Source organism: Streptomyces sp. NBC_01474, from assembly GCF_035918215.1.
GTDB classification, from domain to species: domain Bacteria; phylum Actinomycetota; class Actinomycetes; order Streptomycetales; family Streptomycetaceae; genus Streptomyces; species Streptomyces aureus.
Genome location: NZ_CP109449.1, coordinates 9,918,876 through 9,974,573, shown reverse-complemented (window position 1 = coordinate 9,974,573; position 55,698 = coordinate 9,918,876). Strand labels below are relative to the sequence as shown.

54 protein-coding genes and 5 pseudogenes (2 of these 59 running past the window's edge) are annotated in these 55,698 nt (G+C 67.9%); 23 read left to right on the top strand and 36 right to left on the bottom strand.

Annotated elements, in window-relative coordinates:
- A protein-coding gene (locus OG758_RS45700; protein WP_326715325.1) for a DinB family protein crosses the window boundary here: on the top strand, positions 1–248 show its end. The gene continues 262 nt to the left of window position 1, outside the view; only the last 248 of its 510 coding nucleotides appear in the window; its start codon lies beyond the left edge, outside the window; the stop codon is at positions 246–248.
- A gap of 568 nt (positions 249–816) precedes the next feature.
- Here OG758_RS45700 and OG758_RS45695 read toward each other — a convergent pair.
- The 8 genes and pseudogenes from OG758_RS45695 to OG758_RS45645 form a co-directional block, all read right to left on the bottom strand.
- Positions 817–1,848, bottom strand: a complete 1,032-nt coding sequence (locus OG758_RS45695) for a C40 family peptidase (protein ID WP_326715324.1) — start codon at positions 1,846–1,848, stop codon at positions 817–819.
- Between the two features lie 361 nt (positions 1,849–2,209).
- Positions 2,210–3,033 (bottom strand): annotated as a pseudogene (locus OG758_RS49220) (winged helix-turn-helix domain-containing protein); the annotation flags it as partial.
- A gap of 96 nt (positions 3,034–3,129) precedes the next feature.
- A complete protein-coding gene (locus tag OG758_RS45680; RefSeq protein WP_326715321.1) occupies positions 3,130–4,779 on the bottom strand; it encodes a M4 family metallopeptidase in 1,650 nt (549 codons plus the stop codon).
- Positions 4,780–5,074: 295 nt separating this feature from the next.
- Positions 5,075–5,337: pseudogene (locus OG758_RS45675) on the bottom strand (proprotein convertase P-domain-containing protein); the annotation flags it as partial.
- 678 nt (positions 5,338–6,015) lie between these two features.
- On the bottom strand, positions 6,016–6,393 hold the full coding sequence (locus tag OG758_RS45660) for a toxin Doc (protein WP_326715320.1): 378 nt from the start codon (positions 6,391–6,393) through the stop codon (positions 6,016–6,018).
- Between the two features lie 3 nt (positions 6,394–6,396).
- Positions 6,397–6,648 carry a hypothetical protein gene (locus OG758_RS45655; protein WP_326715319.1) on the bottom strand — a complete coding sequence of 84 codons (252 nt, stop codon included), beginning with the start codon at positions 6,646–6,648 and terminating at the stop codon, positions 6,397–6,399.
- 169 nt (positions 6,649–6,817) lie between these two features.
- A complete protein-coding gene (locus tag OG758_RS45650) occupies positions 6,818–7,378 on the bottom strand; it encodes a hypothetical protein (protein ID WP_326715318.1) in 561 nt (186 codons plus the stop codon).
- Positions 7,379–7,701: 323 nt separating this feature from the next.
- Positions 7,702–8,565, bottom strand: coding sequence for a class I SAM-dependent methyltransferase (locus tag OG758_RS45645; protein WP_326715317.1), 864 nt, complete (start codon positions 8,563–8,565; stop codon positions 7,702–7,704).
- Positions 8,566–8,704: 139 nt separating this feature from the next.
- Between OG758_RS45645 and OG758_RS45640 the strand changes: the two genes are divergently transcribed.
- Positions 8,705–9,073 carry a hypothetical protein gene (locus tag OG758_RS45640; RefSeq protein ID WP_326715316.1) on the top strand — a complete coding sequence of 123 codons (369 nt, stop codon included), beginning with the start codon at positions 8,705–8,707 and terminating at the stop codon, positions 9,071–9,073.
- A gap of 310 nt (positions 9,074–9,383) precedes the next feature.
- On the opposite strand, the gene OG758_RS45635 is transcribed toward OG758_RS45640, so the two are convergent.
- The 4 genes from OG758_RS45635 to OG758_RS45620 are packed head-to-tail and all read right to left on the bottom strand — an operon-like array spanning position 9,384 to position 12,711.
- Positions 9,384–10,613, bottom strand: coding sequence for an MFS transporter (locus OG758_RS45635; RefSeq protein ID WP_326715315.1), 1,230 nt, complete (start codon positions 10,611–10,613; stop codon positions 9,384–9,386).
- The gene (locus OG758_RS45630) at positions 10,610–11,068 is read right to left on the bottom strand and encodes an ArsI/CadI family heavy metal resistance metalloenzyme (protein WP_326715314.1); all 459 of its coding nucleotides are present in this window, start codon (positions 11,066–11,068) and stop codon (positions 10,610–10,612) included. The genes OG758_RS45635 and OG758_RS45630 overlap by 4 nt, the downstream gene beginning before the upstream one ends.
- A gap of 59 nt (positions 11,069–11,127) precedes the next feature.
- Complete coding sequence (locus tag OG758_RS45625) at positions 11,128–12,507, bottom strand: NAD(P)-binding domain-containing protein (RefSeq protein WP_326715313.1); 1,380 nt, start codon at positions 12,505–12,507, stop codon at positions 11,128–11,130.
- 33 nt (positions 12,508–12,540) lie between these two features.
- Positions 12,541–12,711: a hypothetical protein gene (locus OG758_RS45620; protein ID WP_326715312.1), complete on the bottom strand. Its 171-nt coding sequence runs from the start codon at positions 12,709–12,711 to the stop codon at positions 12,541–12,543.
- A 73-nt stretch (positions 12,712–12,784) separates the two neighbouring features.
- Here OG758_RS45620 and OG758_RS45615 point away from each other — a divergent pair, with 73 nt between their 5' ends.
- Positions 12,785–13,150, top strand: coding sequence for an ArsR/SmtB family transcription factor (locus OG758_RS45615; RefSeq protein ID WP_326715311.1), 366 nt, complete (start codon positions 12,785–12,787; stop codon positions 13,148–13,150).
- A 38-nt stretch (positions 13,151–13,188) separates the two neighbouring features.
- Positions 13,189–13,731 (top strand): DinB family protein, encoded by a 543-nt coding sequence (locus OG758_RS45610; protein ID WP_326715310.1) that lies wholly within the window; start codon positions 13,189–13,191, stop codon positions 13,729–13,731.
- 24 nt (positions 13,732–13,755) lie between these two features.
- Here the strand turns inward: OG758_RS45610 and OG758_RS45605 are convergent, their stop codons facing one another.
- The 3 genes from OG758_RS45605 to OG758_RS45595 are packed head-to-tail and all read right to left on the bottom strand — an operon-like array spanning position 13,756 to position 16,243.
- Complete coding sequence (locus OG758_RS45605; RefSeq protein WP_326715309.1) at positions 13,756–14,829, bottom strand: ArsO family NAD(P)H-dependent flavin-containing monooxygenase; 1,074 nt, start codon at positions 14,827–14,829, stop codon at positions 13,756–13,758.
- On the bottom strand, positions 14,826–15,938 hold the full coding sequence (arsB, locus tag OG758_RS45600) for an ACR3 family arsenite efflux transporter (protein WP_326715308.1): 1,113 nt from the start codon (positions 15,936–15,938) through the stop codon (positions 14,826–14,828). Before arsB ends, OG758_RS45605 begins: the two co-directional genes overlap by 4 nt.
- Positions 15,938–16,243 (bottom strand): ArsR/SmtB family transcription factor, encoded by a 306-nt coding sequence (locus OG758_RS45595; protein WP_100595489.1) that lies wholly within the window; start codon positions 16,241–16,243, stop codon positions 15,938–15,940. Before OG758_RS45595 ends, arsB begins: the two co-directional genes overlap by 1 nt.
- Positions 16,244–16,319: 76 nt before the next feature.
- On the opposite strand from OG758_RS45595, the gene OG758_RS45590 reads away from it, so the two are divergent.
- The 4 genes and pseudogenes from OG758_RS45590 to OG758_RS45575 all read left to right on the top strand — a co-directional run bounded on the left by OG758_RS45590 (position 16,320) and on the right by OG758_RS45575 (position 18,794).
- Positions 16,320–16,955 carry an arsenate-mycothiol transferase ArsC gene (locus OG758_RS45590; protein WP_326715307.1) on the top strand — a complete coding sequence of 212 codons (636 nt, stop codon included), beginning with the start codon at positions 16,320–16,322 and terminating at the stop codon, positions 16,953–16,955.
- Positions 16,956–17,013: 58 nt separating this feature from the next.
- On the top strand, positions 17,014–17,433 hold the full coding sequence (locus OG758_RS45585) for an arsenate reductase ArsC (protein WP_326715306.1): 420 nt from the start codon (positions 17,014–17,016) through the stop codon (positions 17,431–17,433).
- Positions 17,430–18,365, top strand: a pseudogene (locus OG758_RS45580) (NAD(P)/FAD-dependent oxidoreductase). Before OG758_RS45585 ends, OG758_RS45580 begins: the two are co-directional and overlap by 4 nt.
- 93 nt (positions 18,366–18,458) lie before the next feature.
- A complete protein-coding gene (locus tag OG758_RS45575) occupies positions 18,459–18,794 on the top strand; it encodes a YnfA family protein (RefSeq protein WP_326715305.1) in 336 nt (111 codons plus the stop codon).
- Positions 18,795–18,829: 35 nt separating this feature from the next.
- Here the strand turns inward: OG758_RS45575 and OG758_RS45570 are convergent, their stop codons facing one another.
- From OG758_RS45570 to OG758_RS45555, 4 genes are all read right to left on the bottom strand, one after another.
- Positions 18,830–19,261, bottom strand: coding sequence for a TSUP family transporter (locus OG758_RS45570; protein ID WP_326715304.1), 432 nt, complete (start codon positions 19,259–19,261; stop codon positions 18,830–18,832).
- Between the two features lie 54 nt (positions 19,262–19,315).
- Complete coding sequence (locus tag OG758_RS45565) at positions 19,316–19,552, bottom strand: hypothetical protein (RefSeq protein ID WP_326715303.1); 237 nt, start codon at positions 19,550–19,552, stop codon at positions 19,316–19,318.
- Positions 19,553–19,695: 143 nt separating this feature from the next.
- On the bottom strand, positions 19,696–20,064 hold the full coding sequence (locus tag OG758_RS45560) for a VOC family protein (RefSeq protein ID WP_326715302.1): 369 nt from the start codon (positions 20,062–20,064) through the stop codon (positions 19,696–19,698).
- Positions 20,065–20,097: 33 nt separating this feature from the next.
- The gene (locus OG758_RS45555; RefSeq protein ID WP_326715301.1) at positions 20,098–20,871 is read right to left on the bottom strand and encodes an SDR family oxidoreductase; all 774 of its coding nucleotides are present in this window, start codon (positions 20,869–20,871) and stop codon (positions 20,098–20,100) included.
- 81 nt (positions 20,872–20,952) lie between these two features.
- On the opposite strand from OG758_RS45555, the gene OG758_RS45550 reads away from it, so the two are divergent.
- Positions 20,953–21,525, top strand: coding sequence for a TetR/AcrR family transcriptional regulator (locus OG758_RS45550; RefSeq protein WP_326715300.1), 573 nt, complete (start codon positions 20,953–20,955; stop codon positions 21,523–21,525).
- A gap of 374 nt (positions 21,526–21,899) precedes the next feature.
- On the opposite strand, the gene OG758_RS45545 is transcribed toward OG758_RS45550, so the two are convergent.
- The 3 genes from OG758_RS45545 to OG758_RS45535 all read right to left on the bottom strand — a co-directional run bounded on the left by OG758_RS45545 (position 21,900) and on the right by OG758_RS45535 (position 25,274).
- A complete protein-coding gene (locus tag OG758_RS45545; RefSeq protein ID WP_326708625.1) occupies positions 21,900–23,126 on the bottom strand; it encodes an IS30 family transposase in 1,227 nt (408 codons plus the stop codon).
- A gap of 148 nt (positions 23,127–23,274) precedes the next feature.
- A complete protein-coding gene (locus tag OG758_RS45540; RefSeq protein ID WP_326715299.1) occupies positions 23,275–24,456 on the bottom strand; it encodes an RNA-guided endonuclease InsQ/TnpB family protein in 1,182 nt (393 codons plus the stop codon).
- Positions 24,457–24,683: 227 nt separating this feature from the next.
- Entirely contained in the window at positions 24,684–25,274 is a 591-nt protein-coding gene (locus OG758_RS45535; RefSeq protein ID WP_326715298.1) for a DUF308 domain-containing protein, read from the bottom strand.
- 209 nt (positions 25,275–25,483) lie between these two features.
- On the opposite strand from OG758_RS45535, the gene OG758_RS45530 reads away from it, so the two are divergent.
- Both OG758_RS45530 and OG758_RS45525 read left to right on the top strand, forming a co-directional pair.
- On the top strand, positions 25,484–26,665 hold the full coding sequence (locus tag OG758_RS45530) for a sensor histidine kinase (RefSeq protein ID WP_326715297.1): 1,182 nt from the start codon (positions 25,484–25,486) through the stop codon (positions 26,663–26,665).
- Positions 26,665–27,324, top strand: coding sequence for a response regulator transcription factor (locus OG758_RS45525; protein WP_326715296.1), 660 nt, complete (start codon positions 26,665–26,667; stop codon positions 27,322–27,324). The genes OG758_RS45530 and OG758_RS45525 overlap by 1 nt, the downstream gene beginning before the upstream one ends.
- Before the next feature lie 372 nt (positions 27,325–27,696).
- On the opposite strand, the gene OG758_RS45520 is transcribed toward OG758_RS45525, so the two are convergent.
- The 4 genes from OG758_RS45520 to OG758_RS45505 all read right to left on the bottom strand — a co-directional run bounded on the left by OG758_RS45520 (position 27,697) and on the right by OG758_RS45505 (position 29,803).
- A complete protein-coding gene (locus OG758_RS45520; RefSeq protein ID WP_326715295.1) occupies positions 27,697–28,053 on the bottom strand; it encodes an arsenate reductase family protein in 357 nt (118 codons plus the stop codon).
- A gap of 55 nt (positions 28,054–28,108) precedes the next feature.
- A complete protein-coding gene (gene folE / locus OG758_RS45515; RefSeq protein WP_326715294.1) occupies positions 28,109–28,759 on the bottom strand; it encodes a GTP cyclohydrolase I FolE in 651 nt (216 codons plus the stop codon).
- Positions 28,760–28,923: 164 nt separating this feature from the next.
- Positions 28,924–29,187: a hypothetical protein gene (locus tag OG758_RS45510; RefSeq protein WP_326715293.1), complete on the bottom strand. Its 264-nt coding sequence runs from the start codon at positions 29,185–29,187 to the stop codon at positions 28,924–28,926.
- 73 nt (positions 29,188–29,260) lie between these two features.
- Positions 29,261–29,803 (bottom strand): DUF2231 domain-containing protein, encoded by a 543-nt coding sequence (locus OG758_RS45505; RefSeq protein WP_326715292.1) that lies wholly within the window; start codon positions 29,801–29,803, stop codon positions 29,261–29,263.
- Positions 29,804–29,934: 131 nt separating this feature from the next.
- Between OG758_RS45505 and OG758_RS45500 the strand changes: the two genes are divergently transcribed.
- Both OG758_RS45500 and OG758_RS45495 read left to right on the top strand, forming a co-directional pair.
- Positions 29,935–30,657: a helix-turn-helix transcriptional regulator gene (locus OG758_RS45500; RefSeq protein ID WP_326715291.1), complete on the top strand. Its 723-nt coding sequence runs from the start codon at positions 29,935–29,937 to the stop codon at positions 30,655–30,657.
- A gap of 172 nt (positions 30,658–30,829) precedes the next feature.
- Entirely contained in the window at positions 30,830–31,387 is a 558-nt protein-coding gene (locus tag OG758_RS45495; protein WP_326715290.1) for a DoxX family protein, read from the top strand.
- 200 nt (positions 31,388–31,587) lie between these two features.
- Here OG758_RS45495 and OG758_RS45490 read toward each other — a convergent pair whose 3' ends face one another.
- Positions 31,588–32,106 (bottom strand): hypothetical protein, encoded by a 519-nt coding sequence (locus OG758_RS45490; protein WP_326715289.1) that lies wholly within the window; start codon positions 32,104–32,106, stop codon positions 31,588–31,590.
- A gap of 339 nt (positions 32,107–32,445) precedes the next feature.
- Between OG758_RS45490 and OG758_RS45485 the strand changes: the two genes are divergently transcribed.
- The gene (locus OG758_RS45485) at positions 32,446–33,630 is read left to right on the top strand and encodes a PstS family phosphate ABC transporter substrate-binding protein (RefSeq protein WP_326715288.1); all 1,185 of its coding nucleotides are present in this window, start codon (positions 32,446–32,448) and stop codon (positions 33,628–33,630) included.
- A 294-nt stretch (positions 33,631–33,924) separates the two neighbouring features.
- Positions 33,925–34,256 (top strand): annotated as a pseudogene (locus OG758_RS45480) (protein kinase domain-containing protein); the annotation flags it as partial.
- Positions 34,257–34,398: 142 nt separating this feature from the next.
- On the opposite strand, the gene OG758_RS45475 reads toward OG758_RS45480, so the two are convergent.
- From OG758_RS45475 to OG758_RS45460, 4 genes and pseudogenes are all read right to left on the bottom strand, one after another.
- Complete coding sequence (locus OG758_RS45475; protein WP_326716249.1) at positions 34,399–35,232, bottom strand: PIG-L family deacetylase; 834 nt, start codon at positions 35,230–35,232, stop codon at positions 34,399–34,401.
- Between the two features lie 551 nt (positions 35,233–35,783).
- A pseudogene (locus tag OG758_RS45470) lies at positions 35,784–36,168 on the bottom strand (VOC family protein).
- A 97-nt stretch (positions 36,169–36,265) separates the two neighbouring features.
- Entirely contained in the window at positions 36,266–36,490 is a 225-nt protein-coding gene (locus OG758_RS45465; protein WP_326715287.1) for a hypothetical protein, read from the bottom strand.
- Positions 36,491–36,827: 337 nt separating this feature from the next.
- A complete protein-coding gene (locus tag OG758_RS45460) occupies positions 36,828–37,832 on the bottom strand; it encodes a LacI family DNA-binding transcriptional regulator (protein WP_326715286.1) in 1,005 nt (334 codons plus the stop codon).
- Positions 37,833–38,086: 254 nt separating this feature from the next.
- On the opposite strand from OG758_RS45460, the gene OG758_RS45455 reads away from it, so the two are divergent.
- From OG758_RS45455 to OG758_RS45435, 5 genes are all read left to right on the top strand, one after another.
- Positions 38,087–39,013: a carbohydrate ABC transporter permease gene (locus OG758_RS45455; RefSeq protein WP_326715285.1), complete on the top strand. Its 927-nt coding sequence runs from the start codon at positions 38,087–38,089 to the stop codon at positions 39,011–39,013.
- Between the two features lie 5 nt (positions 39,014–39,018).
- Positions 39,019–39,951, top strand: a complete 933-nt coding sequence (locus OG758_RS45450) for a carbohydrate ABC transporter permease (RefSeq protein WP_326715284.1) — start codon at positions 39,019–39,021, stop codon at positions 39,949–39,951.
- A gap of 65 nt (positions 39,952–40,016) precedes the next feature.
- Positions 40,017–41,357, top strand: coding sequence for an ABC transporter substrate-binding protein (locus OG758_RS45445; protein ID WP_326716248.1), 1,341 nt, complete (start codon positions 40,017–40,019; stop codon positions 41,355–41,357).
- Positions 41,358–41,411: 54 nt separating this feature from the next.
- The gene (locus tag OG758_RS45440; RefSeq protein WP_326715283.1) at positions 41,412–43,460 is read left to right on the top strand and encodes a beta-galactosidase; all 2,049 of its coding nucleotides are present in this window, start codon (positions 41,412–41,414) and stop codon (positions 43,458–43,460) included.
- 58 nt (positions 43,461–43,518) lie between these two features.
- The gene (locus OG758_RS45435; RefSeq protein WP_326715282.1) at positions 43,519–45,552 is read left to right on the top strand and encodes an RICIN domain-containing protein; all 2,034 of its coding nucleotides are present in this window, start codon (positions 43,519–43,521) and stop codon (positions 45,550–45,552) included.
- A 573-nt stretch (positions 45,553–46,125) separates the two neighbouring features.
- Here OG758_RS45435 and OG758_RS45425 read toward each other — a convergent pair.
- Positions 46,126–46,572, bottom strand: coding sequence for a DUF1772 domain-containing protein (locus OG758_RS45425; RefSeq protein WP_326715281.1), 447 nt, complete (start codon positions 46,570–46,572; stop codon positions 46,126–46,128).
- Between the two features lie 91 nt (positions 46,573–46,663).
- Between OG758_RS45425 and OG758_RS45420 the strand changes: the two genes are divergently transcribed.
- Positions 46,664–47,242: a TetR/AcrR family transcriptional regulator gene (locus OG758_RS45420; RefSeq protein ID WP_326715280.1), complete on the top strand. Its 579-nt coding sequence runs from the start codon at positions 46,664–46,666 to the stop codon at positions 47,240–47,242.
- Positions 47,243–47,367: 125 nt separating this feature from the next.
- On the opposite strand, the gene tnpB is transcribed toward OG758_RS45420, so the two are convergent.
- The 4 genes from tnpB to OG758_RS45400 form a co-directional block, all read right to left on the bottom strand.
- Positions 47,368–48,825 (bottom strand): IS607 family element RNA-guided endonuclease TnpB, encoded by a 1,458-nt coding sequence (gene tnpB, locus OG758_RS45415; protein ID WP_326715279.1) that lies wholly within the window; start codon positions 48,823–48,825, stop codon positions 47,368–47,370.
- On the bottom strand, positions 48,822–49,397 hold the full coding sequence (locus tag OG758_RS45410; RefSeq protein WP_326715278.1) for an IS607 family transposase: 576 nt from the start codon (positions 49,395–49,397) through the stop codon (positions 48,822–48,824). The genes tnpB and OG758_RS45410 overlap by 4 nt, the downstream gene beginning before the upstream one ends.
- Positions 49,398–49,881: 484 nt before the next feature.
- Positions 49,882–51,303: a hypothetical protein gene (locus OG758_RS45405; protein WP_326716247.1), complete on the bottom strand. Its 1,422-nt coding sequence runs from the start codon at positions 51,301–51,303 to the stop codon at positions 49,882–49,884.
- A 696-nt stretch (positions 51,304–51,999) separates the two neighbouring features.
- The gene (locus OG758_RS45400) at positions 52,000–52,584 is read right to left on the bottom strand and encodes a hypothetical protein (protein ID WP_326715277.1); all 585 of its coding nucleotides are present in this window, start codon (positions 52,582–52,584) and stop codon (positions 52,000–52,002) included.
- A 737-nt stretch (positions 52,585–53,321) separates the two neighbouring features.
- Between OG758_RS45400 and OG758_RS45395 the strand changes: the two genes are divergently transcribed.
- Together OG758_RS45395 and OG758_RS45390 are read left to right on the top strand one after the other, a co-directional pair.
- The gene (locus OG758_RS45395) at positions 53,322–53,717 is read left to right on the top strand and encodes a YybH family protein (RefSeq protein ID WP_326715276.1); all 396 of its coding nucleotides are present in this window, start codon (positions 53,322–53,324) and stop codon (positions 53,715–53,717) included.
- Positions 53,718–53,834: 117 nt separating this feature from the next.
- Positions 53,835–55,698, top strand: the 5' portion of a protein-coding gene (locus OG758_RS45390; RefSeq protein WP_326715275.1) for a hydantoinase/oxoprolinase family protein. The gene runs 182 nt beyond the window's last position; 1,864 of the gene's 2,046 nt are visible here — the first part of the coding sequence; the start codon lies at positions 53,835–53,837; its stop codon lies off the right edge, out of view.

The window sequence follows — 55,698 nt, the reverse complement described above, 5'->3', positions numbered from 1 at the left end:
CCGAGGAAGTCTTCGCCGAGTACCGAGCGGCCATCGCGCGCGCGGACGCTGTGCTCGCCGCCGCCACGCCCGAACAGGAGCCTGCCGCATGGCCCGTGGAGATCTGGCCGACCTGGCGGCTGCCTGACGTGCGGCACATCCTGATCCACGTGCTCGCGGAAGTCGCCTGCCACTGCGGCCACTTGGACGCGGTCCGCGAACTGATCGACAACACCACCTGGCTCGGCGGCAACCCCTATGCCGGCTAACGCTGCGGCCGGATCAGGTCCGCCGGGTTCTTCAGACCGCGGAGGTGAGGGGGCGTCCGCCCCAGCGGATGCCTTTTTCCCTGCAGATGCGGGCGCCTTCGCGGCGACGGATGGCGACGACGTCGCGGTGGCGGGCGGCGACGACGTCGCAGTGGCAGCGCATTGGCGATGCCAGATTCCCGCAGGGCGGGGCGCGGCGGTCGGCGTCGCCCCCGCGGTGGCGGTAAGTGGCCTGGTGTGACGGGTCGTTGAAGGGTGTGACGTGCCGATCCGCCATCGGAGTCGTATCGCTCGCCGACCGGCGACACGGCCCCGATGGCGTGAGCCAGTAGTACAACTGGCCCGCCGGAGACCCGGCAGGGCTCACCTTCGCAGAATGTTCGCGCGAACAAGGGTGTGCGGCCGGACGGCTTTCCGCCATGGCCAAACACCGCCACCGGGGCCAGCTTCCAAGCCTCAGAGAGACGTGCCAGATGCCCCGGGCCGAAGCGTGTCTACCTGGACACGGAAGAAGGGGCACCGCCCCACCACGGTGGACCCACCGTGCGAGGATCAGATACGGGCGCGATCAGCCTGCGACGCGGACGCCGAACTGGAAGCTGCCGATCGTGCTCATCGACTCGTAGCGCACCGAGGCCCCCGGGTGCGGCGCGTGCAGCACCTGGCCGTTGCCCGCGTAGAGGCCGACATGTTCGGTGTTGTTGAAGAAGACCAGGTCACCGGGCTTGAGCGCGCTCATGCCCACCCGGATTCCGTCGTTGACCTGCGTGTACGTCACCCGGGAGATCTGGATACCGGCCTGTGCGTACGCCCACTGCGTGAGGCCCGAGCAGTCGTAGGAGTTGGGCCCCGTGGTGCCACGGACGTACGGCTTGCCTATCTGGGAGGCGGCCGCGTTCAGGGCGGCGGCACCAAACTTGGAGGCGGCCACCTCGTTGCCGAGGTTGACGCGGCCCGTGGAGGATCGGCTGGCCCGCGCCTCGTCGGCGGCCATCTTGGTGCGCTCGGCGGCGGTCAGGGAGTTCAGCAGCTTCTGCGCCTTGCTGAGCTTGCCCTGGATTTCCTTCTTCTTCTTGCCGAGCTCGGTGCGGGTGCCGGCGAGGTCCTGGAGCTTCTCTGCGGCCTCTGCGCGCTCCTGGGCCAGCTCGCGCTGCTTCGCCTGAACCTTCTTGAGCGACTCCAGCTGCCGCGCGGAGAGCGAGTCGAGCGTGGACGCCTTGTCGAGGTAGTCGCCCGGGTCGGCGGAGAGGAAGAGCTGGACCGAGGGGTCGATGCCACCGGAGCGGTACTGCTCGCTGGCCATCGCACCGAGACCCGTACGCAATTCATTGAGCTCGCCCTGCTCGCGGGCGACCTTGTCCTGGAGCTGGCCGATCTCCTTCTCCAGCTTCTTCTGCTTCTCCTTGGCCCCGTCGTACTGGTTGGTGGCCCGCTCCGCCTCTTCGTAGAGCTTGTCGACCTTCGCCTTGACCTCGCTCTTCGTGGGCTTGGGGGCCGCGTTGGCGGCCTGTGAAGTAAGGGCCACGGCAGCGGCGGCGGTCGCCGTGAGCACGGTCACACGGGTACGGCTCGACTGCTTGGATCGACGGTGGGACGCCACGAAGGCGATCTCCTTCTTCTTCCAGCCGCCCACAAGAGCCCAGCGGGCGGTGCCCCTCCACCGTCACTCACCTCATGTGAGTGATCACCCGAGCGGAGGCTCGAGACCCGACCTTAGTGACCTTCCTGTGACCATTTCAAAGCCTGACGTGAAAAATCTCGCTCATACCCTGCATTCTTTGCGCACAACTCACCTACAGCAATGTCAATTTGACGCTGCGTTGCATGATGGTTTTGCCAACTAGACGAAACTGAACAGACGTTGCAGTTCCGACAGAACCCAGACAACAGGCACGGGATGCCTGTTTCGTGAGCATCACGGATATGGTCAACGTCAGACCGGGTAAGACCACGGTCCCGAACGAGATGCCCCCATTCTCACAGTCCCAGACCAGGACGATCGGGCCGCCGAGTTGCTGGTGTGCGGCATCCAGCAGGCGTGGTGTGTAGTCGGTCTCGGTGAAGCCCTTCCGCCGGCCCTTGGCGGGGCCGTGGTCGAGGTGGATGCGATAGATGAGCCGGGGCCGGTGGCCGGGCTTGGTGCAGATCAGTGCCGCCATGGAAACGCGTTTGGTGCCCGCGGCGCTGACCCGCACGACGGACGTGCGCCCGCATCGTCTGCAGGTGCGGTCTTTGGGCGGCCTCAGCCCCTGGCCGGCTTCGTCCTCGAGGCACAGTCAGGCGCCCAGGTCCGCCGCCGTCTTCTTATGATGGGCCACTGCTCGTCCTTCCAGGCGGCGATCTTCGCCTCGTCGCGCTCGGTGGCCTTGCGGGAGGGGACCTGCCCGCTCCAGCCGATGCGGTGCAGCAGCAGGTCCATCCCGGCCAGGGTGTAATCGACGCCGAAGCGGTGTCGGACGGCCTCGGCAATCCTTGCCAGGGTCCAGCACTGGTCGCTCCAGCCGGCGGCGGCCGGACCGGCATCCAACACCGCTTCCAGTGAACGTAGTTGACTCGCATCGAGCTTGCAGCGGGCACCGCCGGGGCCCTTGGAGACCAGGGCCTGCCGACCACCCACAGTCAACGCCCGCCGCCAGCGGTTCGCCGACATACGGGTCACCCTGAACTGCCGGGCCACCTCCCGGTCACCGGCCCTCGCCTCGATCAGATCAGCAGCCGCCAACCGGACCCGCTCACGCCGAACCCGCTCCCAAGCCGTCAGCCCTCCGCCATCGGGATACCTCATCCCTCAAGACCGCACGACAAGACCGCCACCTCCTACGAGGCAGCGGTCAGTCTGGCGTCGCTCCTGCTCTGGGCAGGATCCGTTTGAAGGCGGACCCTAGTTGACGTTGACCGCCGTCCAGGCAGCCGCGACCGTCTTGTACTCGGTGCTCGTGGAGCCGTACAGGGCCGATGCCGCGGAGAGCGTGGCCGTACGGGCGCCCGCGTACTTGGTCGTCGACGTCATGTATGTCGTCAGCGCCTTGTACCAGATCTGCAGGGCCTTGGCCCGACCGATGCCGGTGACCGCGGTGCCGCTGTAGGTCGGGGAGTTGTAGCTGACTCCGTTGATCGTCTTCGCGCCACTGCCCTCCGAGAGGAGGTAGAAGAAGTGGTTCGCGACACCGGACGAGTAGTGGACGTCCAGGTTGCCGACGCTGGAGGACCAGTAGTTGGCGGAGCCGCCGTCCTTGCTGGGCTGGTCCATGTAGCGCAGCGGGGTGCCGTCACCGTTGATGTTGATCTTCTCGCCGATGAGGTAGTCGCCCACGTCGGCAGAGTTCGCCGCATAGAACTCGACGCCGGTGCCGAAGATGTCGGAGGTCGCCTCGTTCAGGCCGCCGGATTCACCTGAGTAGTTGAGGCCCGCAGTGCTGGAGGTGACACCGTGGCTCATCTCGTGGCCTGCGACGTCCAGCGAGGTCAGCGGGTGTGTGTTGCCCGAACCGTCGCCGTAGGTCATGCAGAAGCAGCTGTCGTCCCAGAACGCGTTCACATACGAATTGCCGTAGTGCACGCGGGAGTAGGCGCCGACACCGTTGTTCTTGATTCCGCTGCGGCCGAACGTGCTCTTGTAGAAGTCCCAGGTCTTCTGGGCTCCGTAGGCGGCGTCCGCGGCGGCCGTCTGGTCCGTGGTGGAGCTGGAGGCGGTGCCGGTGCCCCACACGTCGTCGGCGTCGGTGAACAGCGTGCCGGTGCCCGACGTCCCGTGCTTGAGGTTGTACGTCTTGTGGCCGCCGCGCGTGCCGTCGGTGAGCTGGTACGTCGAGCCCGACAGGGTCGTGGAGAGGCTGACCGTACCCGAGTAGAGGGTCTTGCCGGTGCCGGTCTCTATGCCCTGGTACTCGTAGAGCTTCTTGCCGGTGGCGGCGTCGGTGATGACGTGCAGCTCGTTGGGGGTGCCGTCGTCCTGGAGGCCGCCGACGACGGTCTCGTAGGCGAGGGTCGGCTTGCCGGTGGCGGCCCAGATCACCTTGCGGGGAGCCTGGTCGGCCGAGGTCTTCGCCGAGCCGGCTGTCTTGGCGGCGGTGAGCGCCTGCTTCTCGGCCTTCGCGGTGGTGACCACGGGCTTGAGTGAGGCGACCTTGATGGCGGTCTTGATCGCCTTGGTCACGGTCTCGGTCGTGCCGGTCTTGTTCTCGTGTACGACGAGGTCGCCGCCGAGGACCGGAAGTCCGTTGTACGTGCGCTCGTAGCGGGTGTGCACGGTGCCGTCGACGTCCTTGATGACGTCTCTGACTATCAGCTTCTCCCTGGAGCCGAGGCCTATGCGCTGGGCGGTCTCCACCGTGGCGGCGTCGGCCTTCTGGATGAGCGCGGTGCGCGCCGAGGTGGACAGTTGGAGGGGGGAACCAGCGAGGGGGGCGGGCTTACCGGCGGGGAGCGCGGCGGCACCGGTGGTCAGACCGGTGGCGAGCAGGGCTCCGGCGGCAACGGTGGTGGCGATGGCCAGAGTGGTTCGGTTGCGACGCGCGTAGATGGGGGTCACGCAAGCTCCTTCTTGGGGGGCGTCCGAACGGCATGGGTGACCGGACGGGCGATTGCGAAGTTGCGGTGCGGGTGAGCCGTGCGGTGGAAGAGTGCCACCCAGGACGCGTACATGTCAGGAGCCCATAAGGATCTTGGCCGAAAATTGACGATCAGGTGAACAGCGGGGTGGTCTCGCGCCGTGCCCACCCCCGCCAAGGGCGGGTCAACGCAAACTCACACCCGGGCAAAAGAGGCCTCTGCCCCGGGAGTTGAGCCTCCGGGACGGAGCCCCTCGCGCCGCACTCGGCAGCGGTCTACGGGAAGGGCAGTTTCCAGCTGCTGAGCAGCCGGCGTCCTGGGCCGCCTGGTCCTGGACCTTCAGTTTTCACGTCCCATTGGCGACTTCGGAGCATGCATTGACCGTGCAGGTCGCATTCGCGTTGTCCGCCGATCCAACGAACTGAAGCTCTCCAGGCGGTACATGGAGCCGTCCGGGGCCACCAGGGGCGTCGCCGGTACGGCCGCTGACCGTGATCGATGAGGTGACGGCAGTACCGTTGTCCGAAATCGATACGTCGCAGGGATGGCGCGCGGCGGCAAGAACGAGGCGGAACATCGGGCACAGCTGCGTCATCACAGTCGCGACCTGCGCAGCCGAAGCGTCTTCGAGTGCGGGGTGAACCTCACCGTCGGCAAGGAAGAAGGACTTGGTGCGCCTAAGCGGCCGCAGCGGGGTCGTGCGTGACCACCACCACCGTCTGGCCCAGCTCGTCCACGGCTTGCCACAGCAGCTTCAGCCATGATCTGGCGCGAAACCCCGGGCGTTCACGACTCCGTTGGGAAATCCACATAACGGCTCTCGGGGGCGCGTCATGCCGCAAGGGTGAGTCGTGCGAGGTGGGAGACGTGAGTGGTGCCGAGTGGGGTCTCGTTCAGCCAGGCGTCGACGCGGGTGATGTTGAGGGCGGTGGCGGAAAGGACGTTCGCGAGGTGGGTTTTGCTCTGGCCTCGGTAGGGAGAAGAACCGTGTGGACCAGGGGCTTTTCATCTGCCGGGGGTGCGGGGTCGTTGCCCACGCCGACCGGAATGCTTCTCACAACACCGCCACCCATGGCGAGAGCGTGTGGAATGCGGAGCGTGAGTCACGCGCCCCTGCCACCCCTTGGGGTGTCTGGACGGAGGAGTCCACCCCAGCAGCCAGCTGAGCACTACCTCAAATCCCGGTCCTTTGGGGCCAGGTCAAGTTGACGCCCTGTCACAGGCGCCAGGCGCGGATGCGGTCGGCCGCCGTAAAGACGTCGGCCTTCCCGGAGAGCAGTTCGCCTGCGAGGTCGACGAGTTCGCCGTAGGGGACGTCGATGCCTTCGCCGCTGGCGTGCATGTAGGCGATCGTCACGGCGCAGGCGAAGCGGATGTTGTACGCGGGCAACGGCTTGAGGAGCAGGAAGGTGTGCAGCAGGGCTGCCGTGCGCCAGGAAGCGTCGGAGTCGGTGCCGGCCCGGGGCGGGTCGACGCGGTGGCGGGCTACGCCGGCCATCAGCGCCGAGAAGTCGCTGACAGTCGGGTGTTCGGGCATGGCGGTCTCCTGTTGCTGCAGGAGCCATCTCATGTCGACATGGATGACAGGCGGCATCTGTCAGGCGGCCCGCTCTGTTGCCCCGGCCGCCGGGCCGTCATCCAGGCCCGCGGCCGCGATGGCCTCGGCGAGGGCCGGATCGTGGAAGACGCGGGCGAAGACCTCGGCGCCTTCCTTCAGCGCACGGTGGCGGGCGATCTGGTCGGCGGTCGAGGCGCGTACCAGGGCCTTGAGGGTGACCCCCTGCTCTCGCGCCAGTTCGCGGAGCTCGTCGAGCTCCTCTTCGCTGAACTCCACATTCAAGGCAGGCATGCCTGGAGGGTACCGTCCAGGTACCATTCCATCAATCATCGCAGGTCAAAGCCCATGATGAGAGGTACCCGGCTGCCCCCGGCGATTGCTGCGGCGTGATGCGTTTGTCGCGCATCCAGACCGTGCGGATGTCCGATGTCCAACGCTGGGCAGTGGGCGGTCTGCGTAATCACGAGCGATGCCAGCCGCTCTCGGCACGGCGAGACTGCCCGGGCCAAAAACCGCGGCAGCCGGTCCGAGTGGCCGACCGCGAGCACATCGACACCACCTCGCCCGTCGAGGCAACGATGTACACGCTGCTGTCGAGAGCCATCATGCCGAAGCCCGGATGGCCCGCGTGCACGCCGAGGAACGCTGATGCCGCGCCCCGGCCCATGATGTCCCAGCGCCGCAGGAGTCGGACCCGGGTCCAGACCGGCGGCGCGTCGCTGCCGCTGTGCATATGTTGCAGCACGTTCCGGTGTGTTCGGGTGCCCTGTGGAAGCTTGACAAGGAACTCGCGCCGGTGGTCGAAGAGGCCAGAGGAGACGGCAAGGTCGTACCAGTCCGCGTTGAGCCGCTCGACGAGCCGCGGAGTGTCATACGGGTGAGGGAAGCCTCCGACGACGTCCTCGACGGCGTATCCGCCGACGAATGGCATCGTGCCGTGCGGCACGGTGTTCGGAATCAACTCGAGGCCGGCCCGCCACAGCGACCGGTACACCTTGCGTTCGCGCTCCTGAGTACCCATCGGTCACCGTTCCAGCAGGACCGACATGCCAAGAAGCCCCCGCCTGGCCAGCAAAGCCCGCGAAGCTCAGCCGGAGAACCGGCGGCTCGCAGACCGTGTCCGAGCCTTGAAAGACGACCTCGCCGCCGCACGGACCAGCCTCCGGCGCATGATCCGCAACGAGAACCGGCTTGAACCCAGTCCGTGAGACGTCTGCTTCCAGTGATCATGGAAATGTGCCTCCAGCGAGGCGGTGCCGACCTCCTCGAACCGACCACACGAAGGGTTGCTCACATGGGGGACATAGCGACCGAGCGGCGCCGCATTCTGCAGTCGCCACCGCACTAGCAATTCGGTCGGCGTACGGCCGAGATCAGGCCGCCGGGCCGTTCCTCCCGCTGGGGCGGGGTGCTGATCGGGCGGCCGTAGGCGGCGCCGCGCTCGCGCAGGGTGTGGCTCTCGGCCTCCCACCCGTGCCCGGCCAGCCAGCCGACCGGGTCCTCGGGCATTTCCGAGACCCACATGGACGCGGCCGATCCGGGTCCGGCGTCCGCGCCGAAGCGGTCGATCACCCCGCGCGAGCCCAGGGTCAGCCCCATCCGGCTGCCGGGTGCGGAGCCGGCGCCGATCCGGGTCAGCAGTAGCTCCACCGCGTCCTCGGGCAGGTAGATCAGCAGCCCTTCGGCGATCCACACCGTCGGCAGCGTGGGGTCGTGCCCGGCGGCGGCCAACGCAGCGGGCCAGTCCTCGCGCAGATCCACCGGGACGGTGATCCGGGTGCAGCGCGGGACGGCCCGCTCCTGGCGCAGCACCGAGGCCTTGAAGTCCAGCGGCTCGACGGTGTCGACCTCGAACAATCGGGTGCCCTCGGGCCAGTCCATCCGGAAGGCCCGGCTGTCCATGCCCGCGCCGAGCAGCACGACCTGCCGGACGCCGGCCGCGGAGGCCTGCTCCAGTAGGTCGTCGAGGAACTTCGTCCTGATGATGATGGAGAACGCCACGCCCAGCTTGCGCCGCTGGGAGGCCTCGTCCCCGCGCGGCGGCAGGGCCGAGTCCGGCCCGAGCCCGCCGGCGGTGGCGAAGGCCAGCGCCAGCGGGTCATGGAACAAGGCGTTCTCCCGCGCGGTCTCCAGGGCCCGTACCCGGGCCACCCCGACCGCCGTGGCCCACACTCCCGACGGCTGTACCCGCCCCGGTTCCTCAGTCATCGCAGCAGCGTAGCGCGGTGGCTGCGAACCTGGGCGGGTCGGTGGCGGTGATCGACCCCGACCTCATCTGCTACGTCCCGGGCGAGGCTGTCGGGGGCGTCTGGCGGGTCGGCTAGGACGGGAAGCTGACCGGGAGTTCGTGGAGTATGCCAACTACGGCCCGCCCATGGACGACTTCGCCAAGTTCACGGAGTCCAAGCACTGGCTGGACCGGCTCGGCCAACAACCCGCTGTCGCAGTGCGCGACTCCATCGCGGAAATCCTGGACCAGCAGGTTCCTGGCGCAACCCTGGAATGGATCAAGGTAGCCGACGTTCCGCGCTACCTCACCCGAGGCCGTCCGCAGCCGGACGACGAGGGTCACGTGATCATCACGCGGGCCGGCATCGCTCTGCCGTTCACGCTCTCCGTGATCAGCCCCGGACGCAAGCTGAAGATCCTCCAGGGCGCATTCTCCTGGGTCGCCGTCAGACTCGACCAGCCCGGCAACCGCAAGGACCAGGTCTGACTCGGCCTACGGGCCGATCTGGACTGGGCCGAGACGGAACTCCGTAACCGGATCTGCCGCGTCGGCCAGGCCCCAGCCTCCGGCCCCACCGCCTGACGTCCGCCCCGTCCTAAATCCCGGGTCGGCACAACGTGCTTTTCGTCCCTCATGCCGCCGCATGATCCTGAGCCGCACAAACGTCGCGACGACCCGAGATGATGGACATGCGCAGTGCGGTGACCCAGTACAGGAGGCGTACGCGTTCGATGTCGGCGGTGTACTGGCGCAGTTGGGACTGGAGTTATCCCGGGCAGCCTGCAGCGGGTACCGGTCAGTGGTCGGCAATATGCGTGTTCGTCGGTGCTGCCCTGACGGCGACCAAGGCTGCGATTCCGGAGAAGAGGGCCAGCACCGCGAACAGGGCTGGGTAGCCGCCCAGAGGTGAGGAGAGTGCCGCGCCAGCGAAGGGTGCAAGGGCGGAGGCAGCCGTGGCGGGGGCGGCGAGGAGGCCGGAGAGGCGTCCGTAATGGGTGGTGCCCCAGCGGTCGGCGATGGCGGTGGCTTGCAGCAGGGTGAGGTTGCCGCGGACCATCCCGGCGGCAACGGACAGCATGAACAAGAGGGTGTACGGACCGGGGACGATCGCGAGTGCGGCGGTGGTGGCACCGCCCAGTGCGATGAGTGCCACGGTGCGGGCGGTTACTGCGGTGCGGCGGGCGAGGCCGGCGTAGAGGGTGCGGCCGAGGGTCTGTCCGACGCCGCCCAGGCCAAGGGCCCAGGCGGCTTGAGCGGTGGTGAGACCGCGCTCCAGGAGGAGCGGGACGAGGGCGACGACGACGGCGAACACGGCGAACGCCGACAGAGTGAGAGCTGCGGCCAGCATCCAGAACGGCCGGCTCCTGGCCACTTCACCTGCCCCGCCTCTGGCATGGAGTGGCGCTGAGGCAGCTTTCGGCCACGGCGCCTTGAGGGCGAGGGCGTGAGCGGGGATCGTGACGGCGGCAAGGATCAGGGCCAGAACCAGGTAGGTATTTCGCCAGGAGAGGTGGTCGGCGAGTACGGCGGTCAGGGGTGCGAAGACGGTCGAGGCGAGGCCGCCGGCCAGGGTGACGATGGTGAGGGCGCGGACGTGGTCGGGGGCCCACCACCTGGTGAGGGCGGCGAATGCGGGCTGATAGAAGGTCCCCGCCATTGCGATCCCGGCCACGATCCAACCGGCAACGAAGACAGGCAGGTTGGGGGCGACGGCGATGATGAGCAGGGCGAGGACACCGAGGGCGGATCCGGCGGTCATGACGGTGCGGGGGCCACGGTGGTCGATGATCCGGCCGACGCGTATCCCGGCGATGGCGGAGATCAGCAGGGCGGCGGAGAACGCGGCTGTGGTCGCCCCGACGGGCCAGCCGGTCGTCGTCGTGATCTGCGGATTGAGGACCGGGAAGGCGTAGTAGACGATGCCCCAGCTGGTGATCTGGGTGGCGCACAGCGCGGGCAGCACGGCGCGCGGCCGCGACCGGTCCCCAGTTCCGGTCGCTGCCGAGCGGGCGTCCAGGTTGGTCACGGGCAGCAGCCTGGGGCCTGGGCCGGGGCTGTCTCGCTCTCGGCCGGGTCCGTGCAGCACGCGTCAGCGTTCTGCTCGGTCATTGCTTCGGCGTCTGCCTTGACGACGTAGACCTCCCAGGGCTCGTGACCGGGGCCGTGGACCCACACCTTGTCCTGCAGGGCGTAGCAGCAGGTGGTGTCGTTCTCGACGTGGGTGGCCAGACCCGCGTCGGCGAGGCTGGTGGTGGCGGCGTGAACGGCTTCGGTGGTTTCGACTTCGACGCCGAGGTGGTCCATGCGGGTCTCTTCGCTCGGGGCGCCCTGGATGAGGACTAGTTTGAGCGGGGGCTCGGTGATGGCGAAGTTGGCGTATCCGTCGCGGAGTTTGGCCGGCTCGGTGCCGAACAGCTTGCTGTAGAAGGCGATCGAGGCGTTCAGGTCAGGGACGCGCAGGGCTAGCTGTACCCGGGACATGAGAATCCTCCTGACGCTGGGATGGCGCACCGGCCGGATGGCCGGGGCGGCAGAGCGAATCAGCAGCAGCCGCCTGGGGACGACTCCTCAACGGTGAGGGCAGCGGCGGCTCCGACGCCGATCTGCACAACGGCAGGCGCCGGAGCGCAGCAGCCGCCGCCCTCCCCCTGTTCACTGGCGGGATCGTCGAACAGGCCTGCGCCGCCGCACACACCGGTCTCGGGCAGGGTGAGTTCGACGCGGTCGGCGGACTCGATGTCCCCGGCGATGGCGGCGACGACGGAGCGGACCTGCTCGTAGCCGGTCATGGCCAGGAACGTGGGCGCGCGGCCGTAGGACTTCATGCCGACCAGGTAGATGCCCTGCTCGGGGTGGGAGAGCTCGCGGTGCCCGTGGGGGTAGACGGTGCCGCAGGAGTGCTGGTTGGGGTCGATCAGCGGGGCCAGCCCGAATGGGGCCTGCAGGCGCTCGTCCAGGCCCAGGCGCAGCTCGGACAGGAACGAGAGGTCCGGGCGCAGGCCGGTCAGGACGATGACCTCGTCGACCGGCTCGAGGCGCCGGCTGTCCTGCCCGATGAGGATCAGTCGTCCGTCCGCATCGCGCTCCACCGAGTCCGTCCGGAAGCCGGTGACCGCGTCCGCATAGCCGTTGTCCACGGCTGCCTTCGCCGCCAGGCCGAGTGCGCCGCGGGCGGGGAGCTGGTCGGCGCTACCGCCCCCGAACGTGGAGCCGCTGATGCCGCGCCGCAGAATCCACACCGCATGCGTGCCGGCCTCGTCCTTGGCAAGCTCGGCGAGGGAGGCCAGGGCGGTGAACGCGGACGCGCCGGAGCCGATCACGGCGGTGCGCTTGCCCGCATAGCGGGCGTGCACGGCCGGGTCCTTGAGATCGGGAATGCGGTAACTGATGCGCTCGGCGGCGGTCTTCTCGCCGAGGGCGGGCAGGCCGCTCGCGCCGGCAGGGCTCGGTGTGGTCCAGGTTCCGGAGGCGTCGATGACGGCGCGGGCGAAGACGCGCTCCTCGCCTGCGGGGGTGGTGAAGTGGACGACGAACGGCTGGCTCTCACGGTCGGCGTCGACGATACGGTCACGGCCTGCACGGGAGATTCCAGTGACCGTGGCCTGGTAGCGGACCTGCTCGCCCAAGCCGTCGGCCAGCGGCTGGAGGTATTTGTCGGCCCAGTCGCCTCCCGTGGGATAGGTGGCGCCGTGGGGCGTGGTCCAGCCGGTCGGCGCGAGGAGCTTCTCGGCCGCTGGGTCGACGAGTTCGCCCCAGGTGGAGAACAGCCGCACGTGCGACCACTCGCGCACAGCGGACGCGGCGGCAGGGCCGGATTCCAGCACCAGGTGCCCGATACCGCGCTCGTTGAGGTGGGCCGCGGCGGCAAGCCCGGCGGGTCCGGCTCCGATGACGACGACGGGGAGCTGCTGCTCGCTCATGACGGTCGGTCTCCTCAAGGTTGGTGGGGCGAATCAGCGGGCGAGGGAAAGCGCGGGCATCTGGTTGCGCCGCTGATGGGCCGTGGTCCGGCAGGAGCTGTCGCAGACCTGAGCACGTCTGTCGCGGAAGCTGACGCCGGCCAGGTGACGAGCCGTGCGGCGGGCCCGGGCGGCGGTGAGAGCGGTGCGGATCAGTGCGGTCACGACAAGCCCTTGCTTCGATGCCTGTCTATGTCTGGAGCTTGCCACTGGTATCGACGAGTGTCAACATAGACGTATGTCGAATTCAGAAGTTGTCGAGCTGGCGGTACTGGACGCCGAGACTGTGGTGCCGTGCTGCCCGCCGCTGGCCGAGCGCCCCCTCACTGCCGAGGAGGCGGTTCGGACGGCCACGATGTTCAAGGCGCTCGGCGACCCGGTCCGGCTGCGGCTGTTCTCGCTGGTCGCCTCGCACGAAGGCGGCGAGGCCTGCGTGTGCGACATCTCCGATGTCGGCGTCTCCCAGCCGACGGTCTCCCACCACCTGAAGAAGCTCAAGGACGCCGGGCTGCTCACGTCCGAGCGGCGCGGCACCTGGGTCTACTACCGGGTGGAGCCGTCGGTGGTCGCCGCGATGGGGCAGATGCTCGGCACCCGGGGCTGAGCCGACCGGACATCCTGCACGGAGGGCGGGTGAGGGTGATGGACACGTCGTCGTCGCTGGATCGTCAGGCGGTCCACGAGGAGCTGGAGCGGGTCCGTGCGACGTTCCACCGGCTCCTCGACGGCGCGAGCGAGGCCGACTTGCGCCGGCCCACAAAGGGCACCCGGTGGACCAACGAGCAGCTACTGTTCCACATGCTGTTCGGCTACATCCTGATGCGGCCGCTGCTGCTCCTGATCCGGATCTTCGGACGGTTTCCGCGCGGGGTTGGGCGGGTTTTTGCCCGGCTCCTCGACGCAGGGACCAAGCCCTTCGATGTCGTGAATTATCTGGGCCCGGTGGGCGGGGCGAGGATCTTGGGGCGCCGCCGCATGGGGACCGTGTTCGACCGCGTGATCGCCTTCCTGCATCAGCGGCTCGACGCCGAGCGGGAGGCCGACTTCGCGCTCGCCATGCCCTATCCGACGCGCTGGGATCCGTTCTTCCATGACGTCATGACCGTCGCGGATCTCTACTGCTATCCGACCCGGCACTTCGATTTCCATCGCGCACAGCTCACCCTGACCGCAAAGGACCGTTGACCGAAGAATGCTTCAATCCCGCGGTTACGGTGTCCCGTTGGCCAGGAGCGCGCAGATCTCGCGGGCCGCGTCGCGGGCGGGGCGCCCGGCGCCGATGAGGGTGGCGGATGCGGGTCCGGTCCAGTCGCCGTAGCCGAGCAGATGCAGGCGGGGCTCGTCCACGGCGCGTGTCCCGACCGTTGGGATGTGGCCGAGTGCAGCTCGGAGCCCGAGTGGGGCCAGGTGGGAGAGCGCGGGGCGAAAGCCGGTGCACCAGATGACCGCGTCCGCCTCCACGCGCGAGCCGTCGGCCCATTCCACACCGTCGGCCGTGAGGCGGGAAAACATCGGTGACGCCTTGAGCGATCCCGCGTCCCGGGCCTCGCGCACGGGCGTAACGGCGACGATGTCGCCGAGGGACGCGACCCCGCCGGTGTCGCTCGTGCCCGCATCCAGCGCGCGGCGCCGGGCGGTGGCGGCGTCGAACAGGGCACGGCCGTCGATGTCGTCAGCCAGGAAGCGCGGCGGGCGCTGGGTGACCCAGGTCAGGTCGATGCCGGGGTGGGTGGCGAGGTCGGCGGCGATCTGCGCGCCGGAATTTCCCCCGCCGACCACGACGACCCGCTGGCCGGTGAAGTCGGCGGGCTGCCGGTATTTCACGGTGTGAAGCTGCCGGCCCGAGAACAGCTCCTGCCCCGGCACGGCCGGAAGGAACGGGCGCCACCAGGTGCCAGTAGCCGAGACAACTGCCCGCGCCGACCAGGTGCCCGAGCCCGTCTCCACTCGCAGCCGCCCGCCGTCCCTGCGCACCGCCTGCACGCGGACCGGTCGTTGCACGGGCAGCTGGTAGCGCTGTTCGTACTGGCTGAGGTACTCCACGACGTGGCCGGCGTCCGGGTACTCCTCGCCGCCCTGGGCGGGCATGAGCCATCCGGGCAGCGAGGAGAACGCGGCCGGGGAGAACAGGTGGAGCGAGTCCCACATGTGCTGCCAGGCACCGCCGGGCGTGGACTGGGCGTCGAGGATGACGAAGTCCACTCCCTGGCGGCGTAGGTGGTAACCGGTGGCGAGCCCGGACTGGCCGCCGCCGATCACCACCACGTCCACGGTGCGCGTCACGAGGACGTCGTCACCGCGCGGGCGTCGAACTTCTTGCGCCAGGCCAGCGCGACGTAGACCAGGCCGATCAGCACCGGCACCTCGATCAGCGGGCCGACGACGCCCGACAGGGCCTGCCCGGAGGTGACGCCGAACGTGGCGATGGCGACCGCGATGGCCAGCTCGAAGTTGTTGCCGGCCGCGGTGAACGCGAGGGTCGCGGTGCGGTCGTAGGCGAGGCCGAGGCCCTTGCCCAGGAGGAACGTGCCGAAGAACATCACGGCGAAGTAGACCAGCAGCGGCAGCGCGATCCGCACCACGTCCACCGGCTGCGAAGTGATCGTCTTCCCCTGCAGGGCGAAGAGGATGACGATCGTGAAGAGCAGGCCGTACAGCGCCCAAGGGCCGATCTTCGGAAGGAAGTCGGACTCGTACTTCTGGCGGCCGAGCTTCTTCTCGCCGACGCGGCGGGTCAGGAACCCGGCGACCAGCGGGATGCCGAGGAAGATGACCACGTTCAGCGCGATCTTCCACATGGAGATGTCCAGGCTCTGACCGTCGCCCAGGCCCAGCCACTTCGGCAGCAGGTCGAGGTAGAACCAGCCCAGCAGGCCGAACGCGATGACCTGGAAAACGGAGTTGAGGGCGACCAGGACGGCCGCCGCCTCGCGGTCCCCGCAGGCGAGGTCGTTCCAGATGATGACCATGGCGATGCAGCGGGCGAGGCCGACGATGATCAGGCCGGTGCGGTACTCGGGCAGGTCCGGCAGGAAGATCCACGCCAGGGCGAACATCACCGCGGGGCCGACGATCCAGTTGATGACGAGCGACGACACCATCAGCTTCTTGTCGCCGGTGACCGTGTCGAGCTTGTCGTAGCGGACCTTCGCCAGGACGGGGTACATCATCACGAGCAGGCCGAGCGCGATCGGCAGCGAGACGCCGCCGATCTCGACCTTCGCCAGGGCGTCGTTCAGCCCCGGGATCAGACGCCCCAGACCCAGCCCGACACCCATCGCGATGAGGATCCACACCGCGAGATAGCGGTCGAGAGTGGAGAGCTTGGCGACGATGCCGGCGCCGGCCGCCGCACCCTGGTCGGTCTGCGGGGTCGTGTCGGTGCGGCTCATCAGCAGGCCCTCTTGTTCTCGGCGGCGGTACGGGCCGATGCGGCGAGCTCGGCGAACTGTTCGGACAGGCCGGCCAGGACCTCGGGGCACAGCTTGTAGTAGGTGAAGCGGCCGCACGGCTCCGTCTCCACCAGGCCCGCTTCGCGCAACACCTTCAGATGGTTGGAGAGATTGGTCTGCTTGGCTCCCGTCTCCTCCACCAGGTGCGTCGTACAGAGGGTCTCCTGGGCGAGGAGAGTGACGATTTTCAGGCGGAGCGGGTCGCCCAGAACCCGGATCACATCAGTGTCGACTGAAGTCAGCATGGGCTGATACTCTCACATCACTCGGCACTGATACCAGTCGGCGCTGATCTCCTGGAACCCGCCGAAGGGGGTTCTCGTGTCCCCGTCCCCCGTCCTGCCCGACGAACGTCTCGCCGCAGGCGCCGCCCGCCTGGCCACCGCGCACCGCGGCCGCTTCTGCGCGGAGACCGTGCAGCGGGTCATCACCGACTCCTACGAGCGCCTGGCCGCGACCGCCCGCGTCACCACGCACCTGGTCGTCCTGACCGAGCGCCTGGCGGCCGAACGCCTCGACGCCCTGGCACACATCGAGGGGGCACCGGACAGCGGACTGCCCCGGGTGCTGTTCGTCTGCAGCCACAACGCAGGGCGCTCGCAGCTCGCCGCGGCCCTGCTCGCCCACCGGGCCCCGGGACATGTGACGGTGTCGTCCGCCGGCACCCATCCCGCCGCGGCCGTCGAGCCGGTGGTGGCCCAGGTCCTCACCGAGGCAGGCGTCCCGTCCGCGGAGAGTGCCTTCCCCAAGCCGCTGACCGACGAGGTGGTCCAGGCCGCCGACATCGTGATCACGATGGGCTGCGGCGACGCCTGCCCCGTCGTGGCCGGCCGCCGCTACCTGGACTGGCCCGTCGCCGACCCCGAAGGCGCCCCGATCGCCGTCGTGCGCGGCATTCGCGACGCGATCGACGCACACGTCACCGAACTGCTCGACTCGCTGCCGAGCGCCGCCTGAAATCCCCTTTCATCACCGCCTGTTGAACTACTCGCTTCACGTTACGAAGGAAGAACCGATGTCCTCCTCCCCGATCGCCTCCGTGCTCTTTGTCTGCGTCCACAACGCCGGGCGCTCGCAGATGGCCGCCGGATTCCTCACCCACCTCGCGGGCGACCGGATCGAAGTCCGCTCCGCCGGCTCGATCCCGGGCGACCAGGTCAACCCCGCCGCGGTCGAGGCCATGAAGGAGGTCGGCGTCGACATCTCCGACCAGAAGCCGAAGATCCTCACCACCGAGGCCGTCCAGGCATCCGACTACGTCATCACCATGGGCTGCGGCGACGCCTGCCCGATCTTCCCCGGCAAGAAGTACCTCGACTGGGCCCTCGAGGACCCGGCGGGCAAGGGCGTCGACTCCGTGCGCCCGATCCGCGACGAGATCAAGACCCGCATCGAGGCTCTGATCGCCGAGATCGACGCGAAGCAGGAGGCATGAGCGGCGTGACCGGCTCCGGCATACGCGAGGTCGTCATCATCGGCTCCGGCCCGCCGGATACACCGCCGCCCTCTACACCGCCCGCGCCCAGCTCAAGCCCCTGCTGTTCGGCAGCTCCATATTCGTGGGCGGCTCACTGACCACGACCACCGAGGTGGAGAACTTCCCCGGCTTCCCCGACGGCCCGGCCCACATGGAGAACATGCGGGCCCAGGCCGAGAAGTTCAGCGCCGAGATGGTCGACGCTGCTCACCGACTCGTCCGGCACCGTGCACCGGGCGAAGACCGTGATCGTCGCGACCGGATCCGGCTACCGCAAGCTCGGCCTGGACACGGCGGACGCGCTCTCCGGGCGCGGCGTCTCCTGGTGCCCGACCTGCGACGGGTTCTTCTTCCGCGACCGCGACATCGTGGTCGTCGGCGGCGGCGACACGGCAATGGAAGAGGCCACCTTCCTCACCCGCTTCGCCAGGTCCGTGACCATCGTGCACCGGCCCAGCACACTGCGCGCCTCCCAGGTCATGCAGAACCGCGCTTTCGCCGACGACAAGATCTCCTTCGACAGCGAGATCGCCGAACTCCGCGAGGAGAACGGCATGCTCGCCGGCCTGACCTTGCGCGACACCTTCACCGGCAAGACCCGCGAGCTGGACGCGACGGGCCTGTTCATCGCGATCGGCCACAACCCGCGTACCGCGCTGTTCACCAGCCAGCTCGACCTCGACGACGAGGGTTACATTCAGGTCGCGGCACCCTCAACCCGCACCAGCCTCGCCGGTGTCTTCGCCGCGGGGGACGTCGTCGACCACACCTACCGCCAGGCCATCACCGCCGCCGGCACCGGCGCAGCCGCCGCCCTCGACGCGGAACGCCACCTTTCCGCGCGCACAGCCGATCGGGCCCGGGACGGTCAGCCCAGCATCGCGGTCTGACCACACCACCAGGCGCAGCCCCCGCTTCGTGAATCCGAGTGGGGGTCCCTGTAGTTGTGTCCCGTCGGCCACCGAACCATAAGGTCGGGCGGTATGACCGTCGCTCACTCCATCGCTCTGTTCGTCGTCGCCGCCCTCTTCGAGATCGGCGGCGCCTGGCTGGTCTGGCAGGGCATCCGCGAGCACAAGGGCTGGGCATGGATCGGAGCCGGCGTCATCGCCCTCGGCATCTACGGGGTGGTGGCCACCTTGCAGTCCGACGACAACTTCGGGCGCGTCCTCGCTGCCTACGGCGGGATTTTTGTGGCTGGTTCGATCGCCTGGGGCATGATCGCCGACGGCTACCGCCCCGACCGCTACGACGTCATCGGCGCCCTGGTCTGCCTCGCCGGGATGGCCGTGATCATGTACGCGCCCCGCAGCTGCTGACCTCCCCATAAGCCTGGCCAAGTCGGCCCCGCCGCTCAGTCGTGCCGGGCGAGCTTGACCGCGGAAACGAGCAGGATCACGGCCAGCGCAGGGATGAGTACCAGTTCCGAGAGCACGCCCAGCAGCAGTCCGCCCAGCACGGCACCGGCGATCGAGCCCGCGGCCATGATCATGGTGAAGCGGAGGTTTGCGCCGAGGACCGCGAAACTGCCGTCGCGGCTGTAGCGGGCGAAGGCCACCAGCATGGTCGGCAGTGACACCAGCAGGGACAGGCTTTCCGCGGTCTTGATGTCGACCGCGAACAGCAGCACGATCGTCGGGATCAGCAGCTCGCTCCCGGCCGCCACACCCATGATCGCCGCGACCACCCCGATGCCGAACCCGGCGCCGATGGCCGCTCCCGGGCCGCACACCACGGGCGTCGAGTGCGTCGAATGTACGGGCACAAAGTCGTTGTCGGTGGCCATGACGGGCATCCTCGCCGGCCGCCGGCCCCTGGCCTCTACAGCCCATCCCCACGTTCAAGGGGAAACGCACCGGGCATCCAACTCGGTTGCTTTCGATAGCAATCCGGCACGGATCTTGTCCTGGGTGAGCGGCTTCCCGGGCAGACCGTGCGCCAGGGTGAGGGCCGCGTCATCCAAGGTGGGCGGGTAGTCGTACGGATCCCAGATGCCGGTGTGCACGAGCGCGGCTGTCACAAGGTGCTTCCACAAGGCCGAGCCGTCGGGGCTCTCTACACAGCCGGTGATCCACACGGGGTGTTGCTGGACCGCTTGTTGCGAGCAGGCCCTCGTTGAGGAAAGGGTGGGCATCCTCGGCCTCAACAGGATCACTGCCAGGAGCCGTGGTGCGTCCGTCGAACCAACGCTGGCGCGGTTGTTCGTGCTGGGTTGCCGGGTCAGGCCGATCGGAGACAGAAGGGATGTCCGGCCGGGCTGGCGTACACCCGGGAGCCCTGCTGGGTGGAGGCGACGACATCGTCAGTCGGTCGCAGCCGTCGACCGCCGGCGTCGAGCACCCGCGTGTCGGCGGTCGCCGCGTCGTCCGTGGCTAGGTCGAAGTGCATCTGTTGGGTGGCGCCGTCGGGCCACTGCGGCGGTACATGCCCCGGAGCGTGCTGGATCACGATCACGGGGAAGCCGTCGAGCTGCAGAAAGTGGTGCGTGATCGTCCTTGTGATCGAGCCGCCGAGCAGCCGGTGCCAGAACGAGCTCTCGCTCTCCAGGTCTGCTGCGTCCACGATCAGTGAGGTCAGGCTGAAGGTCATGGTGTCTCCTCGAATTGCGTGTCGGGGCGTGGTTCAGATGGTGGGGATGATGCCGCCGTCGACCCGGAACTGGGCGCCGGTGAGCCATCTGGCGCGGGCGGAGGCGAGGAACGCGATCATCTCGGCGACGTCCTCGGGTTCGCCGGGGCGGCCCATCGGCAACTTCAGGTGGTCCACGATCTGCTGTTTGACGTCGTCGATTCCGATGCCCTGGCTGTCGGCCATCTGCTGGAGGTGTTTGGCCGCTCCCTCGGTGACGACGAAGCCCGGCAGAACGCACACCACGCGTACGCCGTGCTCGCCCACCGACATTGCCAACTCGCGGCTGTAGGCGTTCAGTGCCGCCTTCGATGCGGCGTACGACGCCTCGGCCGGCTGGGGGAGGTGACTGGCGATGGAGGAGACGTGCACCACGACGCCGGAACCGCGCTCGAGCATCCCGGGAACCAGGGCCCGGTCGAGGCGGACCGCGCTGAGCAGGTTCATCTCCAGGTCGGCGAGCCAGGACGCGTCCGACCGCTTCAGGGTCGGCATCGGTCCGGTCGCGGCTCCGGCGTTGTTGACCAGGACGTCGATGCCTCCGACGCTGTCCACTACCCGTCGGCCGAGTTCCGCGGCCCCCTCCTCGGAGCGCAGGTCGGCGGGAATGAAGGTGGCGGGCAGGTCTTCCGGGGGCGCGGTTCGTGAGGCCGTCAGCACGGTGGCACCGGCTGCGGCGAAACGACGGGCCGTGGCCTCCCCGAGCCCCCGGGAACCGCCTGTCACCAGTACGCGCAGACCGGCGAACTCTCCGTGCTCGATCGTCATGGGCGTGCCCCTTCAGTAAGGTGAACCGGACTCCGGAAACTCTACACACAAACGGAGTCCGACTCACCTTATGGAGGACCCTTGCCGCCATCACGTCCGTTGCGTGCCGACGCCCGCCGCAACCGCGAAGCCCTCCTGGCCGCAGCACGAGAAGCGTTCCTCGCCGGCGACGACGCCGGCGTGGAGGAGATCGCACGCCGAGCCGGCGTGTCTGTCGGCACCCTCTACCGGCATTTCGAAACACGCGAAGTGCTCGTCGCGGAGGTGTACCGCCAGGAAGCCGCCGAGCTCTGCGCCACCCCCGCCCGGCTGCTCGCACAACACGCCCCGGACGAAGCGCTGCGCGTCTTCCTGCTGCTGCTCGTGGAGCACGCGGCGGTCGGCAAAGGGATGGGTGAGGTGCTGGAGAACATCATGACGACCGATTCACCGGTCTTCGACGAAGCACGTGACGAGATGGCCCGCGCGCTCGACGAACTGCTCGCCGCAGGCGTCGCAGCCGGCCGCATCCGCAGTGACGTCAAGGGACGCATCGTCCTGCGCGCCCTCGGCGGCATCTGCGGGATGCGCGCCAAAGGCTGGAAGGACGATGCGCTGCACATCGCCACGCTCCTGTATGACGGCTTGCGCTACGGCGCAGCGAACCACGGCTAGACCGACCGCAACACACCCGAGCGAAGCCATCCGTTGGCCAGAGGGCCTGCGAGGTCTTCAAAATACCTGCGGGTAGCCACCGAATGTTCGCCGAACTCCGCGAGCGCGGCGTCGGCTTCACCTCGCTGCACGAGAGCCGCTGCGGTTCAGGGGCGCCAGGGCCGCGAAGACGGTGACCGCAGGTCGGAGGATCTCTCCTCAGGGGGTCGTACTTCTGTTGAATCCTCCCCTCCCTGAAGGCGCATTCCATAGATCGTTGCAACACGTGATGCTTTCCGTGCCGCTCTTCTATTCGAACGGCGGTGGACTTAGACGTTCAGTCTTGGCTTCTCATCGAGACATGACGGTGGAGCATGCTACCGCGCCACCGCGTGTCAGCTCGCGGCTAGAAGAGCGGCCATCCGGTCAGCCGGCGTCGCCCAATCCAGCACTTCGCGGGGTCGTTCGTTGAGTTCAGCAGAAACGGAATCGAGGTCGATGCGAGTGAAGACGGATAGGTCGGTGCTCTTCGGAAAGTACTGCCTCAGAAGGCCGTTGGTGTTCTCATTGGTGCCTCGCTGCCAAGGGCTGGCAGGGTCGCAGAAGAAGACCGGAACTCCAGTGGCCTTGGTGAACTGCTGATGATGCGCCATCTCCCCACCTTGGTCCCATGTGACCGATCGCCGCAATTGCGCGGGAAATTCCATCATGGCGGACGTCAGAGCCTCCCTCACGGCGACCGCACCCTTGCCGGGCAGATGCAGGAGTTTTGTGTAGCGAGTCGTTCGTTCCACCAGCGTGCCGATGGCAGAGCCCCCAAGGTTCGGCCCGGTGATCAGGTCGCCTTCCCAATGTCCCGCAACAAGGCGGTCATCAGCTTCCGTCGGACGCTGCTTGATCATGACCATCCCGGTGATGGAGACGGAGGCCCGATGGTGGCGTGCCATCGAGCGAGGCCGGCGGCGGTGTCGACGCGTCCGCAGCACCCTCTTCGCTTCGCGCTCGAGCAGGTTCCCGCGGGCATAGAGGGACCGATAGATGGTCTCCACGCCGATGCACATATCTTCTCTGTCTGGATACTTGAGGCGCAGCCACTGCACGATCTGTCGAGGGCTCCACTTCTTGTCCAGGAGGGACTGGATGACAGTCCTCAGTTCCCCATAGCTCTCAATCTTCCGAGCTTTGGGGCGTGGTCGACGCGCAGCCGCACGCCTTTGTGCCGAGTGGGGCCGGTAGGTGCCATTCGCATTCCTGTTACGTCGGATCTCCCGGCTGACGGTCGATGGGCTCCGACCGAGCGCAGCAGCGATGGCACGGACGGAACGGCCCTCTCGCAGCAAATCACTGATGTGGCCACGTTCCTCCTCGTTCAGATAGCGAGAATTCCCGGACGCAAGGTCACATGTGACGGGTTCCCTGAACTCGGGCAGCGGGAGCCGGGCCCCATTACTGCTGCTGGCTGCCCTGCCATTGACCCAGACCTTCCCCGTTCTGTAGCTGACCCCGACAGTGTGACTAGCTTCTTTGATTCCCATGCCCTCTCGAACGAGCTCGACGAACTTTCGTCGCGCTTGTACACGGGCTGTCCCCCCTGGCTTGCTGCCACGGTGGTACTCGAACATGCAACACACCTATCTACCTGTGGTGTTGCTACGACGGTGGGAATGCGCCGAAGGGAGGGGGATTCCTCACCCTCCAGGGCTGATGTGGGGATTTCTAGCTCACGCTGCCAGACCAGGCAGCGCCTGGTCTGGTCTTCCACGATCACCACTAGCCGGGTGGAAGACCAGCCCGGACCAGCATCACGCGTGCGGAGTTCTTATCCCTGGAGGATACGGCTCCGCATGCGGTGCAGGCATACGTTCGCATCGAAAGAGGTAGTGCGTGCTTGGTTCTCGCTCCGCACTGCGCACAGTCCATCGTGGTGTACGCGGGGTGTACCAGGTGCACGGCACGTCCGTGCTTGCGGCCCATCTCGACCAGAGCCTGCTTCGTCGCGCTGATAGCCGCGTCGGCGGCCTTCTTGGCCATGGTGGACTTCGCGAGGAACTTCGGTCGGAAGTCCTCCACGGCCAGGGCGTCATGGTCGCGGACGACCTTCTTGGCCCACTTGCGGGCGGTGTCCTGACGCTGGCGTGCGACCTTCTTGTGCACCTTCGCCGTCTGCCACTTCGCCTCGCGGTAGCCCTTCGATCCGGCGTGTCCACGCTGCGGCTTACGCCGGGACATCATCCGCTGGTACCGGGCCAGCTTCGCCGCCGACTTCTTGCCGTGCTCGGCGTGGGGAAGGTCGTGGGTGTCGGATGTGGTGGTCGCGGTCTCCTTCACGCCCCAGTCGACGCCGATCACGGCCCCGGTTTCGGGCAGCGGCTGGACTTCTGCGGGGACGACGAACGAGCAGTACCAATGTCCGACGCTGTCTTGATAGACACGCACGCTGGACGGGCCGGCGGGCAGGTCCCGCGACCACACGACGGTCAGCACAATGCCGCCTGCCAGGTGCAGACGCTTGCCCTTGAGACGGAAACCGCGCTTGGTGTAGTTCAGGCTCGGCAGCGCCTCGCGCTTCTTCTTGTACTTCGGCATCCCTGCGCGCTGCCGCATCGGCAGGCGTTCTTTGATGCCCTTCTGTGCCTTGGCGCGGGACCTGCCGAAGTCGCGTATCAACTGTTGCTGCGGGACCGAACTGCCCTCACCAAGCCATCCGTTCGACCTGCGGGCCTCGGTCAGCATCTTGTCGAGCTGCGCCGGACCGCACGTCCGCTTGTCCGTGCTCTCGGGCCGGTTCTTGTTCCACAAGTGCGTTTGCTTCGACTTCGCGCAGCACTCGTTCCACACCCAGCGGCACCGGTCCCACTCCGCCCCAAGGGCGGCGCGGGCTGTGGACGACACGCGCAGGCGGAACGTCCACCGGGCGTGCCCGGCGTCCTGCACCGCTGCTGCTGTCGTCATGCACATCAACCTATCTGGGAGGACTGACAGTTGAGAGCTCTTGACCGTTGTGGACTGCCTCACCACCGTTCGGGGAACACGCCGGATCGCCCCGGCGGCGATCCGGCATTCCCTGCCCTGCTCCGCAGGAGTCCGATTCCTCCCCGCCCTAAAGGACGGGGCATCCTCGGAGGAACCCGGTGAAGGCGCCGCGCCTCCGGGAAAGGCGGTGGCCCCGACGGCAGCGGTCAGCGCTTTGCGCGTCGGCTGCGGATGCTCAGGACGATGACGGAGACAAGGAACCAGAAGGCGCCGAAGGCCGAGTATCCGGCGACGGTGGACAGGCCGCTCGTCGCCGAGGCGGACATGGCAGCAAAGTTGAGGCCGGCGAGGACGGACAGTCCGCCACTGATGATCATGGGCCACTGGGCGCCGATGGTGCGCCGGCGTCGGATCGCTACGACAAGCTGGATCGCCCCGGAGAGCAGGGCCCAGATGCCGAACACGAGGAGGGCCGTGCCGATGGTGGAGAAGACGGCGATGATCATCCCGATGGTGGTGACGAGGCCGAGAGCCACGTTGATGGTGCTGACGTGGTTCGTGGAACCGGTGCCGGCCATGCGTCGCTCGAGGAGCGTGGCGACGACGTCCCACAGGGGGTAGACGATGAGGAGCACGGCCGCGATCGCTGTGGGCCTGTCCGTCGACACGAGCGTGGCGGAGGTCGTGAAGACCAATGCCACCCAGATCAGGGAGAAGATGACTCGGATCAGGTAGAGCGATCGGAGCCCGGAGGCCGTCGTCGTTGCCGTGGTGGAAGGTTCGATGGTCTGAGTCACGGGGTGTCCCTTTGTGATCTCGATGGTGTGAGGCGGTTGCCTCGCCGATGAGTCTCGGGGGCCTCGAGCAGGGCCGTGTACTTCGAACGTAGTAGTTCTGCCATCCACATCGATCGAACGAGTTCTGCCGTCTCCATCGATGAGGAGATTCGCGCCGTATACATCGTTCGAAGTACACGGCCGCAGCGCGCGTGAACGAGAATCAGGTCATGGTCAAGGCGCAGAACACTCAGGACGGGCCCGCGGCACCCTTGTGGATCCGCCGCCCCGAGGTGCTGCACCTCGTCGCCTATTCAGTGGCCGCGCTGGTGTTCACGGGTCAGATCGTGGCAGTCGTACTGAGGGGATCGGATTGGCCGACAGCCCTCTCCGTACTGCTCGCCGGTGGCGGTGTCGCCCTCTCATGGTGGAAGCCTTGGGCAGGACTGGTCGTGACGAGCGCAGCATCCTTCGCCGTCACAGCGGTCGGCCACGACCCACTGTCGGTGTGGATGATGGCAGTGCTCGTGCTGTTCTCGGTCACCTTCAGGGGAAAGCAGCCGCTGGCCGGAACCGCCATCGTGGCGGCGTTCTTCCTGGGGGCCTTCATGACGCTGGGAGGATTCCGTGGCGGCGCGATCGTGGGAGCCGCCGCCCTCTTCTCGGCCATAGCGGGAGGTGCGACAGGGGGCGCGCTCCGCATCCATCGAGACCATTGGTGGATCCTGGAGGAACGGGCCGAAAGTGCCATCGCCACCCGCGAGATCGAAGCCACCCGACGAGTGACCGAAGAACGACTCCGCATCGCCCGAGACCTCCACGACGTCATCGGCCACCAAGTCGCGATGCTGAGCTTGCATCTCGGTGCTGCGGAAATCGGGCTGCCTGAAGACGCCGAATCGTCCCGGCAGGCCCTCGTCTCAGCCAGGTCCAGCGCCCGCACCGTCGTCGTCGAGACGCAACGGATCCTTGCGCTCCTCCGCCTCGGAGACGACATCTCCGACGACGAGGCGCTCCGGCCGACCCCGGCGCTCAGCGGCCTGGAGGGCCTTATCGCTTCATTCGAGAGCATCGGCCTCGACATCCAGCCCTCCATCGACATTCCCACCGGTTTCGTCGAGCCCAGTGTCGGCGTGACGGTCTACCGGGTCGTTCAAGAAGCACTCACGAATGCCTACCGGCATGGAGAAGGGACGGCAACGGTGGATGTGCGCGAGCGCGACGGCAGGATCTGCGTCACTGTGGAGAACCGCGTCGGTCATTCACTCCGCGGCGCCGACTCGGGCAGTGGACTCGGACTCGTAGGGATGCGCGAACGCGTCGAGTCCTCCAGTGGGCGACTGACGATCGACAATGACAGTGGGCGATTCCGGGTCCGTGCGGAGTTCAGCCCCTTGGGAGCTGTCGTCTGATGACACAGATTCTGATCGTCGACGACCAGGACGACATCAGGGCCGGCATCCGAACCATGCTTCTGCTCGACCCGAGTCTGGTTGTTGCGGGTGATCTCTCCGATGGGCTCCAGGTCGTTCCCTTCCTCCGAGACCACCCCGTCGACCTGGTCCTGATGGACATCCGGATGCCCGGCATCGACGGTGTCGAAGCCACCCGACGGATCCGCAAAGAACACCCACCCGAGAAGATGCGCGTGATCGTGCTGACCACTTTCGATCAGGACGACATCGTTCTCGCCGCTCTTCGCGCGGGCGCCAACGGTTTCCTGAGCAAGACCGTGAGCCCTGCTGAACTCGTCGCCGGGATCACCGAGGTCGTTGGCGGTGGTGGTGCGCTGTCCGCCGCCGCCACGGCCGCGCTCATCGGTCACATGACCGACAGTCCGCCCCCGGTGATCGACCAGGAACTGCTGCGACGATTCGGCGCTCTGACACCCAGGGAGCGGGACGTGGTCGTTCTCGTTGCGAGCGGTCTGAGCAACGACGAGATCGCGGCCCAGATGTCGGTGTCGCCGTTCACCGTGAAGACGCATGCGGTGCGGGCCATGACGAAGGTCGGCGCACGTGATCGAGCGCAACTCGTCTCGTTCACCTTCCGGGCTGGCCTCTACCCTTGAGCCTGCCGAGTGGAACCCTGAAACAGCTGTCACAAGCCGGCCAGACTCATTTCGATACCTTCTTCACCAGCGCATCGGCGCGGAAGGTGCCCGCACTAGTGGTCATTTCGGCTCAGCAGGCCACCGCGAGGACACCTCTTCACGGCCCACACCCTTTTGCCCGCGCCTGCCCGGAGCCGTCACCCCTCCCCGACCCGACAAGGGACGACCCATCCCCCTGCGGTGGCCTGCGCGAGCCGCCCCCACCTCATGGGGTGAGAACTCTGGTTCGCCTCCTGGCCGGTCTTGAAGGAGTTGAGGGTCAATGCCACCGTGGGCGCCGACGCCTGTCGGCACCCACGTTCCGTTCGGCGAGTGCCGGAAGCCGACCCGTCAGGCGAGGAGCGAACGAACGGCGTCGGTCGAGCGGCCCACGACCGTCGTTCCGTCGTCTGCCGTGATGATCGGTCGTTGGATGAGGATCGGGTGGGTGGCGAGTGCCGCGATCCAGCGGCTGCGGTCGCCGGCCTCCCGGCCCCACGAGGCGATGCCCAATTCGGCGGCAATGGGTTCTCCCGTACGGGTGATGTCCCACGGCTCCAGGCCGAGCCGTCGCAGCACCTGCTCCAGCTCGTCCGCGGTCGGCGGCTCCTCCAGGTAACGCCGGACCGTGTACGCGGCGCCCTCCGCGTCCAGCAGGGAATGGGCGGAGCTGCACTTGGAACAGGCGGGATTGATCCAGATTTCCATGGCGTCGGTGTCTTTCGGTTCTGCCGGGCGAGGCACTCCGCCCTGCGAGGTGGTGTCAGGTGAGGCCGGCCAGGGCCAGGAATTCGCTGCGTGAGCGGGCATCGTTGCGCAGGGTGCCAAGGAGGGTGGAGGTGAGGGTGCTGGAACCGGTGGCCTGGACGCCGCGCAGGGTCATGCAGCTGTGTTCGGCTTCGATGACGACGCCCACGCCCTTGGGTTCCAGTTGGGTCTGGAGCCAGTCGGCGACCTGTTTGGTGAGGCGTTCCTGGACCTGCGGTCGGCAGGCGAAGTGTTCGACGACGCGGGCCAGTTTCGACAGGCCGAGGATCCGCCGGCCGGGCAGGTAGCCGACGTGCGCGGTGCCGACGAACGGCAGCAGATGGTGTTCGCACACCGAGCGCACGGGGATGCTGCGGGCCAGGACGAGTTCGTCGTAGCCCTCGTCGTTCGGGAAGGTGGTCAGGTCGAACGGGCGGGGGCTGAACAGTTCGGCGTAGGCGCGGGCCATGCGCCCTGGGGTCCCGCGCAGGCTCTCGGTTTCCGTGTGGATGCCGAGGGCCTGCAGGAACTGTCCAGCGGCGCGTTCAGCGGCAGCCAGATCGAGGCCGTCGGTTTCATGGACGACGCGCAGCGCAGCCTGTCCGGGTATCGCTGTCTCAGGATCACCGGGCGCCAGGTGCAGGGGGGTGCGGGGATGCTGGTTCATTTTCAGCTGCCACCGATACCAAGAGCGGTGAGCAGGACCAGGACCACGGTGACGACGGCGAACAGGCCGTGCCCTGCAACCACCGGTACGGGGAAATACCGCTCAGCGGGCTCGGACTCCGCACCCGGGGCGGCTGCGGCGGAACGGGACCGGTGGACCGGGAGTCACCGCGCCAGCATCGCGAAGCCGAGGAGGGCGACGGGTACCAGGAGGCCGAAGGCGGTCCAGGCCAGGGCGTCCTTGTCCGTGATCACATAGATGATCCAGACGACCAGGCCGACCGCGGCGAGTGCGAAGTGCCCGAAGATGACGGGGCCGGGCAGTCGGCTGTTGCCGGCCTTGGCTCCTCCGCGGGAGAGCCAGGTGCCGAGCATGTAGAAGCCGCCGAGAGCGGTGATCAACCAAGTGATCAGCGCGGCGATGTCCATGAGGACTCCTCGTGTCGAAGTGGGTACCCACCCGCGGCCACATCTGCGCGTGGCCACGCTGGTGGGGGAATGATCAGCCGGTGGGGCCCGGCGGACGGTGCGTGGGGACGAAGCCCTCGGCCTGGGTGGTCTCATCGGCTACCCGCACGCCGTAGCGGTAGGCGAGCTTTCCGCCCAGATAGCCGGAGATCCCCAGGACCACGAGGCTCACGGCGTTCAGGGTGAGCATCCCGCCTCCGACGCCGGCAGCGAGCCGGTGGTCGGTATGCCGCCACAGGAAATTGCCGGCGTAGGCGGCGGTCACGAGCAGGTTCAGCGTCATGTGGACGAGGCCGACGCGGAAGGCCCGGGTACCCGGTGGGATGGCGAACAGGTCCAGGAAGCCGACCAGGGCCGCGGCCAGGGCGCCGATCACCCCGAGCGCGATCAGCCACATCGCCCCCCGGACCAGGAAATCCGGATCACGCACTAGGTGCGAGGCGATGTCGAAGACCAAGCTGCCCACCCACGCACCGATCGGGACGGTGACCAGGATCGGGTGGAAGGGGTGCCCGTACGGTCCGGCCAGCGCAGCGCTCACCGGCCGCTTGGCCTGCTCATGCGACGGATCCACCATTCCGACCACCTCCAGTTTCACCAACAAATCTTGGTCTTATTCACCGGAGGCGTCAAGATACCCAGCCCTGCGACGAGCCGTGCGAGGATTCGACTAGTTGCACCTATCGGTATACGCGTTACTGTGGAGGTGTGACCTCTGACGTAACGCCGCAGATTCCCGCAGGTGACGCGGCGATCGAGTCCGTCAGCGTCCTCGGCGAGGACTCCCGGCGGCAGATGTTCGCGTTCATCCGGCGTCAGCGCCGACCCGTCACCCGGGACGAGGCCGCCGCAAGCGTGGGAATCTCGCGCAAGCTCGCCGCCTTTCACCTCGACAAGCTCGTGGACGCCGGCCTGCTGCACGCTCGGTTCGAATCACCCGGCGGGATCCGGAAGGTCGGCCGCCAGCCCAAGGTCTACGAACCCACAGACAGCCACATCCACGTCAGCATCCCCGACCGCCGTCACGAACTGCTGGCCGACCTCCTGCTGGAGGCCGTCGTGACCGAAGGCGACGGCGAATCCGCGACCCACGCCGCCGTGCGCACAGCCGGCCGGCGCGGCAAGGAACTGGGCGAGAGGGAGCGGGAGCAGACGCGTCCCGGCCGACTCGGCGCAGAACGTGGACTGAGCGTCTGCGAGCGTATGCTGGACCAGCACGGCTTCGAGCCGGTCCGCGAAACCCCCACCCAACTCCGACTGCAGAACTGCCCGTTCCACCCTCTGGCAGCCAAGGCTCCCGAGCTGGTGTGCGGCATGAACCACGCCTTCATCGCCGGTTACCTGCAGGGCCTGGAGGTAACCGGCGTAGAGGCGATCCTCGCGCCGCGTCCCGGGGAATGTTGCGTCCAACTAGGCCCCACAAGGGGGTGATGCGCGGCTCTGTTCACCACAGCGACGTCGTCGGGCTGCCGACCGAGGACGTCACCGACGCCACCTGGCGCTACCACTGAGCGCGGCCGGCAGAACCAGGGCCGCGGCGCCGAGATGACGGTGGGCGACGATCACGGGGACCGGCCCGGCGTTCCTAGACCGGAGCACTCCCATGGATACCAAACTCAACATATTCCGCCCTTCGGCGACGACGGAATCGGCAGCGCAAGGCACCGTCACAGCGAAATCGTCCGCCTCAGACTGGGGACTTCTGCTGATCAGGCTGACATTCGGGCTACTGATGGCTGGGCACGGCGCTCAGAAGCTGTTGGGCATCTTCGGAGGCAAGGGCCTGACGGAGACCGGGAAGGGGTTCGCTGCACTCGGCTTCCATCCCGGAAAGCTCTTCGCCTTGATCTGCGGTCTGTCCGAATTCCTCGGCGGCCTCGGCCTGGCTCTCGGACTGCTCACACCGCTCGCGGCCGCCGCCATCATCGGCGTAATGATCAACGCCATGGCAACCGTCACCGGGGCCCACGGCCTGTGGGAGACGGACGGCGGAGTCGAGTACAACGTCTGCATCGCCGTCGTTGCCCTGGCCGTCGCCGCGATCGGCCCCGGACGCCTGGCCGTAGACCGGTTCTTCCGTTGGGGTACGGGCGGCTGGCCCGAGGCTGCCTTCGCCCTCGGCCTGGGCGGAATCGCCGCCGCGATCGCCCTGATTATCTGAAGCGTTGTTGACGCGGGTGATCGCCAGATTCTCCACCACCATCACGCCGGACGTTCGGGCGATCTCGGTAGTGGTCCAGTGCCGCCAGTCAACGGCACACCACAGGGCCTACGTTTTCCACGGCACGGTCACTCTTGCCGCGATTCGATGGTGGCTCCGCGACTGATCTCAGCCACCGCAATGGATGCCCGATGGTCGCCTCAGTCGTCGGCAGCGACGATGAGCGTGATCCGCCCAGCCGAGCGGTCGATGAGCACGAACTCGTGGAAGTAGTCGTGCACGCGTCCCCAGTCGTGGATCGCCTCACCACCCAGCTCGCTGAGGTAGTAGATGGCATCGGCTGCGGTCAGGCGGTCGAACACCTCCCGCTGCAGATCTACCTCCAGCTCGGTGGGCACGCCCCAGAGCGGATCCACCCACTCCCGCAGGATCTGCACGGCCTTCTCTTGGTTGATGAGCTCGTACAGGTCAGGAGTGATCAACCGCAGCCAAAACGGACCGTGCCGGAGCCCGTCCGGCAGCACTCCACCACCTGCATAGTCGTCTCGGAACTGCTCATGCCCAATCAGTGAGGTGAGCAGCCAACCAACTTCCACGGACTCCGCAGAGAAGCGGAGCTGCTTGATGTCGACCCACCGATACCCGTGCTCCTTCGGATCCGGGACGTAGCGTCGGAAGTTGATGAAGGCGCTTTCCTCGTGAACGAGCCCGTTGTCCATGGTGCCAGCCTAGAAGGCAAGGAAGGGGGCACTACCGACTCACTGGACAGGCCCTAGCAAGTCCCGAGGCCGGTGAAGGCTCCTGGGCAGAGACCCTACGGGCGCGCAGAACGAGCAAAAAGACGATCTAGGGGATTTTCCCGCACAGGCGTGGACCGGTGCGAAGGCCCGACCCTAGCGTCCCGTTCGGCACCACAGCATCCCTGTCCCCCGGCACACCAATCCCCAGCATCCGGTCGCGAGCGTGCTGCGGGCCGTCACCGGCCCATTCCCCGCATCGCTCGGCCGCCCGGATGGATCCGCTTCGGGAGAGCATTGATGAGACGCACAGTTCGTACAGTGACCGCAGTGGCCATCGCCGCCACGCTGGCGACGGCGGGCACCCTCACCAGCGTGGCCAGCTCCGACAACTCAGCCGAGCATCTGACCGGTTGGGCCATCGCTCCGCAAAAACCGGTGACCCCGCAAACCGACCAACAGGACGAGTACAACCAGGCGCACGGCCGCCCGCTGCCCACCCCCGAGCTCCTGCAGCCCACCCTCGACGCCTCGCTCGCCAACTACCGCGCCAAGCCGAAGAACTCCCTGCACGGGGACTACCAATGCGGCGCCTCCGACGTGCTCGCCGACCTCTCCAAAAAGTGGATCAAGGAGTTCGAGGAGCACTACCCGAAGGTCCACATCGCAGTGAACCCGCCCTACGCAGGCAGCCTCGGCGCCCTCGAACTGATCAAGGGCAACCTCGACTGCGTCTTCGTCTCCCGCGAGCTGAAGCCCACTGACATCCAGGGGTTCCACGACGCCTTCGGCTACGACCCGCTGAGCATCCCCATCTCCGGCGGCAGCTACCGGCACTACGGCTTCCTGGACTCGATCGGGTTCATCGTCAACAAGGACAACCCGATCGACAAGCTCTCCTTCGCACAGCTCGACGCCGCCCTGTCCACCACCCGCAACCGTGGCGGCGCTGCCGCCAAGACCTGGGGAGACCTCGGCGCCACGGGCGAGTGGGCCGACAAGCCGATCCACATCGTCGGCATCCAGCCATGGAACGGGTTCGAGGAGTTCGTACGACAGCGGGTCCTCAACAGTGACGGCAAGCGAGGCGAGTGGCGCCCCGGCGTCGCGAGCGGCTCCACCGCGGCCGACCCGAACGTGCACTGGGAGAAAACGGTCTTCAACATCGCCAAGGACGTCAAGGAAGACCCGTACGCCATCGGCTACACCGGCATGGCCTACATCGACCAGCCGGTCAAGGTGCTCTCCCTCAGCCGTGACGCCAACGGCCCGGCCTACGCCCCCACTTACGAAAACGTCGCCTCGGCCGCCTACCCGCTGAGCCGCCTCACGTACCTGAACGTCAACAAGCGACCCGGCAAGCAACTGGACCCGGTCATAGAGGAACTCACCCGCTTCATCCTCAGCAAGCAGGGCCAGCAGACGGTCGGCAGGCAGCAGGCGTTCCTGCCCCTCCGCTCCGAACAGGCCACCACGAGCCTCAAGGCACTTGACAACGCCCCCTGAGCAGCGCCCGGATCAGGGTGGGGCCCTGCTGCACACAGCGGCCGGGCCCCACTCAGCGGCACCTCTCAGCAGCGATTCGGACGCAGACGCCTCGGTCATCGCGTCGAGCAGCTGCTGCAGGCGGGATCGGCTGCTCGCAGCGTCGAGAGGTGCTGGCATCCGCCTCCCCAGCAGGAGCCGCGAACCCTCGCGATTCCTCTTTGGCGAATTCAGCGGAGAGGTCCGCTTGCAGATCCTGTGGGCTAGCTCGGATCCACGAATAGCCCTGATGAGCACCGAGCCCCTTCCGTGCCCATCCGGCAGGCGTCGGTCACCTCCCCGCAGCTGGCCGAGGAGTTCGCCAAGCACATCCGTCGCGAGGCCCGCATCACCGCGCACATCCAGCACCCAGGTGTGCCGCAGGTGTACGACGCGGTGCTCGACGCGTCATACGAGCGGCTGTTCCTGCTGATGGAGCTCGTCGTCGGCGTACCGCTGTCCGCCTACCTTGACCCCGGCCGGCCGCTGCCGGTCAGCTGGGCGACCGCCGTCGCCGCGCAGGACGCGACCGCACGTCGTACGCGCACGACGTGCGGGTGATCCACGGGGACCTCAAGCCGGGCAACATCCTCGTCGCACGCGACGGACGGTGAAGGTCCTCGCCAGGCTTGTGACCATGGGCTGTCACACACCTTCCGAGTCAGCAGTGGACAAGCCTCCGGGTGTGTGACGCGGACGATCGCGCCATGCGGCCGACGAGCTTTCCCGGGCCCCGGTCGGACGGGCGGATCAGCGCAATCCGGCGAAGAGATCGTTCTCGGGGACGACCGCGCCGGTGGCGTCCTTGACACGTACGAAGGTCTCCATGCCCATCAACTCGCCGAACCTCTCCTTGCCCATCTTGAGGAAGAAGATGTTCTCGCCCTGACTGGCGTGCGCGGCCAGCGCATCGAACTTCTGACCGCTGAAAGCGGTGGTGTCCACCCACGTGGTGATCTCCTCGTCGGGCAGCCCAATCTCAGCCATCGCGGCGGCCTCGGCCGGATCCGGCTCCGGCATGTCCTCATGAAGCTCGCGCATGGTCTCCCCGAACCGCTGCATCATCGAGCGGGGCATCGTCGTCCAGTACACCTTCGGTGTCAGCGCGGTCATCTCCACCGCCGCCATCGTGATGCGGTGAGCCTGGATGTGGTCGGGGTGGCCGTAGAAACCGTTCTCGTCGTAAGTGACGACCACATCGGGCCGGTAGTGCCGGATGAGTTCCGCAAGCCGGGCGGCGCCTTCCTCCACAGGGGTCTGCCAGAAAGATCCGGGGGCGTCGTTGCTCGGCCAGCCCATCATCCCGGAGTCGGCATAGTCCAGCATCTCCAGATCGCTGACCTTCAGCACCTCACAGCTCGCCTCCAGTTCCTGACGGCGCATCAAGGCGACAGCCGCCGGATCGTGCCCGGGACCGCCCGGCTTAACACCCCCCGGCCCGTCACCGCAACCGCCGTCGGTACACGTCACGAGAACCGTGCGAATGCCCTCCGCCGCGTACCGCGCGAGGACTCCTCCGGTTCCGGTGGCCTCATCGTCGGGGTGAGCGTGCACTGCCATCAGCGTCAAAGGCCGGTCAGTCATGGAACAGTCCTCCTGCAGAAATACGTCTCGGTCCAAGTGCGCGGCGTACCGCGATCCCAGGGCCCGGATCCTGGTGGGGCGGACGACCTTGTGGTCTCCGTGTTCCCCGCCCGTGCGGCGCCGGTCCCTCGTTCGATGCAACCGTGCCGGTAGGACCGGCTGTTCCCGGCGCGGCGCTCGGTTTTCCAGACGTCGGCGTTTCAACACGAATGAGGTACAGGCGCGACGGCCTCGGCTTCTCAGCGCCACGCCGGAACCGACTTCCATCCGGCACCAGCCGTGAGATTCCGACGCGGAAGCCCGCGCTCGCACTCGCCGGGCTCATCCCGAATTCCGGGCCAGACGGCAAGGATTCGCTGTCATCGAACGTCACGGGGCCGGAATCCGTGTCAAGAGGCTCAATTGGATGGCAGGGGACGGTTTCGGAGGCAGTTGGTGATCTACCGGATCTGGAATCTGGGACGTGAAATGACGGCATTGCATGGATGCGAACGTGGGGACGGCCAGCCGCCCGAAGGGTGGCTGGCCGTCGAGGCAGGTAGCGACAGAGGTCAGAAGCTGTGGCAGAACCTTCGACCCGAAGGCGACTGGTTGCCGCCCATGGGTGCACGGCTTAGATCGACTACACAGAAGAGGTTGCCGTCCGGATCGGCGAGAACAACGAAGCCAGGATCCGGCGGGTAGAGATTCCGTTCGACGGCCTGTGCATCAAGTGAGACAAGCCCCTGGACCTCTGCCACCTGCTCCTCCGTGGTACCGGTGAAGAGGTCCAGGTGAGGACGGGGACGTGGCTCCGCATGCGACGTGCTGCACATCAGGCCGAGGGCCCTGCCGGTGTCATCGGCGTGATTGAGCGCCTGTCACGTCTCGCTGTTCCTCGGTGGCGGCCACGTCCAACGCCTCCGTCCAGGACGCGCCTGCGCGGAATCCAGGCAACTACCTGGGTCTCGGGACTCGCATCCGCCTCTGCTGCTAGAAACGGCTCCTCAACCTCACCGTGCAGGACACGGTCTTGCTGCCGTTCGACGGCCCATCAGACGGGTCGGTCCGACTCCTGTCGAAGGACGCGGCGAGCCGCCTCAGCCTCGGCTGCCGGCGGGGACACCTCGTCGAGGACATCGAGCTCGTCATCCCCCTCCAGCTCCCGTTCCCAGGCTGCGGCGAGCCGCTCCTGTTCCTCCCCGGGCCTGGCCACGACGGTCTCTCTGTCCTCAGGTGCCAGGGCCGCCAGGAAGCGTGCGACTGAGTCGTTCGGCATGCTAAACACCCTTCGCTGGGCATGGTGCTGGTCCGGGCTCAGCATGATAAATCGGTCCGGCGATCGCGGCCCGACACAGCCGCAGCACACCCGGATGGCGCCATCTCGTTGTAGACGCTCCGCCAGTTGCCGTATTTCTCGGGCAGCTGAATTCACTGCGTTCCGGTCTGGAAATTGAAAGTGATCGCATCGATCACCTCACGGTGATCCCGCCACCGGCCACCCGGCTTCGGCGTCCGGACCGGACCGAACCGGGAGCAACGGCTCGGTCCGTGCCCACTGCATGTCAGTCGACGGCGCAGCCGGACCAACGACCAGCTGTTCCAAACGGAACTGCCTAGCCCCGCCCGCCCTCTCGCGACGGCGGTCGCCCCGTGCTCTCCCGCACCACCAGCCGTGTCGGCACCAGCGTGGTTCCCGGTTCCGCTTCGCCCTGCCGGACCTGACGCAGTGCGCTCTCCACGCAGCGGCGGCCGACCTCGGCGAAATCCTGGTGGACCGTGGTGAGCGGCGGCTGGAACGAGCCGGAGTCGGGGATGTCGTCGAAGCCGATGACCGAGACGTCGTCGGGGACCTTGCGGCCCCGCTCTTCCAGGGCTCGCAGCAGGCCGAGCGCCATCTGGTCGTTCGCCGCGAACACCGCGGTGCAGTCGTCCTGTTCGGCCAGGCGCAGGCCCGCGCGGTAGCCCGAATCGGCCGACCAGTCGCCGCGTACCAACGGTGGGACTGCGCGGCCTGCGGCCTCAAGTGCCTTGCGCCACGCGTCTGTTCGGCGCTGTGCGGCGAACGACTCGGAGGGGCCCGCCAGATGCCAGACCGTGCGGTGGCCGTGGTCGAGGAGGTGGCGTACGGCGTCGCGGGTGCCGCCTGCCTGGTCCGTGTCCACCACCGCGTAACGGTCGTCGGCGTCCGAGTCCGCGACCACGACCTTCACGTGGGGCGGCAGCGTGAGACTCGCCGAGTCGAGCAGGTGGACCTCCATGATGACGATGACCGCGTCCACCGCCAGTTCGCCGAGGCGCGAGAACGCGCCGCGCACCTCGTCCTGGGTGGGCACCGCGACGGGGAGGAGTGTGACCGCGTAGCCCTCCTGTGCGGCCGAGGTCGCGATGGCCTCGAGCGTGCGCATGTTGCCTGTGGTGGAGAGCGTGAACGTGATCACGCCGATGGTGCGGAAGTCGCCTCGTTTCAGCGCCCGCGCCGCGCTGTTGGGGCGGTAGCCGAGGTCTTTCATGGCGGCGAGGACCCGCTCGCGTGTTTCCTCGTTGACGCCGGGAAAGCCGTTCGAGACACGGGAGACCGTCTGGGACGAGACACCGGCGACCTGGGCGACGTCGGCCATGGACGCGTTGTGTGTGCGGCGCCGGGCATGGGTCCTGGCGCGCTCCGGGGCGCTGTCCGTTGCTCCCACCGTTGGCCTCACCAGTCGAGTTGATCGTTCACGGGCGACTCTTGACCGTCCTCTGCGAGGCAGTGTAGACATGCCGCCACCGAATGTTTACGCAAACATAACACCTGGCGGTCGCTTGCGCGCCGGAATGTTTACGCAAACATCCGAGCACCATCCGCGAGACACGTACGAGCGAGGGACGCGAGATGACGACGCTTCAGCCGCCGGCCGCCGCAAGGCCGCGACCGGCCGGGCCACCGGTACGCAGGGCGCGCCGCTCCTGGACGGGGTGGGGGTTCATCGGCCCCTTCGTGCTCGTCTTCGCCCTCGTCTTCCTGGCGCCGCTCGCGTACTCGGTCTATCTGAGCCTGTTCCGCACACAACTCATCGGCGGCACCACCTTCGTGGGCCTGGACAACTACCAACAGGCCTTGCAGGACGGCCAGTTCTGGGACGGAGTCTTCCGCGTCGGACTGTTTCTGCTGATCCAGGTGCCGATCATGCTCGGCATCGCCTTGCTCGTCGCCCTCGCGATCGACAGCGGCCGCCTCTACGGCAAGGACTTCTTCCGGATCACCGTCTTCCTGCCCTACGCGGTACCCGCCGTCGTCGCGACCCTCATGTGGGGCTTCATGTACGGCACCCGCTACGGCTTGGTCGGCGACGTCAACGACGCGTTCGGCGTGAAGCTGCCCGACCCACTGTCCGCCGACCTGGTCCTCGCGTCCATCGGCAACATCGTGACCTGGGAGTTCGTCGGCTACAACATGCTGATCTTCTTCGCCGCGCTGCGCGTCGTACCGCACTCGCTGTACGAAGCGGCCGAGATCGACGGCGCCGGACAGTGGCGCGTCATCACGGCCATCAAGCTTCCCGCGATCCGCGGCGCCCTCGTCATCGCCACGATCTTCTCGATCATCGGCAGCTTCCAGCTCTTCAACGAGCCCGCCATCCTCCAGAAGCTCGCGCCGAACGCGATCACCACCGACTACACCCCGAACTTCTACACGTACTCGCTGTCCTTCTCGGGCCAGCAGCAGAACTACTCCGCGACGGTCGCCATCGTCATGGGCGTGATCACGATGATCGTCGCCTACGTGGTCCAGCTGCGCGGCATGCGCAAGGGAGCGTGAGCGCGATGACCACCACCACCGGCTCCGTGCGGCCGACGGCGCCGCTCAAGTCCGACGCCCCGCGCCTGCGTTCACCGCGCCGCCGGATACCCGGCCGCCCCCGGCGCAGCGTCCTGCTGACCGTGCTCACCGGCGTCGTCCTCGTCTACAGTCTGCTGCCGCTGGTGTGGCTCCTGATCAGTGCCACCAAGTCCCAGCAGGGCCTGGCCCGTTCGTTCGGCCTGTGGTTCGACGGGAACTTCGACCTCTGGCACAACATCGGCGAGACGTTCACTTATCAGGACGGTGTCTTCGGCCGCTGGCTCCTCAACACCCTCCTGTACGTGGTGGTGGGCGCGGGTGGCGCCACCTTCCTCGCGGTCCTCGGCGGATACGCGCTCGCCAAGTTCGCCTTCCCCGGCAAGCGCGCCGTGTTCGCCGTCGTCATCGGGGCGGTCGCGGTGCCGGGCACGGCCCTTGCCGTCCCCACGTTCCTGATGTTCAGCAAGATGGGGCTCACCGACACCCCGTGGGCCGTCATCATCCCGTCGCTGATCTCGCCGTTCGGCCTGTATCTGATGTGGGTGTTCGCCACCGAGGCGATCCCCACCGAGCTGATGGAGGCCGCCCGCATCGACGGCGCGAGCGAGCTGCGCACCTTCTTCCAGGTCGCCCTGCCGCTGCTCGCGCCCGGCACGGTCACCGTCCTGCTCTTCACCACGGTCGCGACCTGGAACAACTACTTCCTGCCGTTGATCATGCTGAAGGACCCCGACTGGTATCCGCTCACGCTCGGCCTGGACTCCTGGAACAAGCAGGCGCAGACGGCCGGCGGCGAGGCCATACCCCACCTGGTGCTCACCGGCTCACTGCTCACCATCGTGCCGCTGATCGCCGCCTTCCTGCTGCTCCAGAAGTACTGGCAGTCCGGGCTCTCCGCCGGAAGCGTCAAGGAGTAGGCACAGCACCGCAGTTCACGCCCCGTAACCCTCTGTTGGACCACGAAGAAGTGGAAGCCATGCCCATGCCCAAGAACTCCCGCCGCCTGCTGCGCGGCATAGGTCTCCTCTGCGCCGTCGCCCTCGGGGCCACCGCCTGCGGCGGCTCCGACAACGACAGCTCGAGTGACAAGCAGGTCAGTTCGGCCGACATCCAGTCGGCGCTGAAGAAGGGCGGCACCGTCACGGTGTGGGCGTGGGAGCCCACACTGAAGCAGGTCGCCGCCGACTTCGAGAAGAAGTATCCGAAGGTCGACATCAAGCTGGTCAACGCGGGCACCAACAACGACCAGTACAAGGCTCTGTCGAACGCGATCTCGGCGAAGAAGGGCGTCCCGGACGTCGCGCAGATCGAGTACTACGCGCTCGGCCAGTACGCCCTGACGAAGCAGATCACCGACCTCAAGACGTACGGTGCCGAGAAGCTGGCGGACTCGTACTCGCCCGGGCCGTGGAACTCGGTGAAGTCCGGCGCCGGCGTCTACGGCCTGCCCATGGACTCCGGCCCGATGGCGCTCTTCTACAACAAGAAGGTCTTCGACAAGTACAAGATCGCCGTCCCGACGACCTGGGACGAGTACGTCGAGGCCGCCCGCAAGCTGCACAAGGCCGACCCGAAGGCGTACATCACCAGTGACGCCGGCGACGCGGGCCTGACCACCAGCCTGCTGTGGCAGGCCGGTTCGCACCCGTACAAGGTCGACGGCACCAAGGTCGGCATCGACTTCACCGACGCGGGCGCGAAGAAGTACACCGACACCTGGCAGAAGCTGATCGACGAGAAGCTCGTCGCGCCCGTCACCGGCTGGACCGATGACTGGTACAAGGGCCTCGGCGACGGAACCATCGCCACGCTGCCCACCGGCGCCTGGATGCCCGCCAACTTCGCCTCCGGCGTGAAGGGCGCCTCCGGCGACTGGCGCGTCGCCCCCATGCCGCAGTGGGAGAAGGGCGCGCACAGCAGCTCCGAGAACGGCGGCAGCTCGCTCGCGCTGCCCGAGCTCGGCAAGAACAAGGAGCTCGCCTACGCGTTCGTCGAGTACGCCAACTCCGGTGCGGGCGTGCAGACCCGCATCAAGAACGGCGCGTTCCCCGCGACGACGAAGGACCTGAACTCCTCGTCGTTCCAGAACACCGAGTTCCCGTACTTCGGCGGCCAGAAGGCCAACAAGGTCTTCGCCGAGTCCGCGAAGAGTGTGCCCACCGACTGGAAGTACCTGCCGTACCAGGTGTACTCCAACTCGATCTTCAACGACACCGTCGGCAAGGCGTACGTCTCCTCGACCAAGCTCACCGCCGGGCTGAAGTCCTGGCAGGACGCGTCCGTCAAGTACGGCACCGAGCAGGGCTTCACCGTCGAGAAGTAGCCCGCCGCCTCCCGCGACCGCACCTGTGGAAGACCGCTCCCCGAAAGGACGCGCATGACCGCCCCCCTCACCTCCCGTTTCCCGTACGCGAAGGGCTCGGACGGCACCCGGCGCCTCGGCTACGGAGCCGACTACAACCCCGAGCAGTGGTCACGGGAGGTGTGGGCGGACGACATCCGGCTCATGCGTGAGGCCGGGGTGAACGTCGTCTCCCTCGCCATCTTCTCCTGGGCGCGGCTCCAACCCACGGCCGACACCTGGGACTTCGGCTGGCTCGACGAAATCATGGACCTGCTGCACGCGGGCGGCATCGGCGTCGACCTGGCCACCGCCACCGCGTCGCCGCCGCCGTGGCTCACCACCGCGCACCCGGAGATCCTGCCGGTGACCGCGCAGGGCGAGACACTGTGGCCGGGCGCCCGGCAGCACTGGCGGCCCACCTCACCCGTCTTCCGCGAGCACGCCCTGAACCTCGTCCGCCGCCTCGCGTCCCGCTACGCCGACCACCCGGCCCTGGTCGCCTGGCACGTCAACAACGAGCTGGGCTGCCACAACGTCTACGACTACTCCGACGACGCCGCCCGCACCTTCCGGGCCTGGCTGCGCCGCCGCTACACCACGCTCGAGGCCCTCAACAACGCCTGGGGGACGGCCTTCTGGTCCCAGCGCTACAGCGACTGGGAGCAGCTACTGCCGCCGCGGCTCGCCGCCTCGCACCCGAACCCGACCCAGCAGCTCGACTTCAAGCGCTTCTCGTCGGACGCTCTCAAGGACCACCTGCTCGCCGAGCGGGAGATCCTGCGCGAGCTCAGCCCGGACACGCCGGTCACCACCAACTTCATGGTGATGCCGGGCACCAAGGGCATGGACTACGCGGACTGGGCGGACGAGGTCGACTTCGTAGCCAACGACCACTACGTCACCCCCGGACCGCAGGACCGCGACGAACTCTCCTTCTCCGCCAACCTCAGCAGCGGCATCGCGGGACACCGCCCCTGGTTCCTGATGGAGCACTCCACCAGCGCCGTGAACTGGCAGCCCGTCAACCCACCGAAGGCCCCGGGAGAGCTGGCCCGCGACTCGCTGCTGCACGTCGCGCACGGCGCCGACGCCGTCTGCTTCTTCCAGTGGCGCCAGTCGGCGGCCGGAGCCGAGAAATACCACTCGGCGATGGTCCCGCACGCCGGAGCCGACAGCGAACTCTTCCGCTCCGTCGTCGAGCTGGGCCGCACCCTCGACGCGCTCGCCCCCATCGCGGGCAGCGAGCGCGAACCCGCCCGTGTGGCGATCCTCTTCGACTGGGACTCCTGGTGGGCCGGCGAGCAGGACTCCCACCCCACCTCCCGCCTCGACTACCACCGTGAGGCCCTCGACTGGTACTCGGCGCTGCTTCGTCTCGGCCACCGCGCCGACGTGGTGCCCGCGCACCGCACCGACCTGTCCGCGTACGACGTCGTCATCGCGCCCGTCCTGCACGTGGTGCCACAGCCGCTCGCCAAGGAACTCACCCGGTACGTCGAGGGCGGCGGCCACCTCGTCACCACGTACTTCTCCGCGATCGTCGACGAGAACGACCACGTCTGGCTCGGGGGCTACCCTGGCGCGCTGCGCGACGTCCTCGGCATCCGCATCGAGGAGTTCGGGCCGCTGCTCGACGGCGACACCGTCGACCTGGACAACGGCACCTCCGGCAGCCTGTGGACCGACCGGATCTCGGTCACCGGCACGGACGTCGAGGTCCTGGCGGGCTACCGCACCGGCCCGTACGCGTCGCGCCCTGCCGTCACCCGGCGTGGCACGGGCCGCGGCTCGGCCACGTACGTGTCCACCCGGCTCGGCGCCGACGGGCTGACCGTGCTGCTGCCCGAGCTGCTCGCGCCCGCCGGGGTGACCAGCGAACTCCCCGAACACGCACGGGGGTTGGTGGAGCACGCCGTGCGGCGCGACGCCGAGCACCGCTACCTGTTCCTGGTCAACCGGAGCGACGAGCAGGTGGCGCTGCCGGGTCTGACCGGTGATGTGCTCGTCGCGCCGCGCACCGAGGGCGACGGCCTCGTCCTGGCGCCCCGCCAGGTCGCCGTCCTGCGGCAGTCCGCCTCCTGAATCCACCCGCTCTCGCACCACCGACACTCCACCCACACCACGACATTAGGAGCACACGTTGGCGCGCTTGACCCGCAGACGGTTCATCGGCATCGCCGCGGCCACGGCCGCGGCCGCAGGAACCCAGCTCTCAGCCGCACCACTCGCCGCCGCCGCGGCCGTCGGCGCGGCGGTCACGGTCACCCCCGACCCCTCGTACCGGCAGGAGCGGTTCGAGGGGTGGGGCACCAGCCTGGTCTGGTTCGCGAACGCGACCGGACACTACCCGGACGAGATCCGCGAGCGGATAGCCGACCTCGTCTTCGGCCGTGACGGCCTCGCTCTGAACATCGCCCGCTACAACATAGGCGGCGGCAACGCCCCAGACGTTCCCGCCTACTTGAGGCCGGGCGGCGCCGTCGAGGGCTGGTGGAAAGCGCCCGAGGGCACCACCCGCACCGACACCGACTGGTGGGACCCCGACAACGGGGACCACTGGAACGGGGACGCCGACGCCACCCAACGCTGGTGGGTGGACCGGATCAAGAAGGACATCACCCACTGGGAGACGTTCTCCAACTCGCCGCCGTACTTCATGACGGTCAGCGGCTACGTCTCCGGCGGCTTCGACGCGTCGAAAGACCAGTTGAAGGAGGCGTCCGTCGACGACTTCGCCACCTATCTGGCCGGGGCGACGCGGCGCCTGGAGAAGGCGCACGGCATCAAGGTGAAGACCGTCGACCCGTGCAACGAGCCCAACACCAGCTACTGGGGCACGAAGTTGGGCGCCGACGGGAATCCGACCGGTGGCCGTCAGGAGGGCTGTCACATCGGCCCCGCCCTCCAGCAGAAGATCGTGCCCGCGCTGCACGCCGCGCTCAAGAAGGCGCGGACGACGGCAGTCGTCTCAGCAATGGACGAGACCAACCCGACGACGTTCACCACGAACTGGACCAGCTACCCGGCCGACGTGAAGAGCCACGTCGCCCAGATGAACGTCCACACGTACGGCACCGGCGGCCGGACCTCCGTCCGCGACCTCGCCAAGGCCGACGGCAAGCCGCTGTGGATGAGCGAGGTCGAGGGCGACTGGGGCGACGGCCAGTCCTTCACCGACATGCGGCCCGGACTCGGGCTCGCCCAGCACATCGTCGACGACCTGCGCGAACTGGAGCCCAGCGCCTGGGTGTTCTGGCAGCCCGTCGAGGACTGGGACAACATGAAGCCCGGCGGGGAATCCGCCAAGGGGGGCAACTGGGGCGAGATCCAGGTCTCCTTCAGCGCCGGCCCCGACGACACCTTGGAGACCTGCCCGGTCCACACGAACACGAAGTTCGACACCGCCCGCAACTTCACCCACTACATCCGCCCCGGCGACCACCTCATCAAGACCGACGACACGAGCAGCACCGCGGCCGTCACCCGTGGCGGCAACGGTGCCACCGTCGTCCACGTCAACAGCACCACGTCCTCCCGCACGGTGACGCTCGACCTGTCGAAGTTCGGGACCGTACGCCAGGGCGCGACCGTCACCCCGGTCGTGACCAGCACGGACGGCAAGCTGGCCGAGCAGACGCCGGTCGCGGTGACGGGCCGTACGGCCACGTTCACGGTGCCCGCGCAGTCGGTGACCACGTTCGTGATCAAGGGCGTGTCCGGGGTCACGAAGGACGCCGCGACGCTGCGCAAGGGACGAACGTACGAGCTGACCGGCGTGCAGAGCGGCAAGGACCTCACCGTCGCCGACGGCGGCAGCACACTCGTCATCAAGTCGGGGACGGGTGCGGCCGGTCAGCGGTGGCGGCTCGCGCAGATCAGCGGGGAAGGACCGGCGAACCGCAGGCGGCACGTCTTCACCAGCGTCGCCGACGGCAGGCGGCTGGCCGTCCGCGACGGTGCGCCCGTCGTCGAACCCGATAGGGACGAGCGGGACGCGGCCGCGCAGTGGATCCTGTCGACGACGGGCGACGGCACGTACACGCTCGTCAACGCCGGTACGGGCCGCCTCCTCGAGGTCGGCGGACAGGCCACCTACGAGGGCGCGCCCGTCGGGACCTGGCAGCCCAACTCCGGTTCCAATCAACGGTGGAAGGTCACCGACGTCACGTCCTGAGGAACGCGTCGGCGCGCCCCACGGCCTCGTGCCGTGGAGCGCGTCCCTCGCGGGGTTGCCCCGCTGGTGCCACCCGCTCCCGAGCGGCGCCGACTCCATCCGGGACGGTTGCGCGTTCCCGACCGGGCAGCGCCGGTCGACGTGATGTATGTGCTGCGAACCGGTGTGGCCCTGGCCGGGCGTTCCCGCGGAGAGAGTGAGCTGTTCCGGAGGGACGGCCTGGCGCCGGCTGCGGGACTTGACCGAGGAGGCAGGCGTCCGGCCCCGCCTGCACGCCACTCCGTTGAGTGAGCTGCGCCGCGCCGACCAGCTGGATCTGGACGACTGCGCCGTGGACGGCCCACAGGTCCGGATCCTCAAAGGGGGAGCAATCGGCCCCTCGCCGGTCGACCGCGCCCGCCCCGGCTCCAAGCACCATCGTCGACCGCCATGGAACCACGCTCGCCGTCACGCCACCGACTGCGGGTTCGTCACGGCCCGGCGCGCCCCAGGCAGGGAGCGGGATTTCGGTGACCCGCTCCCTCCCGCCGAGTTGGGCAGTGCGCGCCGCCGACATGGTCTGGGCCCACGGACTCAGACGAGGGCTGCGGCCAGCAGGGCGAAGGCGGCGATGATCACGGCGACGCGGACGTAGTGGAAGCGGTCCCAGCGGTTCATCTGCTCCTTCCAGTCGGCGGGCCGGTTCTCGGGGGTCCATGTCTTGCCCCGGTTGTTGATCGGGACGAGCAGCAGGATCGACATGATCACGCTGAGCATCAGCAGCGCGCCGGCGGTGACGACGAGGCCGGCGCCGTCGTGGTGCCATCCGGCGACGGCCCAGACCGCGACGAGGACGAGCGAGCCGATGTACCAGAACGGCATCACGGCGCCGAGCATCCGGCCCCCGTGGGCGCGGCCGAGTTGGCCGCTGTCCTCGGGGAGTGCGTTGAAGATCCGGTTCATGACGAAGGCGACGGAGAACTCCACCCCCACCATCACGCCGACGATCACGGTGGTGACGACCTCGAGTGCGTTGAGCATGATGACCCCTCCTGGAATCTAGCGTCGCTAGGCGATGGTGCAACGCTAGCACTACTGCCGCTCGCTTGTCTAGCGATGCTAGGATCGAATCATGTCGGTACAGGAACGCAAGCAGCGCGAACGGGCGGAGCGCGAGCGCCTCATCGTGGCAACAGCCCGCGAACTCGCCGAGCAGCAGGGCTGGGACGCAGTCACCACCCGCCGGCTCGCCGAGCGCATCGAATACAGCCAGCCCGTCCTCTACAGCCACTTCCGCGGCAAACGCGAGATCATCGGCGCCGTCGCCCTGGAAGGCGCCGCGGAGATGGCGGCGGTCGTGCGCGCCGCGGCAACCGCCGCGGACGGCCCGCGCGAGCGGGTCGCCGCCCTCGCCCGCGCCTACCTCGACTTCGCCGCACGCAACCCGGCGGTCTACGACGCCTTGTTCCAGCTCGACGGCGGCCTGGCTTTCGCGCAGGAGGACACCCCGGAACCTCTCAAGGACGCCTTCGCCGCCCTGCTGGAGAGCCTGGGCGAGGTCGCCGGGGACGGCGTCCACCCGGGGCTGTTTACCGAGGTGTTCTGGGCGTCCCTGCACGGCCTTGCGACCCTGACCCGGGCGGGACGGCTGCTGCCGGAGGACGCCGCACAGAGGGTGGAGCTGCTGGTGGACCGGCTCGCCGTGGTCTGACACACCGTCCCGGCGGACGGCAGGTGTCCTCGGGCCCCCCGCCGCTCGCCACCCATCGCAACCGTTGCTCAGAGCCTCAGTAGCTCTCAGCATTCCGGGCATTGCGGCCCGGAAGGTCCGTCACATCACCAAAGCGTGGGTGCTTCGGCTTGAGTACGGTCTCTCGTTTCCGTCTGCCGCTGGTGCGGCAGGGTTGCGCCACCTGCCCGCCCGCCCGTGGCCTTGCGGCTGCGGGCGGTTGCGCGGGTCTTACGGTCGGCTACACGAGGCTTCGACGCCGCCGGGGCGGTGTCCTGGTCTCCGGCCACTCCGGTACCAGTTACTGCGGCTGCCGCGAGGGCTGCGAGGTTGAGTGCGGCGTTCTCGTCCCGGTCGAGGACCAGGTCACAGGCGTCGCAGTGGTAGGTCCGCAGGTGCAGCGGCAGCTTGGCTTTCGCTGCGCCGCACCCGGAACAGGTCTTGGAGGAGGGGTACCAGCGGTTGGCGACCACGAGGCGGGTGGCGTGGCGCTGGCGGGTCTTGTACTCGAGCTGGTGTCGGATCTGGCCGAATCCGGCGTCGGCGATCCGGCGGGCCAGGCGCCGGTTGTGGAGCATCCCGGCGACGTTGAGGTCCTCGACCACGATGGTGCCGTACTCGGCCGCAATGCTCGTGGTGAGTTTGTGCAGGGCGTCGGCGCGGAGGTTCGCCACCCGGTGGTGAACCCGATTGCGGGCGGCGTTGGCCTTCTCCCACCGCTTCGAGGGCTTCTGTCCGGTGCGTCGGTCGGGTCCCTGGCGTCGGGAGACCGTGCGAGAGGCGTGGCGCAACTGCTTCAACGCAGTGTCCAGGTGCCTCGGATTGGCCACTTCGTGGATCTCCCCGGCGCTGTCGGCCATCACCGCGAGGGTCTTCACACCGAGATCGATTCCGACCGCCACGCCGGGCCGGGCGACGCGCACCAGGTCACGCTTCACCTCGGTCTGCAACGACACGAACCAGCGCCCGCGCTCGTGCCGGACGGTCGCCGAGAGGATCCGGGCCGTCCCGGCCTGAACGCGCGCGAGGAGTTTCACCGTGGGCTCGTGGGTGCGCAGTGTGCCGAGCCGGGGCAGCGTGACGTGCCGGCCGTCGGCGTCAATACGGATGGTGCCGGTGGTGAACCGGCAGGACAGGCGCGCTTTCCGCTTCGACTTGAACCGCGGCGCACCCATCTTTTGGCCATGGCGCTTGCCCTGCTTGGACTTGGAATAGTTGTCGAACGCAGCGGCGGCGTTCGCCAGGCCGGTGTTGTACGCCTCCTTGGAGTTGTCCTGCCACCAGGCGGCAAACCTCGGGTCGGTGTGCTTGACCGCGTTGAACGCCTTGCGCAGCGCGGGCAGCGACCACGGCCGCCACTGGGTCAACTGCTCCTGCGGGATGCCGTAGGTGGATTCGGCCTTGCGCTGCCACCACGACGCCTCGATCCAGGCAACCGCCCAGTTGTAGGCGGCCCGTGCCGCACCGCAATGCGAGTGCAGTGCCCGCTCCTGGGCAGCGTTCGGTTCCAGAGCGAACCGGTACGCCTTAACCACGAACCCGGGCTGCGGCCGGAACTTCTTCACCCGGCAGCCTCGCCGGTCGCCACGGCCACCGCGCGGGCGGCACGCTTCTTCGCCCCCCGCCGCCCGTACAGGCGCGCACACATCGACGTCAACACCTCGGTGACGTCCCGCACCAGGTCATCGGCGCTCTCGGAGGGGTCAAGGACAACCAGGCGACGCCCTGACGCGGACAAGACGGCTTCGAGGTGCTCGACGCCGAACCCGGACAGCCGGTCTCGATGCTCGACCACGATCACCACCGCCTGCGGGTCCGACAGAACCCGGTGCAGCTTGCGCCGACGCCCGTCCAGTCCCGAGCCGACCTCGGTCACAACCTCCGCAACCCGCAGGCCAAGACCAGTCGCCCCCTGGACCACACGCGCCACCTGCCCGTCAAGGTCCAACTCCTGGTCCGCCGACGACACTCGGCAGTACGCCACGACGCGGCCAGACACCTCCGAAGCGGGCTCGTCGACCAGCCACGTGCCGGACGGCGTCTGGCGCACCGGGACCGGCATACGGCCCTCTTTCGCCCACGTCCACGCGGTCTGGTAGTGCACGCCATTGCGCGCCGCCCACTCGGAAAGCTTCACACAATCAAGATAATACATGAGAAAAGCTGAGATTCACTGACGAATTACGCAACAGTTGGTGGCCCCTCCCTGCCCGTGCCCACCGACGACGCGTACACGGTCGAAGAAGTCCCGTTCACTGCATGCGACCAGCTGCTGCAGTACACCCACGGCGTCAGCGAAACCCGCCACTGCGGCGGCAACCACCGTCGCTACCACCCCAACGCTGCAACTGCCTGCGCGTCCCGCTTCTTCAAGCGCCGCCGCCCATGCCGTGCCGCCATCACTCCCCTACTCCCCCATGGCCGCGATCTCCGCAGTGTGAAAGCCCTGTCAACCCCGGCAAGACGCAGGGTCAGGCGCCTCGACATTCACCGGTCCAAGCGGGGAGAGCGACTCCCGGGGGCCGGGATGCCAGTAACGGTTGATCGTCACTCCCACCACTCGAGTTCGGTGTGACGACACGACGCCGGGTCGGCGCCGGCGCCGAAGGAAGCTGGCGCATTCAGCCTCCGCCCCGTTTGGCCTCCCACTTGCGCCGCCGCAGCACGTGATCGCTGAAGAGGTGTCGGCTGCGGTCGAGCAGTTGCTCCACCTCCGGGTCGCCGCGCTGCATGTCCGCCGACGGATGCCAGCGCTGTACGGACTGCCCGGCCCAGGTGCGCAGCTTCACATCCGGGTCGTCCAACAGCCCGACCGCCGCCCGCAGTGCCACGACCCCGCCGCGCGCGTCGAGCAGGCGGAATGCGGCGAGCCGGATGTGCCGTTCCCGCGCCGAGCCGGTGCGTTCCAGAAGCCAGTCGGCGGGAAGTTCCTTTGCCGACGGAAGCAGGGTGATGGCCGTCTCGCGCGCGACACTGGGGGCACGGTCGTCGAGAAGGGGGCGTAGCTGCTCCACGTCCGCGCAGTCCAATACCCGTAGCCCGGCGACGGCCCGAGCACGCACCCCGGCCGCCGGATGCGCGAGTAGCGGCCGCAACAGCTCGGCATCCGCACGCGCCCCGCACTCGGCCAGTCCGATGACGGCGTCGGGCCGCAAGTCGGGGTTGTCCAGTGCCGTGCACTGCTCCCGATACCAGGCCGCCGGATCTCCTCCGTTTTGTCGTACTACATATCGGGCACAAGCGCGCACCAGCGCGGATCGGTCGCTGAGAAACGCCTCCGCCTTCTCTGGCCGCCCTGCCTGTCGCAGCGCGGTGACGCCGGCCGATCGGGTACGCGGGTTGGCCGCGGTCAGTAGCGGCGGAAGTACATCGTCGTACGCCCCCTCGTCACGTAGAGCGGTGAGCGCCGCTGTGGCGCACAGGTCCTGGACCAAGTTGTCCTCGTCCTGGGCGGCCGCACGGGCCAACTCGGCCGGGCGCAGCAGCCGGCCCTCGACGGCCAGCCGGTACCCGAACCGCCGCACGATGCGGTCGGGGGAAGTGAAGAGAGCAGTGAACTGCCTGTGGGTTGCCCGGCGCAGGACCTCTCCGAGTGTCTCGACGCCGAAGGCACCTCTGTCGCGGCGGCCGACGCGCAGGATCAGCAGTGCAAGGTCGAGGGCAGAGTCCACATCCAGGACCTCACGCAGCAGCTGCCGGGCGCTCTCGCGCACTGGACTGGCCCAATCGGTGCAGCGGATGACGATCAACGGCAGCAGACCGGGGTACCGGGCCGACTGACTCACCGCCTCCTGACGGATCCGCCCATCGCGGTGGCAGAGGGCAAGTGCGAGCCGCGATTCGCCGAGCCGAGTCAGATCGACGGGCAGCGGCGCGGTGTGTTCCCATTCCGGCAGGAACTGCGAGCGGTACCAGGCCACTTCACGTACTCCGGCGTCCAGCGCGAGCCAGTCGTCAGGGTCTGCGACATCAAGCGTGTTCCGAAGCGGCGCACCTGTCGCGAGCTGCACCGCTGCCACGGTCCCGTCGCCGATATCACGCATTCCCGCCCCCTCCGGCAGTCGTATCGGGTGATCGTACGGGCGGGGTGCGTGCATGGCCCGCGAAATACGGCCGAAGCCCGGACTGACCAAATGCCCCGCTCCGGGGGCATCGCGGAGGATGTGGCCGCTGTACGCGGCCGGGTTCACCACCGCTTTCGGAGCCCACGGAATCGCCGCCGGTCTCACCCGGGTATCGCAGATTGTTGTCGCCAACACCGAGCCAGATGCGCATGCGTCGCGGCCTCGACCGAAGAGGCGCCGCAGATCTGTAGGCGCGGCAGGCCGACGGGCATCCGGTCTGGCTCAGCGAAGTCAACGACCGGGCGCCGCCGCCGACATCGGCGATATCGCCGCATGGGTCTCAGACTGCGGCCCTGGCCTAGCCGATCCCCACGGCGTCCTGGACCTCTACACCTTCCGGGCCTCACTGTGCGTCCGGCACGAACTCGAGGCTGACCCACCTTCCAGGTCGATCACGGACCCCCTGCGATGCGGGAGAACCCTGACTTGGGGCCGACGTCATGACCGCTCGGGACCGCTCTCGTCCGGCTCCGTCCGCTGCTGTTGGTGTCAGCCGTTGGTGTCAGTCCGGCGGTCGAGCTTGAAGCGCTTCCACGGGAAATAGCCTGCATCGGCTTGGACGCGAATCAGAACGGTGATCGGCACCACCTGCCAAGTCGCCTTCTGCAAGAGCATTCAGCGTAGACGGAAAGGTGGCCCTTGGGCGCAGCCGGGTGGCGTGTTATTGCCGCTCACGTTGAAGTCTGCGCAGGTAAGGAAGGCATAGTTGAATTTGCCGAGCAGGAAAGCGATGATCCCGATGACCAGCGTGATGCCGACGGCTCCGAAACGCTCTACTGCAGGAAGTTCATCGTAGTCGGACAGTAGAATTTTCGAGAGCAGCCAGGTCAGAAATGGGGCGCTCAGGATGGTGATCGCGACCTCGAAGTAGTGGAGGTAATGGAAACCCTTGCTTCGCGGTGCGGTCATACCCAGAACGATCCAGAAGGATGGTAGTAGCAATGCGATCCAGCTGCGCCATGGCACCGCGACTTTTCTGTGCAACACCAGGCCTGAGAGCAGTACGGCGCTGGCTACCGCCCACAAAGCCAGCACATTGTCGAAGAAGATGGCGTTGTACGCACCGAACGTGAAAGCGGGCCACCAGATGACCAAAGTTCCACCTGCTGCCGCGGTTGCGGTGGCTCGCAGAACCGGGTGGATTTCGGGTAGACGGCGCTTATTGTTCAGGCTCGGGTCGCGGGCCTCTCCGGGGGTCATTGCACTCCGCCAGTTCAATATAAAGCCAGTAGGGCAATATCTTCTATTCGCCGCTTTCGAGAGATGCATTCAGCTTGCATGACACTATATGAGTGCGACTCTCCAAGTTATGGCAACACGCCGTTGAGGGAGTGACCCCGGCGCCGCTTCCCTCTAGTACTGCAACGGTCTTTGGCGTGGCTGGTTGCCAGGGTGGTCGTTGGTCTGATTATGGGTGGGGAGCTTGGTGATGTCAGGACGTGGGCGGCTGTTCTGGGTGAGTTGCACGAGCGTTTCGTGTATCGGATTGGATTGGCGTCATGCTGCTTTGTCACTCTGAGCGGGCGGAGTCGAGCCAGGCGAGAACGTGGTGCGGTGGACGCCTGGACCGCTGGGACGCAGCGCTCTCGAGAACGCACGGCTCCCCAGACTCGGTTGACCGTGGCGGACGGTGTCGGCTTCACTGACGCCGCGCCACACGACCGCCACCCTCGTTGCCCCAAAATCAGCCGGATCGTGGTCCGGAGCGCCGCGCGCGAGCGGCCACGAGGTTCCATCTGAGGGGCGAACCGAGCGTTGCGATTGCCACGGTCGGCCGCCTGCCAAGGCGGGAACGTCCGCCCGACGACTCGAACCACTGCGACAACCATGGAGTTTCTGCCTTGCCGACGCCCCCTCACGCTGACTCCCTCCCCACCGGTACCAATGCCGCCGCGCGCCCAGGCGCCTCAGGACCCCAGGCCCAGGCTGTCTGGTCGGTGATCACCAGCATGTACGCGGCTTACACCCGCCAGGACCGGGCGGCGATCGACGCCTGCTTGGACCCGGACGCGACGATCTGGGACTCCGCCGCCGCTCCGCTGCTGTGTGGCAAGGCGGATCTGGACCGCATCCGTGGCGAACGCCCTGAGGTGGGCGAGGGCCCGCGGGAGGCGGGGCTCGAAGCCTACGACCCGGTGATCGACGTCTTCGGTGACCTCGCTCTGCTCCGTTACTGGCTTCGGGTCGAGTTCGTTCCGGCTGACTCGGGGGCGCCGCTGATGCCGGAGATCGTGCGCAACACCGCTGCCCTGCGCCGGTACAAGGACGAGATCTGGCGGATCGTCCATCTGCACGAGGACGTACAGCAGGCCGGCGGCGAGCCGGTGCGGTAGGCCGTCCATCTGTGCGCGCCGCATCGCCTTGCTTCTCGGACCATGCGCCGCGCACAGACGGCGTCCTGATCCATCCGATTAGCTTCTGCCCATTCCCCGAAACAGCCGGGAGGCGGCATGACATACCGGGTGGCCATGGACATCGGTGGCACTTTCACTGACGTCGTCGCGTACGACGAGACGCGCGGCACCTACTTCGCGGCGAAGGCCCCGACGACGCCGGGGGATCTGGCGGCGGGCGTCTTCGCTTCACTGGGACGGGCCGTGTCCGATCCCGGCGCCATCTCCTTCTTCGTGCACGGCACCACGCAGGGCCTCAACGCGCTCCTGGAGCGCAAGGGTGCCAAGGTGCTGCTGCTCATGTCCGAAGGGATGCGGGACGTCTACCACATCGCCCGTGGCAACCGGGACCGCATGTTCGACCTCCATTACCGCAAGCCGGTCCCGCTGGTGGACCGGTACTCCACCGCGGAGGCCGGCGGTCGACTCGACTGGCAGGGCACCGAACTGCGGCCGCTGGACGAAGACGCCGTCCGCGCGGCAGCCAGGCGGGTGCGGGCCGAGGAGTACACGGCGGTGGCGGTCTCCTTCCTGTTCAGTTACGTCGACCCCCGGCATGAGCTGCGCGCCGGCGAGATCCTGCGTGAGGAGCTCGGCGACGATGTGATGGTGGTTCTCTCGCACGACGTCGCAGGCGAGTGGCGCGAGTACGAGCGGACCTCGTCCGCCGTTCTGGATGCCTACACCGGCCCGGTAGTGCGCAGCTACCTGGGCCACATCGAGGAGCGGTTCAGCGGGCGCGGCCTCGGCGTTCCGGTGCAGGTGATGCAGTCGTCCGGCGGTGTCGTCAACGCCTCGTTCGCCCGTTCGCACCCACTCCAGACACTGTTGTCCGGGCCGGTCGGCGGCACCATGGGCGGCGTCGCGGCGGCGAACCTGCTGAACCGGAAGAACGCCATCTGCGTCGACATGGGCGGCACGTCCTTCGACGTGTCGCTGGTCCTCGACGGGCGGCCGGACATCTCCAACGAGGGCACCGCCGACGGCTTCCCTGTACTGATCCCGCTGGTGAACCTGCACACGATCGGTGCCGGTGGCGGCTCGCTCGCCTACGCGGAGGCGAGCGGCCTGCGGGTGGGCCCCGAGTCGGCGGGCGCCGTGCCCGGACCCGCTTGTTACGGACGCGGCGGCACCCGTCCCACCGTGACCGATGCCAACGCTGTGCTCGGCCGTGTCGACCCGGACTGGTTCGCCGGCGGTCACATGACCCTGGACATCACGGCCGCCCGTGCCGCGATGGGCGACCTGGCCGCTGAGCTGGCCCTGGACCCGGTCGCCCTCGCCGGCGGCATCTGTGATGTCGCCAACGCGAAGATGGCGCAGGCGATCCGCACGCTGACGGTGGAACATGGGCGCGAGCCAAGGGAGTTCACCCTCCTCGCCTTCGGTGGCGCGGGCCCCATGCACGCCGTGGAGATCGCACGGGAGCTGGGCGTCGAGGAGGTCGTGGTGCCGCTGTTCCCCGGGGCGTTCTCCGCGTGGGGGATGCTCGGCACCGCCGTGCGCCGCGACCTGACCCGGCAGTTCTTCACCCCGGGCCACGCGCTCGACAGCTCTGCCATGGCCTCGGCCCTCGCCGGTCTGGAGGCACGGGGACTGGCCGCTCTCGACGAGCAGGGCGTCCCCGCCGAGCGCCGGGCGGTCGAGCACGCCGTGGACATGCGGTACGAGGGCCAGGACTACACGCTGACCGTGCCGCTCACGGGCGCGGCCGAGCCGCTCACGGACGGCTTCCTCGCGACGGTGTCCGCCCGCTTCGCCGCACAGCACGAGCGTCGCTACGGGCATGCCACGCCGCAGGCACCGATCGAGTTCGTCACCCTGCGCACGACCGCGCTCGGCGCGCCGCCCGTGCAGGAGACGCGGCCGTACGCCCCGGAGGCGGACGACGCCCCGCGGGCCGGGGGCACCAAGCCCGTCG

What these genes read in the sequence shown, in the direction of transcription:
- OG758_RS45660 (WP_326715320.1), bottom strand. Translation starts at nt 6,393, where the DNA reads ATGCCGCCTGTCATCCATGTCGACATGAGATGGCTCCTGCAGCAACAG.
- OG758_RS45655 (WP_326715319.1), bottom strand. Translation starts at nt 6,648, where the DNA reads ATGCCTGCCTTGAATGTGGAGTTCAGCGAAGAGGAGCTCGACGAGCTC.
- OG758_RS45650 (WP_326715318.1), bottom strand. Translation starts at nt 7,378, where the DNA reads ATGGGTACTCAGGAGCGCGAACGCAAGGTGTACCGGTCGCTGTGGCGG.
- OG758_RS45645 (WP_326715317.1), bottom strand. Translation starts at nt 8,565, where the DNA reads ATGACTGAGGAACCGGGGCGGGTACAGCCGTCGGGAGTGTGGGCCACG.
- OG758_RS45630 (WP_326715314.1), bottom strand. Translation starts at nt 11,068, where the DNA reads ATGTCCCGGGTACAGCTAGCCCTGCGCGTCCCTGACCTGAACGCCTCG.
- OG758_RS45625 (WP_326715313.1), bottom strand. Translation starts at nt 12,507, where the DNA reads ATGAGCGAGCAGCAGCTCCCCGTCGTCGTCATCGGAGCCGGACCCGCC.
- OG758_RS45615 (WP_326715311.1), top strand. Translation starts at nt 12,785, where the DNA reads ATGTCGAATTCAGAAGTTGTCGAGCTGGCGGTACTGGACGCCGAGACT.
- OG758_RS45610 (WP_326715310.1), top strand. Translation starts at nt 13,189, where the DNA reads ATGGACACGTCGTCGTCGCTGGATCGTCAGGCGGTCCACGAGGAGCTG.
- arsB (WP_326715308.1), bottom strand. Translation starts at nt 15,938, where the DNA reads ATGAGCCGCACCGACACGACCCCGCAGACCGACCAGGGTGCGGCGGCC.
- OG758_RS45595 (WP_100595489.1), bottom strand. Translation starts at nt 16,243, where the DNA reads ATGCTGACTTCAGTCGACACTGATGTGATCCGGGTTCTGGGCGACCCG.
- OG758_RS45585 (WP_326715306.1), top strand. Translation starts at nt 17,014, where the DNA reads ATGTCCTCCTCCCCGATCGCCTCCGTGCTCTTTGTCTGCGTCCACAAC.
- OG758_RS45575 (WP_326715305.1), top strand. Translation starts at nt 18,459, where the DNA reads ATGACCGTCGCTCACTCCATCGCTCTGTTCGTCGTCGCCGCCCTCTTC.
- OG758_RS45570 (WP_326715304.1), bottom strand. Translation starts at nt 19,261, where the DNA reads ATGGCCACCGACAACGACTTTGTGCCCGTACATTCGACGCACTCGACG.
- OG758_RS45560 (WP_326715302.1), bottom strand. Translation starts at nt 20,064, where the DNA reads ATGACCTTCAGCCTGACCTCACTGATCGTGGACGCAGCAGACCTGGAG.
- OG758_RS45555 (WP_326715301.1), bottom strand. Translation starts at nt 20,871, where the DNA reads ATGACGATCGAGCACGGAGAGTTCGCCGGTCTGCGCGTACTGGTGACA.
- OG758_RS45545 (WP_326708625.1), bottom strand. Translation starts at nt 23,126, where the DNA reads ATGTTCGAGTACCACCGTGGCAGCAAGCCAGGGGGGACAGCCCGTGTA.
- OG758_RS45540 (WP_326715299.1), bottom strand. Translation starts at nt 24,456, where the DNA reads ATGACGACAGCAGCAGCGGTGCAGGACGCCGGGCACGCCCGGTGGACG.
- OG758_RS45530 (WP_326715297.1), top strand. Translation starts at nt 25,484, where the DNA reads ATGGTCAAGGCGCAGAACACTCAGGACGGGCCCGCGGCACCCTTGTGG.
- OG758_RS45525 (WP_326715296.1), top strand. Translation starts at nt 26,665, where the DNA reads ATGACACAGATTCTGATCGTCGACGACCAGGACGACATCAGGGCCGGC.
- OG758_RS45520 (WP_326715295.1), bottom strand. Translation starts at nt 28,053, where the DNA reads ATGGAAATCTGGATCAATCCCGCCTGTTCCAAGTGCAGCTCCGCCCAT.
- folE (WP_326715294.1), bottom strand. Translation starts at nt 28,759, where the DNA reads ATGAACCAGCATCCCCGCACCCCCCTGCACCTGGCGCCCGGTGATCCT.
- OG758_RS45510 (WP_326715293.1), bottom strand. Translation starts at nt 29,187, where the DNA reads ATGGACATCGCCGCGCTGATCACTTGGTTGATCACCGCTCTCGGCGGC.
- OG758_RS45505 (WP_326715292.1), bottom strand. Translation starts at nt 29,803, where the DNA reads ATGGTGGATCCGTCGCATGAGCAGGCCAAGCGGCCGGTGAGCGCTGCG.
- OG758_RS45495 (WP_326715290.1), top strand. Translation starts at nt 30,830, where the DNA reads ATGGATACCAAACTCAACATATTCCGCCCTTCGGCGACGACGGAATCG.
- OG758_RS45490 (WP_326715289.1), bottom strand. Translation starts at nt 32,106, where the DNA reads ATGGACAACGGGCTCGTTCACGAGGAAAGCGCCTTCATCAACTTCCGA.
- OG758_RS45475 (WP_326716249.1), bottom strand. Translation starts at nt 35,232, where the DNA reads ATGACTGACCGGCCTTTGACGCTGATGGCAGTGCACGCTCACCCCGAC.
- OG758_RS45465 (WP_326715287.1), bottom strand. Translation starts at nt 36,490, where the DNA reads ATGCCGAACGACTCAGTCGCACGCTTCCTGGCGGCCCTGGCACCTGAG.
- OG758_RS45460 (WP_326715286.1), bottom strand. Translation starts at nt 37,832, where the DNA reads ATGGCCGACGTCGCCCAGGTCGCCGGTGTCTCGTCCCAGACGGTCTCC.
- OG758_RS45455 (WP_326715285.1), top strand. Translation starts at nt 38,087, where the DNA reads ATGACGACGCTTCAGCCGCCGGCCGCCGCAAGGCCGCGACCGGCCGGG.
- OG758_RS45450 (WP_326715284.1), top strand. Translation starts at nt 39,019, where the DNA reads ATGACCACCACCACCGGCTCCGTGCGGCCGACGGCGCCGCTCAAGTCC.
- OG758_RS45445 (WP_326716248.1), top strand. Translation starts at nt 40,017, where the DNA reads ATGCCCAAGAACTCCCGCCGCCTGCTGCGCGGCATAGGTCTCCTCTGC.
- OG758_RS45440 (WP_326715283.1), top strand. Translation starts at nt 41,412, where the DNA reads ATGACCGCCCCCCTCACCTCCCGTTTCCCGTACGCGAAGGGCTCGGAC.
- OG758_RS45425 (WP_326715281.1), bottom strand. Translation starts at nt 46,572, where the DNA reads ATGCTCAACGCACTCGAGGTCGTCACCACCGTGATCGTCGGCGTGATG.
- OG758_RS45420 (WP_326715280.1), top strand. Translation starts at nt 46,664, where the DNA reads ATGTCGGTACAGGAACGCAAGCAGCGCGAACGGGCGGAGCGCGAGCGC.
- OG758_RS45405 (WP_326716247.1), bottom strand. Translation starts at nt 51,303, where the DNA reads ATGCGTGATATCGGCGACGGGACCGTGGCAGCGGTGCAGCTCGCGACA.
- OG758_RS45400 (WP_326715277.1), bottom strand. Translation starts at nt 52,584, where the DNA reads ATGACCCCCGGAGAGGCCCGCGACCCGAGCCTGAACAATAAGCGCCGT.